At 60.3% G+C, this 48609-nt stretch carries 41 protein-coding genes; 32 read left to right on the forward strand and 9 right to left on the reverse strand.

What is annotated here, in order from left to right; all coding sequences use genetic code 11:
- From QMZ05_RS23790 to wecB, 26 genes are all read left to right on the forward strand, one after another.
- Positions 1–849 (forward strand): hypothetical protein (locus QMZ05_RS23790; RefSeq protein WP_353702943.1); only part of this gene is annotated, 849 nt, incomplete at its 5' end.
- Positions 833–1873, forward strand: a complete 1041-nt coding sequence (locus QMZ05_RS23795) for a DUF354 domain-containing protein (RefSeq protein ID WP_353702944.1) — start codon at positions 833–835, stop codon at positions 1871–1873. The genes QMZ05_RS23790 and QMZ05_RS23795, both read left to right, overlap by 17 nt.
- A gap of 236 nt (positions 1874–2109) precedes the next feature.
- Positions 2110–3924, forward strand: a complete 1815-nt coding sequence (gene asnB / locus QMZ05_RS23800) for an asparagine synthase (glutamine-hydrolyzing) (RefSeq protein WP_353702945.1) — start codon at positions 2110–2112, stop codon at positions 3922–3924.
- 8 nt (positions 3925–3932) lie between these two features.
- On the forward strand, positions 3933–5024 hold the full coding sequence (locus QMZ05_RS23805) for a glycosyltransferase family 4 protein (protein WP_353702946.1): 1092 nt from the start codon (positions 3933–3935) through the stop codon (positions 5022–5024).
- Positions 5021–6238, forward strand: a complete 1218-nt coding sequence (locus QMZ05_RS23810; RefSeq protein WP_353702947.1) for a glycosyltransferase family 4 protein — start codon at positions 5021–5023, stop codon at positions 6236–6238. The genes QMZ05_RS23805 and QMZ05_RS23810 overlap by 4 nt, the downstream gene beginning before the upstream one ends.
- 138 nt (positions 6239–6376) lie before the next feature.
- Positions 6377–7018, forward strand: a complete 642-nt coding sequence (locus QMZ05_RS23815) for a winged helix-turn-helix transcriptional regulator (protein WP_353702948.1) — start codon at positions 6377–6379, stop codon at positions 7016–7018.
- The gene (locus QMZ05_RS23820; protein ID WP_353702949.1) at positions 7015–7539 is read left to right on the forward strand and encodes a transcriptional activator RfaH; all 525 of its coding nucleotides are present in this window, start codon (positions 7015–7017) and stop codon (positions 7537–7539) included. The genes QMZ05_RS23815 and QMZ05_RS23820 overlap by 4 nt, the downstream gene beginning before the upstream one ends.
- 118 nt (positions 7540–7657) lie before the next feature.
- On the forward strand, positions 7658–8602 hold the full coding sequence (locus QMZ05_RS23825) for a Gfo/Idh/MocA family oxidoreductase (protein ID WP_353702950.1): 945 nt from the start codon (positions 7658–7660) through the stop codon (positions 8600–8602).
- On the forward strand, positions 8595–9191 hold the full coding sequence (locus QMZ05_RS23830; RefSeq protein WP_353702951.1) for an acyltransferase: 597 nt from the start codon (positions 8595–8597) through the stop codon (positions 9189–9191). Before QMZ05_RS23825 ends, QMZ05_RS23830 begins: the two co-directional genes overlap by 8 nt.
- An 87-nt stretch (positions 9192–9278) precedes the next feature.
- Complete coding sequence (locus tag QMZ05_RS23835; RefSeq protein ID WP_353702952.1) at positions 9279–10085, forward strand: ABC transporter permease; 807 nt, start codon at positions 9279–9281, stop codon at positions 10083–10085.
- Positions 10072–11589, forward strand: coding sequence for an ABC transporter ATP-binding protein (locus QMZ05_RS23840; RefSeq protein ID WP_353702953.1), 1518 nt, complete (start codon positions 10072–10074; stop codon positions 11587–11589). The genes QMZ05_RS23835 and QMZ05_RS23840 overlap by 14 nt, the downstream gene beginning before the upstream one ends.
- Complete coding sequence (locus tag QMZ05_RS23845) at positions 11586–13040, forward strand: hypothetical protein (RefSeq protein ID WP_353702954.1); 1455 nt, start codon at positions 11586–11588, stop codon at positions 13038–13040. Before QMZ05_RS23840 ends, QMZ05_RS23845 begins: the two co-directional genes overlap by 4 nt.
- A gap of 205 nt (positions 13041–13245) precedes the next feature.
- Positions 13246–14163, forward strand: a complete 918-nt coding sequence (locus QMZ05_RS23850) for a class I SAM-dependent methyltransferase (protein ID WP_353702955.1) — start codon at positions 13246–13248, stop codon at positions 14161–14163.
- Between the two features lie 91 nt (positions 14164–14254).
- Positions 14255–16201: an asparagine synthase (glutamine-hydrolyzing) gene (gene asnB, locus QMZ05_RS23855; protein ID WP_353702956.1), complete on the forward strand. Its 1947-nt coding sequence runs from the start codon at positions 14255–14257 to the stop codon at positions 16199–16201.
- Between the two features lie 78 nt (positions 16202–16279).
- Entirely contained in the window at positions 16280–17878 is a 1599-nt protein-coding gene (locus tag QMZ05_RS23860) for a glycosyltransferase (RefSeq protein ID WP_353702957.1), read from the forward strand.
- Between the two features lie 15 nt (positions 17879–17893).
- Positions 17894–19087 carry a glycosyltransferase gene (locus QMZ05_RS23865; protein ID WP_353702958.1) on the forward strand — a complete coding sequence of 398 codons (1194 nt, stop codon included), beginning with the start codon at positions 17894–17896 and terminating at the stop codon, positions 19085–19087.
- Between the two features lie 21 nt (positions 19088–19108).
- Positions 19109–21019, forward strand: coding sequence for an asparagine synthase (glutamine-hydrolyzing) (gene asnB / locus QMZ05_RS23870; RefSeq protein ID WP_353702959.1), 1911 nt, complete (start codon positions 19109–19111; stop codon positions 21017–21019).
- Positions 21020–21041: 22 nt separating this feature from the next.
- A complete protein-coding gene (locus QMZ05_RS23875; RefSeq protein ID WP_353702960.1) occupies positions 21042–22280 on the forward strand; it encodes a glycosyltransferase family 4 protein in 1239 nt (412 codons plus the stop codon).
- Between the two features lie 61 nt (positions 22281–22341).
- Complete coding sequence (locus QMZ05_RS23880) at positions 22342–23355, forward strand: class I SAM-dependent methyltransferase (RefSeq protein ID WP_353702961.1); 1014 nt, start codon at positions 22342–22344, stop codon at positions 23353–23355.
- A gap of 143 nt (positions 23356–23498) precedes the next feature.
- Positions 23499–25415: an asparagine synthase (glutamine-hydrolyzing) gene (gene asnB, locus QMZ05_RS23885; protein WP_353702962.1), complete on the forward strand. Its 1917-nt coding sequence runs from the start codon at positions 23499–23501 to the stop codon at positions 25413–25415.
- A 120-nt stretch (positions 25416–25535) separates the two neighbouring features.
- Positions 25536–26819: a nucleotide sugar dehydrogenase gene (locus QMZ05_RS23890; protein WP_353702963.1), complete on the forward strand. Its 1284-nt coding sequence runs from the start codon at positions 25536–25538 to the stop codon at positions 26817–26819.
- Positions 26820–26827: 8 nt separating this feature from the next.
- Positions 26828–27844 carry an NAD-dependent epimerase gene (locus QMZ05_RS23895; protein ID WP_353702964.1) on the forward strand — a complete coding sequence of 339 codons (1017 nt, stop codon included), beginning with the start codon at positions 26828–26830 and terminating at the stop codon, positions 27842–27844.
- A gap of 41 nt (positions 27845–27885) precedes the next feature.
- A complete protein-coding gene (locus tag QMZ05_RS23900; protein WP_353702965.1) occupies positions 27886–28833 on the forward strand; it encodes an NAD-dependent epimerase/dehydratase family protein in 948 nt (315 codons plus the stop codon).
- 14 nt (positions 28834–28847) lie between these two features.
- Positions 28848–29780 (forward strand): NAD-dependent epimerase/dehydratase family protein, encoded by a 933-nt coding sequence (locus tag QMZ05_RS23905; protein WP_353702966.1) that lies wholly within the window; start codon positions 28848–28850, stop codon positions 29778–29780.
- Positions 29781–29782: 2 nt separating this feature from the next.
- Complete coding sequence (locus tag QMZ05_RS23910) at positions 29783–30841, forward strand: NAD-dependent epimerase/dehydratase family protein (RefSeq protein ID WP_353702967.1); 1059 nt, start codon at positions 29783–29785, stop codon at positions 30839–30841.
- The gene (gene wecB, locus QMZ05_RS23915; RefSeq protein WP_353702968.1) at positions 30842–31891 is read left to right on the forward strand and encodes a UDP-N-acetylglucosamine 2-epimerase (non-hydrolyzing); all 1050 of its coding nucleotides are present in this window, start codon (positions 30842–30844) and stop codon (positions 31889–31891) included.
- A gap of 188 nt (positions 31892–32079) precedes the next feature.
- Here the strand turns inward: wecB and QMZ05_RS23920 are convergent, their stop codons facing one another.
- The gene (locus tag QMZ05_RS23920) at positions 32080–33492 is read right to left on the reverse strand and encodes a hypothetical protein (RefSeq protein ID WP_353702969.1); all 1413 of its coding nucleotides are present in this window, start codon (positions 33490–33492) and stop codon (positions 32080–32082) included.
- A 262-nt stretch (positions 33493–33754) separates the two neighbouring features.
- Here QMZ05_RS23920 and QMZ05_RS23925 point away from each other — a divergent pair, with 262 nt between their 5' ends.
- Genes QMZ05_RS23925 through QMZ05_RS23935 form a run of 3 tightly spaced genes read left to right on the forward strand, consistent with a single transcriptional unit; the run spans position 33755 to position 36396 of the window.
- The gene (locus QMZ05_RS23925) at positions 33755–34816 is read left to right on the forward strand and encodes a Gfo/Idh/MocA family oxidoreductase (RefSeq protein WP_353702970.1); all 1062 of its coding nucleotides are present in this window, start codon (positions 33755–33757) and stop codon (positions 34814–34816) included.
- Entirely contained in the window at positions 34813–35280 is a 468-nt protein-coding gene (locus tag QMZ05_RS23930; RefSeq protein WP_353702971.1) for an acyltransferase, read from the forward strand. The genes QMZ05_RS23925 and QMZ05_RS23930 overlap by 4 nt, the downstream gene beginning before the upstream one ends.
- Positions 35281–35298: 18 nt before the next feature.
- Entirely contained in the window at positions 35299–36396 is a 1098-nt protein-coding gene (locus tag QMZ05_RS23935; protein ID WP_353702972.1) for a DegT/DnrJ/EryC1/StrS family aminotransferase, read from the forward strand.
- A gap of 32 nt (positions 36397–36428) precedes the next feature.
- On the opposite strand, the gene QMZ05_RS23940 is transcribed toward QMZ05_RS23935, so the two are convergent.
- Both QMZ05_RS23940 and QMZ05_RS23945 read right to left on the reverse strand, forming a co-directional pair.
- Positions 36429–36959: an HAD family hydrolase gene (locus QMZ05_RS23940; RefSeq protein ID WP_353702973.1), complete on the reverse strand. Its 531-nt coding sequence runs from the start codon at positions 36957–36959 to the stop codon at positions 36429–36431.
- Between the two features lie 100 nt (positions 36960–37059).
- Positions 37060–38283, reverse strand: coding sequence for an AMP-binding protein (locus QMZ05_RS23945; RefSeq protein WP_353702974.1), 1224 nt, complete (start codon positions 38281–38283; stop codon positions 37060–37062).
- Between the two features lie 97 nt (positions 38284–38380).
- Here QMZ05_RS23945 and QMZ05_RS23950 point away from each other — a divergent pair, with 97 nt between their 5' ends.
- Complete coding sequence (locus tag QMZ05_RS23950; protein ID WP_353702975.1) at positions 38381–39529, forward strand: AGE family epimerase/isomerase; 1149 nt, start codon at positions 38381–38383, stop codon at positions 39527–39529.
- A gap of 64 nt (positions 39530–39593) precedes the next feature.
- Here QMZ05_RS23950 and QMZ05_RS23955 read toward each other — a convergent pair whose 3' ends face one another.
- The 6 genes from QMZ05_RS23955 to QMZ05_RS23980 form a co-directional block, all read right to left on the reverse strand.
- A complete protein-coding gene (locus tag QMZ05_RS23955; protein WP_353702976.1) occupies positions 39594–40433 on the reverse strand; it encodes an ABC transporter ATP-binding protein in 840 nt (279 codons plus the stop codon).
- A gap of 178 nt (positions 40434–40611) precedes the next feature.
- Positions 40612–41895 carry an ABC transporter substrate-binding protein gene (locus QMZ05_RS23960; protein WP_353702977.1) on the reverse strand — a complete coding sequence of 428 codons (1284 nt, stop codon included), beginning with the start codon at positions 41893–41895 and terminating at the stop codon, positions 40612–40614.
- 51 nt (positions 41896–41946) lie between these two features.
- Positions 41947–43020 carry a branched-chain amino acid ABC transporter permease gene (locus QMZ05_RS23965; RefSeq protein WP_353702978.1) on the reverse strand — a complete coding sequence of 358 codons (1074 nt, stop codon included), beginning with the start codon at positions 43018–43020 and terminating at the stop codon, positions 41947–41949.
- A 3-nt stretch (positions 43021–43023) separates the two neighbouring features.
- Entirely contained in the window at positions 43024–43917 is an 894-nt protein-coding gene (locus QMZ05_RS23970) for a branched-chain amino acid ABC transporter permease (protein ID WP_146987788.1), read from the reverse strand.
- Positions 43918–44134: 217 nt separating this feature from the next.
- Positions 44135–46063 (reverse strand): long-chain fatty acid--CoA ligase, encoded by a 1929-nt coding sequence (locus QMZ05_RS23975; RefSeq protein WP_353702979.1) that lies wholly within the window; start codon positions 46061–46063, stop codon positions 44135–44137.
- Positions 46060–46881: an ABC transporter ATP-binding protein gene (locus tag QMZ05_RS23980; RefSeq protein WP_353702980.1), complete on the reverse strand. Its 822-nt coding sequence runs from the start codon at positions 46879–46881 to the stop codon at positions 46060–46062. Before QMZ05_RS23980 ends, QMZ05_RS23975 begins: the two co-directional genes overlap by 4 nt.
- A 392-nt stretch (positions 46882–47273) precedes the next feature.
- On the opposite strand from QMZ05_RS23980, the gene QMZ05_RS23985 reads away from it, so the two are divergent.
- Positions 47274–47948 carry a Crp/Fnr family transcriptional regulator gene (locus tag QMZ05_RS23985; protein ID WP_021080507.1) on the forward strand — a complete coding sequence of 225 codons (675 nt, stop codon included), beginning with the start codon at positions 47274–47276 and terminating at the stop codon, positions 47946–47948.
- A gap of 144 nt (positions 47949–48092) precedes the next feature.
- On the forward strand, positions 48093–48609 hold a 517-nt coding region (locus tag QMZ05_RS23990), incomplete at its 3' end, for a GDP-mannose 4,6-dehydratase (protein ID WP_353702981.1).

The raw sequence follows: 48609 nt of genomic DNA on the forward strand, positions 1-48609 counted from the left end.
GCCTACACTTACGATTGGGGAATGATCACGGACTTGGCGCGCCGCAATCAGGCACGGATGTGTGGAGCGCTCAAGGTTGAGCATATTCTCGTCTCGGCTGACATTGCCGAAAAGCGAGAAAACATTCGTCGCAACGTTTCTGCTTGGCTTAAGCGGCCCGCACTTGGAATGGTTCCGCTCTTCATGGCCGGCGACAAGCAGTATTTTTACTACGCCAACGACCTCGCGAAAAAGCTTCATCTTGAAGCTACCGTGCTTGCCTCCAACCCGCTTGAGAAAACACATTTCAAGGCCGGCTTTTGCGGTGTGCCGCCGACGCTTGGACACCGGCCTTCACCATTCGCGCAGCTTCAGATGGCGGGCTATTACGGCAAGGAATTCTTGCTCAATCCGCGCTACATCAACAAATCGCTCCTCGATACCGCCGGCGCCTTTTTCAGCTACTATTCGATCAAGCATGAATATCTCCGACTGTTCGACTACATTCCCTGGGTCGAGAGCGAAGTAAACGACACGCTGATCGATCAATACGACTGGGAAACCGCCAACGATACGCGCTCGACCTGGCGCATCGGAGATGGGACGGCTGCCTTCTATAACTACATTTATACGTGGGTCGCAGGCTTCAGCGAGAACGACACTTTCCGCTCGAACCAGATTCGAGAGGGCGTGCTCGATCGAGCGAGCGCGCTTCGTCTCGTCGAGATGGAGAACGTCCCGCGCTTCGAATCGATCGCGTGGTATTGCGGCGTAATCGGTCTTGATCCCACCGAGGTGCTGGAGCGCATCGCTCAGATTCCAACGCTCTATCCCAGCAAAGTTCACAAGAGCGATGCACGTTCTCTTTGATATTGGCCATCCAGCGCACGTCCACCTTTTCCGGAACGTGGCGCAGCGCATGCGGGCGCGTGGCGACAAGATCACGGTCACGATCCGTGATCGCGGCATTATCGGTGGATTGCTCGATCATTACGGCTTACCTTATATCGTCGCCTCGAAACCGCGCCGGGGCCTTGTCGGCAACGCCATCGAACTTGCGATCCACAACTGGCAAGTTCTCAAAGCCGCACTTCCGGACAGACCGGATTTCCTTGTCGGCACGTCTGTGTCGGTTGCTCATGTCGGCCGCATCATTGGCAGGCCCTCGATCGTCCTGAACGAAGACGACGCCGATTACGTGCCGCTGTTTACGAAGATTACCTATCCTTTCGCGAATCGCGTCGTCATACCGGCGGTTTTGCGGGACAAAAAGACCGCCAAGGTGCGGACTCATGACAGCTATCATGAGCTCGCTTACCTCCACCCGAACCATTTCAAGCCCGACCCAGAGGTGGTCCGTCTGTTGGGCATAGAGCCTCGCGAACCATACTTTATCGTTCGGCTGGTTTCGCTGACGGCCCATCATGACGCGGGCGAGAGCGGGCTTTCCGAAGCTCAGGTTCTTCGACTGATTGCGTTGCTCGAACCGCATGGTCGCGTCTTCATCAACGCGGAAAGCTCGATCGCTCCGCGCCTCCAGTCATACGCTCTGAAGGCCCCACCGGAGAGCATGCACGATCTTCTGGCTCACGCGAAGATCCTGATCAGCGACAGCCAGACGATGACAATGGAGGCGGCTTTGTTGGGGCGCCCCGCGATCCGCTGCAATAGCTTCGTCGGGCGCTGCTCGGTGATAGCAGAATTGGAGCAGCGGTATCAGTTGGCTTGGGGTTTTCAGCCCCAGGAGTTTGAGAAACTGATGACACTAGTGTCAGGTATGCTTGCTGATCCAGGCTTGGAACCGACCTTGACGCAGCGTCGCGCCAAAGTTCTGGCTGAGAAAGCTGACCTTACCGAATGGCTACTGGAGCAGTTTGATAGAGGCTTTGCATGATAGCCAATTGCTATGTTGGACTGCGATAACTTGAAATGGACGGCCGGCTCGAAAGCTGAACCGTGCTTTATGATCCTGCGGGTGATCGTCTTAGGTCGCGGCGGAGAGGCATGACGGGGGCAAGATTGACGTTGAATGTGTGGACGGGCTAGAAGGTCCTATTGTTTCTGTATGCGTCGATGGTCTGACGCTGCCGTCACGGTGGGTCCCGCGTCACAAATCCGGATAAGCATTTCGTGTGCGGCATATTTGGCCTTGTAGGTAAGACCGGGCCTGTCGATGTCCGTCAGGTGGATGAGTTAACCGATATTGTTGCTCACCGCGGACCGGACGGTCGCGGAGTGAGGGTTAATGGCAGGGTCGGGTTAGGGCACCGCAGGCTGGCCATCATTGATCTGACCGACGACGGCGCGCAGCCGATGCGCGACAGGCTGCTCCCGATCTGGGTCACGTATAACGGCGAGATATACAACTATCTTGAGCTTCGTGCGGAACTGGAAGCGCTCGGCCATGTCTTCCACACCGCTTCCGACACGGAGGTACTGCTCGCAGCCTACATCCGCTGGGGTGAAAAATGCCTCGACCGTTTCAACGGCATGTGGTCGTTTGCGATTCACGACGAGCGCGACAATACACTGTTCTGTGCTCGCGATCGATTTGGCGTAAAGCCGTTCTACTTCGCAAATACCGCTGCGGTGTTCGCCTTCGGTTCTGAGATTCGCCAGTTGCTTCCGCTAGTCGGCCATTCAATCGCGGACGACGATCTCGTCAGGGACTTTCTCGTTTGCGGTTTGACCGATCACACCAACCGGACCTTCTTCAAGGATATCGAGAAGCTGCCGCCCGGACACAAGATGCGCGTCGACGTGTCGACAGGTCGAATCGAGATAGAGCGCTATTATTCGCTGACGCCTCGTTCGGCCGTTGGGGACGAACAGGATGCGGCCAGGCTACTGGCGGAACTGCTGGACGATGCGACGCGCCTGCGCCTGCGCTCGGATGTCCGCGTCGGAACCTGCTTGTCGGGAGGATTGGACAGCTCGAGCGTCGCGACGCTGGCTGCAAGGCGCTACGCATCGTCCTCCAATGATCGCTTCTTTGCCATCACGGCAGTGAGCGAGGAGGCGGCAAACAACGAGGAGGTCTACGCGGCCGACGTCGTGGAAAAGGCCGAGCTGAATTGGTTGCGCATCAAGCCGAGCTACGAGGATTTCGCATCGACCGCGGGAGCCTTGCTCGAGGTGCAGGAAGAGCCATTCGCTGGCCCGTCGATCATGATGCAATACGAGGTGATGAAAACGGCGCGCAAGAATGGCGTGATTGTGCTGCTCGATGGTCAGGGGGGCGATGAGACGTTGCTGGGCTATCATCGCTATTATGCGGCGTGGCTCCGCGATCAGTTGAATCGCTCCGGCATAAGGGGGTTCTTCTCCGCGTTCCGGGCGGCCACGCAGGCTGGCGTTTCGGCCCAACGCTTGCTGATGTACCTGTTTGGTGCCAGCTCAGCAATGCTGAGGGCAGCATTCTACCGCTGGCGGTACACCTTCCTGAAAAACCCGGACCTGCCGGAGTGTCTTCGCCGTTTTGCGCTGGAGACGAGGGATGCGCAGGAAATGCAGGTGCTGGAAATCACCGAAACCAATCTGCCGATGCTGTTGCGCTTCGAGGACAAAAACTCGATGCGGTTTGGGATTGAGACGCGATTGCCATTCCTGGACTATCGATTTGTTGAGTTTGCGTTGAGCTTGCCAACGCGCATCAAGCTGAACCATGGGTGGACGAAGTGGCCGCTCCGTGCAGCCATGCAGGGCGTTCTTCCGGCCAGCATCTCGTGGCGCAAGGACAAGATCGGATTCGCTGCACCCGATCAGCTATGGCTCAACCGACACTCGCTTACAATGTATGAAAAGGTGGCCGGCAGCGCTCTGCTTGCTCGGTACGTAGACATGGCCGCAGTGAAGAGGAAATTTCACCGGCTCGACCTCGGAATGCGCTGGCGGCTCTATTGCGTGGCGCTTTGGGCTGAGCGCTTCGGGGTTGAATCTCGATGAAGATTTGCATGTTGTCGAGTGTCCATTCGGCCGATGATATTCGAATCGTTGAGAAGGAGGCGCGGAGCCTCTCCGAGGCCGGTCACGACGTGACTGTCGTGGCGCGGTCACCTCGTCCGAGCGATCCAGGTCGCATTGAATTCAAGTTGATCGAGGTGCCGCCGGTTGCCCGATGGAAGCGCCCGTGGGTCGCCGGTCGAGCAGCGCTCGCGCTTGCCCGCGCGACCAGCGCGGATGTCGTGCAGTTTCACGATCCCGAACTGATACCCTTCGCGTTGTTACTTAAACGCCGCGGCTGCAAGGTTATCTACGACGTCCACGAGGACGTTCCGGCAGACATCTATTCCAAGCGGTGGATTTGGCCCTCGATGCGACCTGCTGTCGCGCGCACGATGGAGGTTGTGGAGCGGAGCGCCGCGCGCCACTTTGATGCGATAGTGGCTGCGACACCGGCCATAGCCGATCGCTTTCGTACCTACGGTGCGGCCGTCACGCTGGTGCAAAACACCGTGCGGTTGGACGAATTCATCGAGCCGACAGCGACGACAGAGCGGCGACGTCAGGCGGTTTATGTGGGCCGGACGAGTTTCGATCGCGGACTGATTGAAATGGTGGATGCATGCGCCTCGGTGCACCTGCCGCTCGTGCTTGCGGGAACCATCGGCCGTGAAGAAGAGGCCTGGCTTGAGAAATCATCCGCCGACGTGTCGTACAGGGGCAAGCTCGGGCGCGGCGAGATAGCGGCGCTGCTGAACGAAAGTCTCGTCGGTTTCAATCTGCTGTTGCCCGAACCGAATTATTTACTGTCACTTCCAACCAAGCTTTTTGAATATATGGCCGCCGGGCTGCCCGTCATTTCAAGTGACTTGCCGAAATCAAGGGAGATCGTCGAGGCGGCGGGGTGCGGATTTGTCGTGTCGCTCAAAGATCCCACGGCGCTGCTCGATCGCCTGTCTACGCTCGTGGACGACCCTCAACGGGCGATCGCATTGGGCCTCGCCGGACGGGTTGCGGTTGCCAACAATTTCAATTGGCGGCACGACGCAGGAGAACTCAACCAACTCTACCGGCGACTTGCTCCGCCTGAGGCCGCTGCATGAACATCTGGCTGCTGCATCCGTTTGCTGGAGGTCCGGGCCTTGGACGGCACTATCGTCCGTTCTGGCTTGCCGACGCCTGGAGGCAGATGGGACACAGGGCGCTGATCGTGAGCGCTGGATTCCATCACCTTCACAGGCAGCCGCGCGCTCCGGGGCCGCAGCGGATCAACGAAGTCGACTTCTGGTTCCTCGATACACCCCATTATGCCGGCGGCAGCCTGGGGCGGCTTCGGAACAATCTGAGCTTTGGGCCGGCTTTTCGCTCAGCAGCGTCTGCAATCGCCACGCAGTTCGGCAAACCGGATCTGATGATTGCGTCGAGCCCGCACTTGTTCTTCATCTCGGCGGCAGATCAGATCGCGCGGCAATTCGACGCCAGATTCTGGCTTGAGGTCCGCGACCTCTGGCCGGAGAGCATCGTGGCGCTTGGAATGACCCCCGCCTGGCACCCGCTGATGAAGGTGCTCGGCTGGAAGGAGCGCGCGGCCTATCGCGCGGCAGATCGCGTGATCTGTCTGCTGGCCGGAGCTGAAGCCCATATGCGCGCGCGTGGCTTGCCGTCTGGCAAGTTCACGTGGATCCCCAACGGAGTGTCCGACGGTGAAATACAGAGCGCGCTGACGATCGAAGATCTGGGTCACCCGCTGATTGATCGCATCAATCTGTTGAAGCGGCAGGGCAGGCGCGTCGTTCTCTACGCCGGCGGCATGGGCCCTCCAAATGCCGTGGAGGCCATTCTCGACGCGGCTTCTATCCTCTGCAAAGCAAATCCCGAGATCCATTTCGTGATGATCGGTTCAGGCACCTCTCGAGACGCATTGAGACAGCAGGCGACCACGCTTGCCAATGTGGAGTTTCACGATGAAGTCGATCGATCGGTCGTACACGGCATGCTGCATGCTTCCGATTGCGCAGTCGTGGCCTTCCACAACAGCGCGCTCTATCACCATGGCATCAGCCCGAACAAACTCTTCGACTACTGCCTGTTTGCCCCGCGGAGCGTCATCGCGTGCGAGGGCAGGGCGCTTGCGGGCCTTGAAAAGCTGGTTACGTCTCGATGCGCGCCGGATGATGCTGATGCACTCGCCGAGTCCCTGGTCGCGGCGCTGAGTGGCCCAGGGCGCTCGCGGGACGATCGGATCGCCATAGCCCGGCACTACAGTTACTCGGTGCTGGCAGCTCGATATTTGACACCATTGGACGACCGGGCCTGACATTGGGTGGGGATGAGATGGCGGCCGCTCAGATAAATGCTTTTCAAAACAATGGTATGCCGTGTTCATCACGTGAACGATTTGGCTTGACGTTCATCGCATGAACGCGCTAATGCCTGCGCTGCAGGAAATTGGTGCATGGCAAACACAATCCCGACGGACGACAGAGACAGCGACCGCCTCGTGCTCGGTCTACTGACCTCCGTTGAAATCGACGGGGCGCGCTCGCAGCGGCGCATCGCGGCGGAACTTGGAATCGCGCTTGGCTTGGTCAATGCCTATTTGAGGCGCGCCGTCAAGAAGGGGTTCGTCAAGGTTGGTCAGGCGCCGGCCCGCCGATATGCCTACTATCTCACGCCCCAGGGCTTTTCAGAGAAGTCAAGGCTAACCGTTGAGTTCCTTTCTTCGTCGTTTTCGCTCTTTCGAAGGGCCAAGGAAGACTATTCGCGCGTGTTCGACCGAGCGCAGGTGCTGGGCTTCACGCGCATTGTTTTTGCCGGGAAATCCGATCTTTGCGAGATAGCCATCTTGTGCGCCGTGGACGGCCCGGTGTCCATCGTTGCTGTTGTCGATGCTGATGAAGCCGCGTCACGTTTCTTCGGGATCGAGGTCGTGCCGTCCTATGCTGAAGTGGCCGAGCCGTTCGATGCGGTCGTCGTTACGCATCTCAACAAGGCCAAGGATGTGTTCGATCAAGCTGTCGGCATGTTTGGGCCGGAGAGAGTGTTGACGCCGGACCTGCTGGGGTTGCGTCCACCAGGTATGCAGAGGGTGGAATGATGGCAACGGAAGCGCAACTCGGCCTCAGCTGGTATGTCGTGCAGACGCACGTCAATGCCGAAGTGAAGGCCGCCGCCAATCTGGTCCGACAGGGGTTTGGTGTCTATCTTCCGCGCTACCAAAAGCGCCGCAGTCACGCGCGCCGGGTCGATCTTGTCGCGCGGCCACTGTTTCCGCGCTATGTGTTTGTCGCCATCGATCTCGCAACGCAAAGGTGGCGCGCCATTCAATCGACACTCGGTGTTTCCCATCTGGTCTGCTTGCATGGCCGGCCGGCGTCGGTGGAGAGCGCCGTGGTCGGGGCGTTGAAGGCGCGTGAGGACGAGGCCGGTTTCATCACGCTCTCGCGCAAGTCGCCTTTTTCGCCCGGAGACAGAGTGCGGATTACCGAGGGGGCGTTCGCTGACAGTCTCGCGTTGGTGGAGGGCGTCAGCGATCATGAACGTGTGGCAGTCTTGCTCGACCTGTTGGGACGCAAGGTGCGTGTAATGGTCGGCGCTAATCTGATTGCCGCGGCCTGACGGCGCCTGCTGCTGGTAGGCGCGGTGATAGAGAAATTCGGCTCGGGGTGGTGCTCGATTCACCCCGAGTGCGGTAGCTTGGAAAAATCGAACTTCGTTGGGAGGCGCGAGAAGCCAGATGCATTCTTTTGCGTTGATAGGAGCGGCCGGTTATGTGGCGCCGCGTCACATGCGGGCGATACACGCGGTAGGTGGAGATCTGAAGATCGCCTACGATCCGAACGACTCGGTCGGCATTCTGGATAGCTATTTTCCCAATGCCCACTTTTTTACCGAGTTCGAGCGATTTGACCGCCACGTCGACAAGCTCCGACGGCGCGGCGAGAAGATCGACTACGCTTCGATCTGCTCACCCAATCACCTGCACGATGCGCATTGCCGCTTCGCGCTGCGATCGGGAGCCGACGCAATTTGCGAGAAACCGCTGGTTCTGAATCCGTGGAACATCGACGGTCTCGCTGAGATAGAGCAGGATACGGGCCGGCGCATCTCAACAATCCTGCAGCTGAGACTTCATCCTGCCATCATCAGCCTGCGGGAGAAGTTCGGGACGAGCAACAAGCGCCACAAGGTTGAGCTCACTTATATCGCCTCGCGAGGCCGCTGGTACTACACGTCCTGGAAGGGCGAGGATGCCAAGTCGGGAGGGGTTGCCACCAATATCGGTGTGCACTTCTTCGACATGCTGAGCTTCGTGTTCGGTTCGGTCAAACGCAATGAAGCGCATCTGCGTCAGCGCGAGCGGGCCGCCGGCTTCCTTGAATGCGAGCGGGCTGACATCAGCTGGTTTCTGTCGGTAGACAGCAATGATCTGCCGCCTGACGTGCAGGGCAAGAAGACGACGTTCCGTTCGATCACCGTGGATGGCGAGGACGTCGAATTCTCGGAAGGCTTTACCGATCTCCATACGCGGAGCTACGAGGAAATTCTGGCTGGGCGCGGCTTCGGCCTTGACGATGTGCGGGCTTCGATCGATATCGTATCTACTTTCCGCCAGGCGCCATTGACCACCGGGCATGAATGGCAGCATCCGTCCGCGCGTGGGCGTCATTCAAATGAGTGAGATGAAGGATGACCCGCGATTTCCAGGCGTATTGATCCACGCATCTAGCTACGTGGACGATGGCGTGATCATCGGGCCAGGTACCAAGATCTGGCACTTCTGCCACGTGCTTTCCGGAACCGTTATCGGTCAGAATTGTTCGATCGGACAAAATGTCATGATCGGGCCGCGCGTAAAGATCGGCGCCGGGTGCAAGATTCAGAATAATGTCTCGCTCTATGATGGTGTCGAACTCGCAGACGACGTGTTTTGCGGTCCCAGTTGCGTGTTCACCAATGTCAACAATCCGCGTGCCGATGTATCGCGCAAGGACGAGTTTCGAAGCACACCTGTCGGGCGTGGCGCCAGCATCGGTGCCAACGCCACCATCGTATGCGGTCATTCGCTCGGCGAATACTGCTTCATCGGCGCTGGCTCTGTCGTGACGAAGAATGTGCCGGCATTCTCCTTGATGATCGGCAATCCGGCGCGACGGGCCGGCTGGATGAGCCGAAGTGGAGAGCGATTGGGCGCAGATTTGGTCTGTCCGCGAACTGGCGAGAGATACAATCTCGATTCGTCAGGAGCGCTCAGCGCTGACGTCGGCTAGCGTCGTGCAACTCGAGGAAGTTGATCGACGGGCCAGATCAAGGCCCAAGGACCTTCTTCTCCACCGCATAGATGAAGGCGATGGAAAATGAAATACTCGTCAAACCTGAATGTTTTTCGACTTCTTTCGATCTACGGAGGGCGCGTCATTGAAGGGGTGGCCCACGACGTGCGCCAACGTTATCTTGGATCGGTGGTCGGCATCGGTTGGGCAGTGCTACTGCCCGCGATGCAGCTAAGCATCTACGCCGGATTGTATGCCTTCGTATTCAAGGTCCGCCCCGCCGGCCTTAATGAGTGGGGCTACATCTTGCTGGTCTTCTCCGGACTCGTTCCGATCATGGCCTTCAACGAGGCGCTCACGAGCTCAATATCTTCGGTCTCGGCAAACAAGAATCTGCTGCTCAACACCGTATTCCCCGCGGAGTTGATCCCGCTGCGATCCGTGGTGGCGGCGCATTTTCCTCACGTGTTCGGTTTGGCAATCACGCTCGCGCTCGGCTTCTTTCTTGGGCGGACCGATTGGAAGGCCATCGTGCTCGTTCCGGTTTGCTGGATCCTCCTGCTGATGTTTGCGACTGGAATTGGATGGATACTTTCGCTTGTCTCGTTGATAGCGAAAGACATTCAGCAGGTGATCGGACTGGTTCTTATGGTCATGATGATCATCAGTCCGTTCGCCTATACGCCGGAGATGGTTCCGGGCGCCATGAAGCCGTTCCTTCTCCTCAATCCGCTCTCCTACTTCGTGCTGACGTTTCAGCAGTTGATCTGCTACGGCAACTGGCCCGATCCCCGTATTTTCGGCGGCGCGGCGCTGATAGCGGTCACGAGCTTTATGGTGGGATATTCGTTCTTTCAGCGCGCAAAGGGTGTGTTCTTTGACTACGCTTGAAGAGTTCGCGATCAAATTCGAGGCGGTCTCCAAGATCTACAAGCTCTATGGAAGTCAGGGCGACCAGCTTGTCGACGTTCTTGGCTTGCAGCGTTTCGGATTTCGGACCCGGCAACAGCCGAAGATATTTCCCGCGCTCAGCGATATTTCGCTCGCGGTGCCGCGCGGCCACCGGATCGGGATCATTGGGCGGAACGGGGCGGGAAAGACCACGCTGTTGAAGCTGGTCTGCGGAAATTTCTCGCCGACACATGGATCGGTGTCGGTGAATGGGGAAGTTCAGGCGCTGATGGCCGCGGGCCTCGGGTTTCATCCGGAACATACCGGACGGGAAAACGTCGAAGCGTCATTGCAGTACAACGGCCTTCGCAAGGACGAGTATCGGGACGCAGTCGAAGGAATCATCGAGTTCTGCGAGCTCGGCGACTTCTTCGATCAGCCGATCAAGACCTATTCGTTGGGCATGCTGGCGCGCCTGATGTTTGCCGCCGCAACCGCGATCCGGCCGGAGATATTGATCGTTGATGAAGTCCTCGGCGCTGGAGATGCCTACTTCGTTGCCAAATCGAAGGCCAGGGTGGAAGCGCTTGTGCGAAGTGGCTGCACGATGCTGCTTGTTTCCCACTCAATGCCGCAGGTACTCGAGCTGTGCAGCGAAGTGATCTGGCTTCACGAGGGCAAGATCCGCATGCAGGGGGATGCCTTCGCAGTGGTGAAGGCCTATGAGGAGTTCGTGCACGGAGGGGGCGATCAACGCCTTCAGGCGCCCGTGGTTTCGTCTGCCGCCGGCGACGATGGCGCACCGGCAAAGGCTGCTGATTCAGTGTCGCTTCCGGCGCGGTCGGAAAAGCCCGCGGATGGCAAAACAACATTCGATCGGGAGGTCCTGTTGCAGGAGCCGCATTTCGCTCCGCACGCGACGGCAGCTGTTTTTCCGGCGATCGAGCCGCCCCGGGATTTCAAGTTTGTCGCGCGCGGTGGGCTATCGAGATGGGCATCAAGCGGCGATTTGAAGCTGTCCGGATTTACGATGGTCACGGAGCGCGGAGAGACCAACAGATTAATGGCGCTGGCGCCGGCCAAGATGATCCTGAATGTGGTTGCCTGCGTGGATGGGGACTTTGAGTGCCGATACGGCATCGTCGTGCTCGACTATCTGGGAGCATGCCGGGCAAAGCTCATAAGTCCCCCCGACAAGTTTTCCGCGACGAAAGGACAAGAACGCTGCGTGGAAATGCTGTTTAATCCAGTGCAGCTCGGGCCGGGTGAATACGTTGTAAGTCTCAGTATCCATGGAGCCGATCACCTGGCAAGATTCAACGGCACCGTGCGTCATGACTTGTTGTCGCGAAGCTTCGATCTGATAGTTGAGGTTCAGGAATCTATGGTTGACGTTTCCGCGGACTTCTTTCATTCGGCGGAGTGGCAGTTCGCTCCCGATCAGGACTCTGGTTCGAGCTTGAATCCGGAGGCTCGGCATTTGCTGGATACCGAGATTCGATGACAGGTCGAGTGATGCGGGTTCTGGTAGCCTATTCGGCTGCCGCGAATGTTGTCCCAACGACATTGGAATACCTTACCGCGCTGAAGGACCTTCCCGACTGCGAAGTCCAGTTCGTTCATTGCACGGACGATGCGCGGCTGAATTTCGACATCAATGAATTCGATGTCCTGATCAACAGCTACAGTGCGCGGCTCTGTTTTGATTGGTACTTGAACCCCGATTACGTGCGAGCCGTTCTGTCGTTTCGTGGCCTGAAGATCGCAATTGCGCAGGACGAGTACGATCGGACAGGTGTGCTGCGGAGTGCGATCAGGCGCCTCGGCTTTCATGTTCTGCTTACGAGCGTTCAGAAGGAGTTCTGGCCGCTTGTGTACCCCGCGATGCAGCTGCCGGGCGTTGCCTTGAGGCAGGTGCTGACGGGATACGCGCCGGCCGCACATCCGGATCGCCGGATCAAGCCGCTGGCTGATCGACCTTTTCCGATCGGTTATCGCGGCCGCCAAATCGGCGCGAGGTACGGACGGCTCGGCTTTGAGAAATTCGAGATTGGCCGCTACATGGCCGCGCTTTGCGATGAGCTGGGCCAGCCGCACAACATCAGGACTGATGAAGCCAGTCGAATCTACGGCGAGGACTGGTTCAACTTCATCGGTGACTGCCGAACTATGCTTGGCAGCGAAAGCGGAAGCAACGCCTTCGATTTCGACCAGGAGCTTGAGCGGGAGATCGAGCGATTCCGAGTCCTGCACGGCCGCGCGCCTGAATATCCAGAGCTGACTGACTTCCTGGCGCCTTTCGAGCGGCCATTTGATACCGGACAGGTCTCTCCGCGTGTGTTCGAATGCGCAGCGATGATGACGCCGATGATTCTCTTTCGGGGACGCTATTCCGATGCGATCGTCCCGGATGTTCACTACATCCCGTTGGAGAAGGATTTCTCGAACGCCCGCGATGTTCTGGCAAGGCTTGACAATTTTGAGTCCCTGCAGGGCTATGTGGAACGAGCTCATGAACATCTGATTGCATCTGGTAACTACAGCTACCGTGCGCTCACTTCGGTGATCGCTTCCGCGATCGAAGAGCTCTATCCAAGTGTTGTCGGAGATCCCGAAAGGCAACATTGGCGGTCGGTTGCGCAGCCGTGGCGATCTCCCCATGATCCGCAGGATCCCTACACAGTCGCGTTGTCGGAGGTGCCCACCGACGCACCCCAGTTATCGGCCTATCTCTCTGCCAAGCAGGAACATCTAAGGCAGCTACTCGAACCGAGGAGCGAGCCGCAAAATGATGATGTGCCTCAAGCCGTGGATGATATTCCGCAGGCTGAAGGTGCGGCGGCGCCGGTCGAGCCGGATATGAGCCCGGTTGGGCCGATAGGGAAAATGTGGAGAGCGGTGCCTGGGAGGGTCAGAAGCCGGGTCAGTCCGCTATTGGCCTGGTTGGCGAGGTAATCTCTCTGATCGCCACCGGCAAATGCCGAAAGGCGCTCATGTCCGAGCCGTCTGAGCTTCGTTGGCGTCGAGGTGAGTGTGTATCTCGTGGCCGGTAATTTCGCTGAAGGACCAACCAAAGTGACACGGCAGGCGTTTGACGTTTTGGGTCTCTACGTCAATTCGGTAGGAGCTTAGATCAATGTTGAGGCGAATAGGAGCATCTTTGGCGAACAAATTTAAGGGCGGCCGCACGGTGCTTGCAGCTGCGACCTCGCCTCACACCGAGGCCGATCCTTCCTCTGAATCTTACTGGAGCGACTTCAACGTCACGCTCCATAAGAAATTCTCGTCGCCGGCGGAGTCTCTCGACTATATGCATTGGCGAAACGACCAATATGTCGACTACATCAAGTTTCTGCCGGTTTCGTCTCACGATGGCGAGGTGATCGTCGACTACGGTTGCGGTCCGGGTCACGACTTGGTTGGGTTTCTAACGTATTCCCGCCCTGCGGTCGTGTATGGCATGGACATTTCCCGTCCGTCGCTGGCGGAGTCGGCGGATCGCCTGCGCGTTCACGGGTATGATTGCAAGCTTGTCCACGTATCGGAAACTGACGATCGCATCCCCCTTGATGATGGAACGGTCGATTACGTGCACTGCTCCGGAGTGCTCAATCACGTCCCGAGCCCGGAGAAAATTCTGAAGGAGTTTCGACGAATCCTGAAGCCGTCGGGATACGCTCGGCTGATGGTCTACAATCGCAACAGCATCTGGGTTCATCTGTTCGTTTCTCACGTCTTGCCGGCGAGCGACCCAAAATATCGCGGTCTTTCGCGTGAGGAGGCCTTCAGGCGATCTACCGATACCTTCGACTGTCCGATAAGCCGAAATTGGACGACGCAAGAGATGAATGAGCTTGCGGGCATTTCGGGGTTCAGTGCCAAGCACCTCGGGAATGCGGTTTCCATCTTCGAAATGTCGTTGCTGCCGCAGCGGTTCACGCCGATGATGGATCGCTCCTTCGACGCTGAAAGTCGTCAGTTTCTTTCCAGGCTGGAATTTGATGCCAGAGGTGTGCCGTATGTCGACGGACAGGCCGCCGGAATTGACGGCTGCTACGAGCTTCGGAAAGTGGGATGACATACTCCGTGTATTCGAAGACCCTTTCCATGGCTCGCTGCGGTAGTTGCGCGAGTAGGCCGAGTGTCCTGATCCAGATGTCGTATCGCTGATGTGCGGCATATTCGGCGTGTTTGATCGCGGTGGCTTCCGCATGCCACCGAGGGATCTCCTCAAGGGGTTGTCCGTTGCTGCGCACCGCGGTCCTGACGGAGAGGGGGCAGCCTGGTTCGATACGCGACAGGGCAGGGGGAAAGTCATTCCCGACGGTGATTTGTCTGCAAATGGAGATGAGGCCAATCTCCTTCTTGCGCACCGGAGGCTTGCCATCATCGACCTGTCGGAATCCGGCCATCAGCCGATGGCGTCCGATGACGGGCGACTCTGGATCACCTACAACGGCGAGATCTATAACTATCTTGAGTTGCGCGCCGAACTGGAGGGGCGCGGGGCTGTATTCCGCTCTCATTCCGACACGGAAGTCATTCTTCGAGCCTATGAGGCATGGGGACCTGATGCTTTCACCCGCTTCGTCGGAATGTGGGCGCTCGCAATCCTCGATCTTCGCCAACGTCACCTGATTCTGTCGCGCGATCGTTTCGGGATCAAGCCGCTTCACTATGCTGCGGTCGGCGACCGCTTTGCGTTTGGTTCGGAAATCAAGCAGCTGCTTGAAGTTCCGTGGGTGCCACGGACGCTCAACACCCGGGCGGTGTACGATTATCTTCAGTACGAGATTTCGGACGTCAGTGACGAGACGTTTTTTGCCGGTATCAGCAAGCTTCGTCCTGGAAGGACGCTCGTATTGCCCCTGGATCAGGGCGGGCCGGACGAGCGGCGGTACTACACTCCTGCCGCGGGTCCGGTGCTCGAGGGCATCTCGCCGGAGGAGGCGGCCCGACGATTCCGCGAACTGCTTCGCGAAAGCGTTCGCATCCATCTACGTGCCGATGTGCCGGTGGGCACCTGTCTTTCGGGCGGACTGGACAGCGGCGCCATTGCGGTGCTGATGCGGGATATTTCACGAGAATCGCAATTGCCGGTCGCGAGGCACGCGTTCAGCTGCCACTTCGACATTGCCGTAGCGAATGAGTTGGAATTCACCCGGCAGAACATGGCTGCAGCTGAGGTGCAGCCGCATTTCATCGAGCCGGGCGACAGGGACATTGAGGCGGACCTGCAAGCTCTCATATGGCACCAGGACGAGCCCTTTGGGTCGACCTCCATCTTCGCACAATGGTCGGTGTTTCGCTTGATACGCGATACGGGCGTGAAAGTGGTGCTCGACGGGCAGGGGTCGGATGAGATGCTCGGAGGCTACGCGAGCACTGTACCGCACTTCTTCCTGGAGATGGCTGCGAAGGGGCGGTTCCTGAAGGTATTGCTTGAGAGCCGGCAATGGTCCCGCATGCAAGGAACACCTTGGCATACGACTCTTCCATGGAGTCGGCTGCGCGGCATGTTCGCCGCCCTGGCTGGCGAGAAATCCCCACCGGCGAGCGCGCCTCAGCTCCCCTGGATGCGGGCGGATTTCGAACGAGCATGCGCTGACGCATCGCGGACCAGATTGCAGTCTTTTGAGACAGAGTGGGACGCCAAGGCGCCATTCGCGAGTGTGCTTCGCCGCTTCTTCTTCGAGAGCAACCTGCCGGCGCTGCTGCGTTTCGAGGATCGGAATTCCATGGCTTTCTCGGTTGAATCCAGGGTCCCGTTCCTCGATCATCGTTTGGTTGATTTTGCATTTGCGCTTCCGTCTGACGTCAAATTCCGCGGCGGCTACGCGAAGCGTGTGCTGCGTGACGCGATGGACGGAATTCTGCCGGAACCTGTCAGGATGCGCGCTCGAAAGATGGGCTTCGCAACGCCGGAGCTGCACTGGCAGACAACCGTGCTGAGTCCTCTCATCTCGGATGCCGTAAACTCGGATGCTCTTGCCGATTTCATCGACCGCGACGGTGCCCGCGCCGCTTTCTCGAATATCAAGGAAGCCGGCCGTCTCGACTTTTTGCCTTGGCGTTGGCTCAATCTCTATATGTGGCGGAAGCAGTTCAATGTCTGATCGCTCTCACGTATTTTCGTTTCCTGTATCGTGGAAGCCTGGACTCCCGAACTGCCTGATTGCTGGGTGAAGAATCGGATGAAGGACGTGGACCGCAGGCCCGTTGTTGTTTCGCTAACGCCGCTGCCATTATCGGCTGACAGCCGGACGCTCAAACAAGTCACCTCGGTGCATCGGTTTGGATTCAAATCGATTGTTATCGAGGGGGCGCCGAGCCGCCTTGCCGATGAGCCAATCCCGTTCGAGATCATTTCGATCGGCGCCCGCGCTCAGCCTCAAACGTCCACTGATACAGCGCCAGTCGCGTCCGAAGTGGTCGCAGCTCCACATCCCGAGGCTGAGGAGAAATTAGCTGCCGCTGCTCCAGATCCCGTGGGAATTCAGGATATCAAGAGCCTGTCGATACTGCAGCGATGGCCTGTTGGCCGGCCTGTCCTTCGTATTCCAGGCTTGAGGCGTGTCGCGCGCGCCCTACAGCGCAATCTCCTTCGAGCAATTGTTTCTCTGAGGGGAGGCAAGCAACTCCAACAGCGTCCCTCTATCGCGCAGATCATTTTCGCTCTTCCCTACGCGATGATCCTGCTTGCCAGGGAAGTCGTGGGGTGGTTGCCCACTCGAATTCTTCCTGCTGGAATCTCCCAATCACTCCGTGCTGCTGCCATCAACCCTCTGGCCTTCGCTAACTATCTTGCGACGTACCTTGATCAACACGTCTTTAAGGTCCTTTCCGTCACTCCTCGTGCCGATCTCTACTATCTTCACTCATTTTATCAATTTCCTGCGGTTTTCCTGCTCTGCCTTCGGTATCGAGCCAGGATGATCTACGACGCACATGATTTCTATCAGCATCAAAAGGAAGACCCCACTGTCTCCTCCTATTGGAAGAAGTGGGTGATTCCGTTCGAAGGCGCGATTGAGGCCGCATGTATCCGGTTCGCCTCCGACGTCGTGACGGTCAATGAGGGTATCGCAGCCTTGATGCGCGAACGGTTTGGGTGCGAGCCGGTGATCCTGCGCAACGCGCATGATTTTCGGTTGGATCGTCAAGTTCCCCGGACAATCCGCGACGCGATTGGTCTCGCGCCGGAAGCGTTCCTCGTCGTGTTTATCGGAAACTATAAGTCAGGCATGACCCTCGAAGGTGCCTTCGACGCCTTGGTATCCCTGCCGAAGCACGTTCATCTCGCATTCCTTGGCGGACGCTATCCTGATTGCAATGACGCGCTCGCGACGCGTGGCCTGGAAGGCCGCGTGCACTTCGTTCCGCCGGTGCTGCCACAGGAAATCGTTCCCGTCGCTGCGTCAGCCGACGTCGCGGTCCTGCTCTATTTCAAGAGGACTATCCAATATCCCAACATCCTGCCGAACGGCTTCTTTCAGTCGGTGGCGGCAGGGTTGCCGCTGATTTATCCCGATCTCGAGCAGATCCGACGCGTTGCCGAGCGGCACAAGCTTGGAATCATGGCCAATGCACAGGATGCCAACGAGATCAGATCAGCGCTCCAGCTTCTGGTCGAGAATGACGAACTTCGCGAGACCTTTCGGGAAAATGTTCGGGTAAGCCGTCAGGAGCTTTGCTGGGCGTATGAGGAGCGAACGCTCGAGCCGCTTCTCAATCGACATCTCAGCAAGTCGGCTCAAAATGTGTCGAGCATTGAAGACAAAGTTGCGCACTGACCGAGAAGTAACAAGGTGACAAAGAAGAAAGTTCTTTTCCTCGACCAAAACGGAACCGGGAAGGTCGTCCTGACGGCTGCGACGGTGCTGCGTGGTGTTTTTGGCGTAAAGGCAGGTGCTCAGCCTCCCGGCCCGCTCCAGCGCAGTGCACTGGCACGCAACCTCTATGCGCATTTGTATGATTTCAACCAGCGCCTCTCATACGTTAGGGACTGGCGCGATGCGTTTTGCCGGTCTCCCAAGCTCGAAGTAACGGTTTGCGACATCAACAACCTGGTCGATCTTGGACGCCATCTGCTGCGCATTCGATCTTACGATCTCATCATCGTGTCTCATGTCGCGGCCGGCGACGACCTGTCGCTGATTAGTCGAGCGGCTCCATTCCTGGCCCGCCGCGCTTGTCCCATCATAGTGTTCCTTGGCAACGAGTATGATCTGCTCGATCAGAAGCTCGAGTTTTGCCGGGAGGTGAAAGCTGAATTCCTCTGCAGTCAGCTCCCCATTGCGGCGGCCGAATATCTCTATGGCGGGTTGGAAGGAACGCGCATCCTTGCGACGCCGCACGCGCTCAATCCTTCCGTATATTCACCTCAGCCTGAGGCGCGTCGTGATATCGACGTGGGATTTGTCGGTGACATCTATTGGCCCTTTGTCGGAGATCGAGAACGAACCGATCTGATTGGGTATTTTGAAAAGCACGGCGAGGAGCTGGGCATTCGATGTGACATTCGAGGCGGCCGCTCGTCGCGAATGCCGCGCGACGATTGGGCTGCCTTCCTCAATCGCTGCCGAACCTTGATCGGCGCGGAATCCGGGACCTACTACCTCAATGAAAAAGGCGCGCTTCTCGATCGAGCCAGAACTTACAACCTGAAGCAGAACCAGGATGCCAGCTTCGAGGAAGTGTTCGAGAAGTTCTTTATGGGTGTCCCCCGCGGCGTGTCGGGCAAGAGTATCTCGTCAAGACACTTCGAAGCGATCGGTACCAAGACCTGCCAAGTCCTGATCGAAGGAGGCTATAACGGCATTCTCAGGGCCAACGAGCACTATATCCCCGTGCGGTCCGACCTGTCGAACGTCGACGAGGCTGTCCGTGCGCTCCGGGACGAGACGCATTGCCGCGAGATTGCGGAACGTGCCTATGATTTGGCGATGTCCGGGCACACCTACGATCATCGCGTGGCCGACATTTTGGCACGCGCTCTTTAGCCAATGGGCAGATAATTCAAGATGTGCGGAATCGCGGGAATCCTGAATTTTGATCGGCAAAGGCCGGTTGATCGCGAGCTGGTCGTGGCGATGACAAGAGCTGTCGCCCATCGAGGTCCGGACGCCGAGGGCATATGGGTGAACGGCCCTGTGGGGCTGGGTCACCGTCGCCTTTCGATCATCGACCTCTCGGTGGCCGCCGAACAGCCGATGGTTTCCGACGACGGACAGGTCCGCATTGTCTACAACGGCGAAGTCTACAACTTCGTCGAACTGAGGCGCGAACTGCAAAAGAGAGGCTATGCCTTCCGAACCTCGTCCGATACCGAGGTTATCTTGCAAGCTTATCGATGCTACGGCGTGGACTTCCTGACGCGGTTGCGAGGCATGTTCGCGCTGGCGATCTGGGATGCCGGGCAAAGGACGCTGCTGCTCGCGCGCGACCGGATCGGGATCAAGCCGCTTTACTATCATGTTGGCCAGGACTCCGTATCGTTCGCATCGGAGTTGAAGTCACTTCTGGCGGACCCGCGCACGCCGCGTGAGGTCGATCAGGCGGCGCTTGCGGACTTCCTTCATCTCCTCAGCATTCCGGATCCGCAATCAATTCTGAAGGGAATTCGGCGGCTCGAGGCCGGTCACGTGCTTATCGTTCGCGGACGCGATGTGCAGGACCGCGAGTACTGGAGCGTTCCCTTGCCGGCCGCTCCGCGCGCTCTTTCACTCGCCGACGCTTGTGCTGAATTCGATGAGCGTTTTGGAAGCGCCGTTCGAAGCCATCTTGTCGCTGATGTACCGGTGGGTGCTTTCCTCAGCGGTGGGGTCGACTCGAGTTCGGTCGTCGCCTTGGTCGGGCCGCAGGCCAGCGCCGGCATGCGAACCTTTTCTGTCGTATTTCGCGGAGATGAGGTTTTCGACGAGGGACCTTATGCCAGGGCTGTGGCGGAGCGCTATGGTACCGCGCACCGGGAGATAGACCTCGGGGCGGAGGCGGGCGACTTTCTTCCCGCGATGGCGTGGCACTGCGATGAACCCTTTGCCGTGTCATCGGCGCTCGGGATCTACTTTCTGGCCAAAGCGGCGAGGGACGACGGAATCAAGGTCGTTCTGACGGGCGACGGCGGCGACGAGGTGTTTGCCGGATACACCTGGAGACACCAAGACTTCGTCCCGCTGCTCGGGCAAAAATACGGCCCCCTGCAGCGGCTTCTCGCTCGGACTGGAGCCATCGGCAATCGAATTGCTCCGGGCCACCGGTTGTGGCGCGCAATGAGCAGGGATCAGCGAGAGTCGGGGCGCTATATCGACAGTTATGCGTGCTTCCGAGACATGGACCTCGTGGATTTTGTGCACCCTGATCTCTGGCCTCATCTAAAGGAGGCGTGGTCGAACAATGTCACGGCCCAACACTACGATGCGACGATCGGTCAGCCGGAGCTGACGCGCAAGCTCTACACCGATATGAAGTCATCGCTGATCAGCGAGATGCTGACCAAGGTCGACAGGCTCACAATGGCCGCTGGCGTTGAGGCGCGCGTTCCTTTTCTGGATCACGAGCTGGTCGAATGGGCATTCTCATTGCCGGGCGATCTCAAGATCAAGGGAAGCGAGGGCAAATTGATCGTGAAGAAAGCCATGGAGTCGCGTCTGCCAACCGACATTCTCTACCGCCCCAAGGCAGGCTTCAATCTGCCGCTCGGCAAGTGGCTGCGGACTGGGCTGAAGGACATGGTGTATGATCTGCTTTCGCCAGCAAGCGTCGCACGCCGGGGATATTTCAGACCCGATGTTGTCTCGACCATGGTGGATCGTCACATGAAAGGCGGCGACGATATCGGCAACCGGCTGTTCGTGCTGCTCATGCTCGAGCTTTGGCACCGGCAAGTTCTTGATCCCGGCCATTCTGCAATGGCCGTCGGTTCGGCGGCCTAGCGGGACGAATGTGGCAGCCTCGATGACCCGTCCGTTGAAGATCCTGGCGATTGGTTACGCTACGAGCACCCACGTCGTGAACCGGGTGCGCTGTTTCTCCCCCCTGGGGCACAAGGTCTACCTGCTGAGTGCTCCTCCCGCCGCCGGGCTGACCGAAATCACAGAACTCACGCCGTCTGTTCGTCCTGGACAGGATGAATGGATCTCGCGCCTTGTGCGTTTGGGCAGCAAGCTGGCCCGGCGGGATCTGAGCGGGCTGTCCGATATGGCGCGGCTGTTCTTCGATTTCCGTCGCCTCGTCAGGACGACAAACCCGGACGTCATCCATGTGCATTACGCATATAGCACCTGGGCGTGGCTGGCGGGCGCTCTGGGATTTCGACCCCTGGTGGTCAGCGTCATGGGGGGGGACGTCCTCTTCGAAGAGCAGGGGGCGCCGACGCGACGCGGAATTGCGTTGACCAAGAGGCTCTTTGCGGTAGCCGACCGCATCACGGCGAAATCCGACTTCCTGATCAGCAAGCTCAATGAGCTCGGCGGCTATGGCAGCAAGGCGACGCGCGTGGTTTGGGGAGTTGATCCGCAGCAGTTCCGGCCGCTGGATGCCTCAGCGCTTCGCGCCGAATGCGGAATTCCGGAAGGCGCCCGGGTCGTGCTCAGCCCGAAGATCCTTCAGCCGTTCTATAATATCGATGTCCTTGTCGAAGCCATGGCGTTGGTGGTCAAGCGGGTTCCGTCGGCGCATCTCGTCGTCACGGAATATGCCGCCGATCCGCAGTACCGCGCAGGACTCATGGCTCGGATTGAAGCGCTCGGTCTCGCGCGCCATGTCAGCTTTGTTGGCCGCATCCCCCATGACCAGATGCCGATGTTCTATTCCATCGCGGAAGTTGCTGTCGGAATCCCGCGCTCGGATGGCCTGCCGCAGACGCTTCTTGAAGCGATGGCCTGTGGGGTCCCAAACGTTGTCGGTCGGCTCGATCGCTATGGTGAGATCGTCAAGGACGGCGAAAGCGTGCTGTTTGCCGACATCGATCCCGCGGACGTCGCCGACGCAATCCTTCGCCTGCTGGAGGACGAGGCTTTGCGTGAGCGTATCGCTGCCAGGGGGCGGGCTATCGTGGTCGAACAGGCCAACTTCCCCATCGACGTGAAGCGCGTCGAGGCGATGTATCGGGAATTGGCCTCGAAGCCTCGAAAGCGCGCCTTCTATCGTCCGCTCATGCTGGTCGATGTGGTCCGCTATTGGCTACGCGTCTGACATGAACTTGCGCCCCCACTCCTGGACTCCCGACCTTATTTCAATTGGATAACTCGCCAGCATGAAGCCGATCGTTCCACTCATCTGCCCTGAGACGGGTGAATCACTGCAGCCATTGCCGATGTCCGACGACATCTCCAACCAGACAACGGCGCTAAAGGCATCCGGTGGTCGTACGTATCCTGTCGTCGGAGGTATTCCGCGCTTTGTTGCGCCGGAGAACTACGCCGCAGCTTTTGGGCTGCAATGGAAGACTTTCCGCAAGACCCAGTTGGACTCCTTTACGGGAACGTCGATCAGCCGGGATCGGCTGGAGCGATGTCTTGGCGGCTTCGATGCTGTTCGCGGCAAGAAGGTCTTGGAGGCAGGTTGCGGCGCGGGGCGGTTTACCGAGGTGCTGCTGTCGGAGGGCGCGGAGGTGTTTGCGTGCGACCTTTCGACCGCCGTCGAAGCAAACCTGGAGAACTGCGGCGGAAAGCCGGGCTATTTCGTTTGTCAGGCCGATATCCGCGCTCTTCCGGTTGCAGCTCAATCATTCGATGTCGTGATCTGCCTTGGAGTCATCCAGCATACCCCCGACCCCGATGAGACCATCAGGGCCCTTGCGGCTCACGTTGCCCCGGGCGGGCTTCTGGTGATCGATCACTATCGATACAGTCACGAGGACATGACCGAGACGCGCCAGCGGCTGCGCAAATTCCTTATTCGGCAAGATGCAAAGCTTGCGATGAATTTCATCAAGACGCTCGTTGCGGTCCTGTGGCCCTTGCACCGCCTGAGTTGGCGCTACCGGAAGCTTCCGCTCGGCAGCAAATTTCGGCAGGCCGTCCTGTACTACTCGCCGGTTCTTGACTATCACGACTATTATGGACAACTGGGACCCAAGCTGCTCTACGCTTGGGCTGTCCTGGATACTCATGACGCGCTCACCGACCGGTACAAGCACAAGAGGTCGACGGAGCAGATTGCCCAAGCGCTCGATGCCATCGGACTGGTTGGAGTCGAAGCGAGCTACGGTGGGAACGGCGTAGAGGCGCGAGCTCGCGCTCCCGAGCTGTCTCCCGGAAGAAGTTGAGCTATCGAGTGTGGCCGTCGCGCCAGGCACAGGGGTAGCTTTCGAATCTCAGGACACTGCTTTCATGGCGTGGGATTGAACGGTCCGGCGCGACCGTGTGATTGCGCGCATTTCCTGAATTCGAAATAGCTTAGGGTTATCGTATGTGTGGAATTGCCGGCTTCCTGTCGCTAGGCTCCGATTCCTTTCCCAAGGGAGAGGCAGCGCTGCGCGCAATGTCCTCGTTGATCAGTCATCGCGGTCCCGATGGGGCCGGCGAGTGGACATCGAGGGACAAGCGCGTGGGCTTCGTCCACCGACGGCTCGCCATCATCGATCTGTCGACGAGTGGCGCGCAGCCGATGATTGCGCCAAACGGCACCGTCATCACGTATAACGGCGAGATCTACAACTACATCGAACTGCGCAACGAGCTGGCGTCCGGATGGGCGTTTCGCTCGACGTCAGATACGGAAGTGATCCTTGCCGCCTATGACAAGTGGGGAGACGATTGCGTTTCTCATCTGAGGGGAATGTTCGCATTCGCGATCTGGGACGAGAGAAGGCAAAGACTGTTCGCCGCACGAGACCGTTTCGGGATCAAGCCCTTCTACTATACGGAGCAGGACGGCACTCTGTTCTTTGCATCAGAGGCCAAGGCTTTGTTGCCCCTGTTGCCCGAGATCCGCACTGACTCGACCGCGCTCGCGGAATATCTGACTTTCCAGTATACGATCGGTGCGAAGACGCTCTTTGCGCATGTCAATGCACTGCTGCCTGGGCATGTGTTCACCGTCGACAACGGAAATGCTCACGTTCAACGTTACTGGGACGTGCAGTATGTCGTCGATTTCGACCACAGCCCGAGATATTTCGAGGAACGCTTCAGGGAGTTGATCACCGACTCCATGAATGTCCATTTGCGAGCCGACGTCCCGATCGGCGGTTACGTCTCTGGAGGACTCGATTCGAGCCTCGTCGCCTTGCTGGCCTCGCGTCACGATCACCGCAATCGTCTCGCTTTCCATGGCCGCTTCATGGAATACCCGGGGTACGACGAGAGCCACTATGCGCAGGAAGTGGCCGGTCGGGCCGATATGGCAGTGCATATCGCGGATATCACCGCGGAGGATTTCAGAAGCTCGCTGCGTGATGTCATCTACCACCTTGATTTCCCGGTTGCCGGCCCGGGGTCCTTTCCGCAATTCATGGTCTCCGCCCTCGCTGCGAAGCATGTGAAGGTCGTGCTCGGAGGACAGGGCGGGGATGAGCTTCTTGGTGGTTATGCGAGATATCTCGTCGCCTATTTCGAGCAGTGCATCAAGGCCGCCATGGACGGTACGTACCGGGAGGGAAACTACGTCGTTACGATCGAGTCCATCGTTCCGAATCTTGGTTTGCTGCGCGAATACAAGCCGATGATCAAGGAGTTCTGGCGCGAGGGGCTGTTCGACGACCTGGACAAGCGGTATTTCAGGCTCGTTGACCGTTCCACCGACATGGTCGGTGAAGTCGATTGGAGGTCGCTCGACAAGCCGCGTGTCTTTGAGGCGTTCCGCGAAATCTTCAACAACCAGGACAATGTGAGGAAAGAAGCCTATTTCGACAAGATGACTCATTTTGACTTCAAGTGTCTCTTGCCGGCATTGCTGCAGGTCGAAGATCGAATGAGCATGGCACATGGGCTCGAGAGCCGAGTGCCGCTACTCGATCACCCTCTGGTCGAGTTTTTGGCGACCGTCCCCGCCGACGTGAAGTTCAAGGGCGGGCAGATGAAGCAACTGATGAAGGCTGTCTATCGAGATATCTTGCCCGATGGCATCTTGAAGCGGCGAGACAAAATGGGCTTCCCGGTTCCATTGAAAGAGTGGTTCGAAGGGACGCTTCGGGAATTCGTCACTGATATTTTCGATCAGCAGCGGGCGCGCCATCGTGACCATTTCAACAGCGACGTGGTGCTCGCCAACTTTCAGAGTGCTTCCCGCTTTTCGCGCAAGACCTGGGGCCTGTTGTCGCTGGAATTGTGGCACCAGCGCTTCCATGATCGGGCCGCCGAATTCAAAGCCATGGTTCGATCGTAGCCGGACCCGAACGGCCTAAACCTCGGGTGGCGTTTGACAATGGCGACTGCCATGTTATCGCATCTCGCCAAATGCTTTCCATAGGCTTGGGTCCGCGCCGAGCTTAGACCAGGATCGAAAATGAAACACGGACGCAACATCGCTGTAATTGGGTTGGGCTATGTCGGTTTGCCCGTAGCCGTGTCGTTTGCACGATCGGGCGTGCCGGTGGTCGGGTTCGATATTGACCAAAGGCGTGTTGCTGAGCTCACGGCTGGTAACGACAGAACGCGAGAGGTCGAAGCGCACGATTTGCGTCAGGCATCGCTTGTCTTTTCATCTGATCTCGAGGCAATGGCGGGCTCCGATTTCTACATCGTGACGGTGCCCACCCCCATCGACGAGGCGAGGCGGCCAGATCTGGGCGCGATGATCTCGGCGTCGCGATCAATCGGCCGTGTGCTGAAGAAGGGCGATATCGTCGTCTATGAGTCAACGGTCTATCCAGGCGCCGTGGAGGAGGAATGCATTCCGGTTCTCCAGGCGGTGTCAGGGCTCAAGGCGGGAGAGGATTTCACGGTCGGCTATTCGCCGGAACGGATAAATCCGGGTGACAAGCAGCACCGGTTTGAAACCATCGCCAAGGTAGTTTCGGCACAAGATCAGCGTACGCTTGATGTCGTTGCCGAAGTTTACGGATCGGTCGTAACAGCCGGCATTCATCGCGCGCCGACGATCAAGGTGGCAGAGGCAGCGAAGGTGATCGAAAACACCCAGCGCGACCTGAACATCGCCTTCATGAACGAGCTGTCGCTGATCTTCCAGGCTCTCAATATCGACACTGCAGACGTGCTGTCTGCCGCGCGGACCAAATGGAATTTTCTGCCATTCCAGCCGGGGCTCGTCGGTGGTCATTGCATCGGTGTTGACCCATACTACCTGACCTATCGCGCGGAGAAGGCCGGATATCATCCGGAGGTCATTCTTGCTGGCCGGCGGATCAATGACGGCATGGGGCAGCGGGTGGCACGAGAGTGCGTCAGAGGACTGCTGCGGCGCAAGACGCAAAGCGGCATAGTCACGGTCCTTGGACTTACATTCAAGGAGGACGTTCCCGATACGCGTAACTCGCGGGTCGTCGATATCGTGCGCGAACTGCAGTCGTTCGGCTTGGTGGTGCAGTTGCACGATCCTCTCGCAGACGCGGGCGATGCTGCGGAAGAATATGGGGTCAGGCTCCTACCGCTAGACGAGTTGCGACCGGCTGATGCCGTCGTTCTGGCGGTGGCGCACAACGAATACGCGGCCGGCGGGTGGCCGCTGATCCAGCGGTTGCTGACCGGTGGCAATGGTCTGGTCTACGACGTGAAGTCGACGCTTGATCGTGGCTCGAAGCCGGCCGGCATTGATCTGTTGCGACTTTGAGAGTGAGCATGGCCAGCAAGCCAGTTCTTGTCACCGGGGCAGCCGGCTTCATCGGATTCCACGTCAGTCAGCACCTTCTGTCGGAAGGCCATGACGTGGTTGGCGTTGACAACATCAACGACTACTATGATCCCAGCCTCAAGCTGGCGCGCCTGGATCTGCTCAAAGCCAGTTCCGGTTTTAGCTTTGAAAAGCTCGATCTTGCTCATCGCGCGGAAACCAAAGCGCTGTTTGAGCGGTATGGCTTTGCCAAGGTGATTCATCTGGCTGCGCAAGCCGGCGTCCGATACTCGATCCAAGATCCGTATGCGTATGTCGATGCGAACATGCAGGGCTTCATTAACGTCCTGGAGGGTTGCAGACACAACGGATGTCAAAACTTGGTCTACGCGTCGTCGTCGTCAGTCTACGGGGCGAATACCAAGCTCCCATTCTCGACACACGATGGCGTCGATCATCCGATCAGTCTCTACGCGGCGTCCAAGCGAGCAAACGAGCTGATGGCGCACTCGTACAGTCATCTGTACGGCCTTCCCACGACAGGGCTGCGCTTCTTCACGGTCTATGGTCCTTGGGGCCGGCCCGATATGGCGATGTTCATCTTTGCCAGATCCATTCTGGCCGGAGAGCCAATCAAGCTCTTCAATTGCGGTCGAATGCGTCGGGACTTTACTTATGTCGACGACGTCAGCCAGGGCGTCGTTCGTCTCATTGATCGCGTGCCGCAGGGCCGCCAGGATTGGAACAGCGACAAGCCGGACCGAGCGGCCAGCCGCGCCCCGTGGAAGATCTACAATATCGGGAACAACAAGCCCGAGGAACTGACATATGTCATCTCGCTCCTCGAGAAGGAGTTGGGTAGGGTGGCGGTGAGGGAGATGCTGCCGATGCAGCCTGGCGATGTCGAGGCGACATACGCGGATGTCGAGGACCTTGAGAAGGATATCGGCTTCCGCCCGGCGACACCAATCGAGGAAGGTGTCGCGCGCTTCGTCAAATGGTACCGGAACTACTACCGGATTTAACAACAGAACTTGATCGCAGTTTCTCAAATCTGGGTAATCGGATGAAAATCTTTGTCACCGGCGGCGCCGGACAGGTCGGATCAACCGTCATCGATATGTTCTTGTCGCGTGGCGACGAGGTGGTTGCGATCGACAACTATACGACTGGCCGGGCCGACAACTTGACCAAACATGAAAACCTGACCCTGGTCGAAGACACGATCGCCAACGCCGACGTGATCAATCGACTGTTCTCGGATTTTCGGCCCGAGATCGTCGTCCATACCGCGGCGTCCTACAAGGACCCGGACGATTGGGGCACCGATGCACTGGTGAACGCCGTCGGCACTGCAAACGTCGCGAAGGCCTGCAAGACCTTCGGCGTATCTCGCCTCATCTACTTCCAGACGGCGCTCTGCTATGGCACCAAGCCGTTGCAGTCTCCCATTCCGCTTGATCATCCGATCAACCCCGTCAATTCGAGCTATGCAATCTCGAAGACGGCCGGTGAGAACTACGTGCAATTTTCCGGCGTCGATTGGGTCACTTTCAGGCTCGCCAATGTAATCGGGCCACGAAACGTATCCGGTCCGCTGCCGATCTTCTACGGTCGGTTGGCGAAGGGGCAGAAGTGCTTCGTTACACCGGCCCGCCGGGACTTTTGTTACGCGGGCGACCTCGCGAAGGTCGTTGTCAGAGCCGCCGATGGCGTCGGTCACGGCACCTATCATTTTTCTTCCGGCAAAGATGTCGCGATCAAGGAACTCTACGACGCAGTCGTGCGGGCAATGAAGATCAATGACTATCCGGAGCCGGAAGTTAAGCCGCTTGGTCCGGATGATGCTGCCTCCATCCTTCTCGACCCCGAACGCACGTTCAAGGACTTCGGCGCCGTCGAGTTCACTTCACTCGATGAGATCGCTCGTCTGTCGGTTGAGCGTTGGCAGAGAGAGGGCGTGGTCGGAGGCTACACCCATCTGAAGGAAGCGCGTGCGGAAATCCGCACCTGATCGGACCTGGCTCGATGCGCATCATTATCACTGGCGGGGCAGGGTGCCTCGGCTCGAATCTGATCGAGCACTGGCTGCCGCAGGGGCACGAAATTCTCGTCATCGACAATTTCGCGACCGGCAAGCGCGAGGTCGTGCCCGCACTTCCCGGCCTAAGTCTCGTCGAAGGTTCGATTGCCGATCGTGATCTGGTGGCGAAGGCTTTTGCTGAATTTGCTCCAACTCACCTGGTGCATTCCGCCGCCTCCTACAAGGATCCGGCAAACTACCGCGAAGATATTGCGACGAATGTCGATGGTGCCGCGAATCTCATTGAATTCGCGCGGGCAGCGGGGATTTGCCGGGTCATCAATTTCCAGACCGTCTTGTGCTACGGGCGTCCCGAGTGCACGCCTATTCCCGTCGAGCATCCGCTGCGACCGTTCACGAGCTATGGCATCTCAAAGGTCGCCGGCGAGCAATATCTGGCCGCGAGCGGCCTGCCTTTTGTTTCCCTGCGCCTTGCGAACGTCGCTGGTCCGCGGCTTGCAATCGGTCCGATCCCGACCTTCTACAAGCGACTGAAGGCAGGACAGGCATGCTTCTGCACGGCGGCATACCGGGATTTCCTCGATATGTCCGATTTCGCGGCGGCGGTGGACATTGCGATGGACGAGGGCGTGCCGACCGGCATCTTCAACGTATCCAGCGGGACGGGACATTCCATCAAGGAAGTATACGATCTGGTCCGATCGCATCTTCAGTTGCCGCCCGATCCGGATGTCAAGGTGGTGCCTGTCGGAGACGACGATGTCCCGTCCGTCGTGCCGGATCCTTCCAGGACGCAAGAGATCCTCGGCTGGAAAGCGCGGGTTTCGTTTCAAGAGACAATTCGGCGGCAGCTCTCGTGGTACGACGCCCACGGAGTGACGGACGTCTACAGTCATCTGGCTGCACCTAAGGGGTGAAGATGAATTCTTTCAGTGGGGCCACCGTCCTCGTCGTTGGCGGGGCCGGGTTCGTCGGATCGAACCTCGTCAAGCAACTGCTGGAGCAGGCGCCGGCTCGCGTCGTCATAGTCGACAACCTGCTGTCGGCTGACAGTTCAAATGTACCAGACGATCCACGGGTCGAGTTCATTCGGAACTCGATCACCGATGACGCGGTTCTTGCGGCGCTGCCCGGCAATCTCGACTACGTCTTTCATCTGGCCTGCTATCACGGCAATCAGTCGTCGATCGCCGATCCGCTGGCGGATCACGAGAACAATACGCTCACAACCCTGAAGCTCTTTGAAAGACTGAAGAGCGTTAGCTCGTTACGGAAGGTTGTGTACGCCGCTGCAGGCTGCGCAGTGGCCGAAAAGACCTTCGATGGAGCCGAAGCTACCAGGGAGGACGCGCCGGTTTCCCTGTTCCACGACAGTCCGTACTCGATTTCGAAGTTGATCGGCGAAATGTACGGTAACTATTACTTTGCGAGATACAAACTGCCGTTCGTGAAGGCGCGCTTTCAGAACGTCTATGGTCCCGGCGAGATTCTCGGGGCTGGCCGTTGGCGTGGAACGGTGCATACCGTGTGGCGAAACGTGACGCCGACCTTCATATGGAGAGCGCTGCACGGCGAAGCCTTGCCGGTTGAGAACGGCGGGATCGCATCTCGTGATTTCATCTATGTGGAAGACATGGCGCGAGGACTGATGGCGTCCGCGCTTTCGGGAGAGCCGGGTGAGATCTACAACCTCGCTTCAGGTGTCGAAACCAGCATTCTTGAACTTGCAACTCGTGTGAATTCTATCGTTGGCAATGCGACGCCAATCGCGCTGACGCCGGCGCGGGATTGGGACAGGTCCGGACAGCGCTTCGGCGATCCGGCGAAGGCCCGCGAGAAGCTCGGCTTCGTTGCGACCGTGACTCACGAGGACGGTCTTCGAAAGACCATCGATTGGACGCGCGCAAATCGCGAGCGCATCATCGGCTGTATGCGACATCACCTTGCGCAGGTGCCTGATGTCGCGAGGTATTCCTGAATGCTGAAGGTTCTCACGGTTGTCGGCGCTCGTCCGCAATTCATCAAGGCAGCGGCTGTCAGTCGTGCGATCCGTGAAACCGACGGGCTCACGGAAGTGATGGTGCATACCGGTCAGCATTTCGATCCGAACATGTCGGACGTCTTCTTCGAAGAGCTGGATATTTCAAAACCGCAGCATCATCTCGATATCCATGGCGGCGGCCACGCCGACATGACAGGACGTATGCTGATCGCGATCGAGCCAATCCTGATCGCGGAGAGGCCCGATTGGGTTGTCGTCTACGGCGATACCAACTCGACATTGGCCGGCTCGCTCGCCGCATCGAAGTTGCATATTCCGGTCGCGCACGTTGAAGCGGGACTACGTTCATTCAATCGCCGCATGCCCGAGGAAATCAATCGGGTTGTCACTGATCATCTCGCCACATTGAATTTCTGTCCGACGACGGTGGCTGTTGCCAATCTAGCTGCCGAAGGAGTGACCAAGGGCGTGCATCATGTCGGCGACGTGATGTACGATGCCACCTTGTTCGTGACGGACAAGGCAGAGCAAAGCTCGACCATACTAACCGACCTTGGGCTCCTCCCGAAGCAATACGCACTTGCTACGATCCATCGGGCTGAAAACACCGGCGACCGGGAGCAGCTTCTGGCCGTCGTGCGGTTTCTGCAAGATCAGTCGCAAAAGTGCCCTGTTGTCCTGCCGCTGCACCCGCGCACCCGTCAGGCCGCTTCGCGCATGGGAGTTGCTCTCGACGGCTTGAGGATCATCGATCCGGTCGGTTACTTCGAGATGGCCAAGCTTCTGCGTAACGCAGCCGAAGTCTACACGGACTCAGGAGGCGTGCAGAAAGAGGCCTATTTCCATCGTGTGCCGTGTACCACTCTGCGAGACGAGACCGAGTGGACGGAGACGATCACACACGGCTGGAATCGTCTCTGGATGCAATCGACGCGGGCGGATCGGCGCGAGATAGAGGAATATGGGACTGGTAACGCAGCCTACAATGTCACGCGCTTGTTGAGTTCCGTCCGCCCGGCTGAGTGACCCATGTTGCTGGAACGCTGAGCTCTAAATTAGTCGTTCGGATTTTCAATCAAGACCGGGAACAACCTTCTGAAGGCGCTGATCTGTAGCAAGATCCGGAAAAGTGCAGAGCGGTCTCTGAAAAGATCGTGTTTAAGCGATCGGTTGGAGCGGGACGACATTTCATCCGATCGCTTTGGCTGACGCTGTCAGCGTTCGGCTGGTGCGGCCGTCGGTGCTGCGACTTGGTCGAAGGCGGACCGCGGCGCGACATACCAGAGCAGGAACAGCAGCCCGACGCCATTCGTCAGTAACGCCGTCGAGAGCGGTACGTTGAGCAGGACTTGGGGCAGTATCCCGGTCGATAGCAGCACGAATCGCGGCGGCAGTCCGGAGGACAGGCGATTGCCAAGAGCGATTATCAGGCCGCAAATCAACGCAGACACCGGTGCGAACACGTGACCGACCGATGCGATCCCTTCGGTCGCGAACAATGAAGCATTGAAGGCACCGAGCTCATAGGCTTTTGCCATGACGGCCCAAATGGGTTCGTCATAGGGGCATGCAGCCACCAACTTCACGATGTTGATCTGACAGAAATGGGTCAGCGGATGACCCGAGAAGTAGTTGTTGTAAACTTCGAGCGCAAGCGACGGGATTGCAATCATCCTGTTGTTGACGATGCCGAAATACACCATTCCAGGCTTGAGTGGAATCAAACCGGCATTGTACAGCAGCGCGCAGGTGACGCCAATGAGCACAGGCAGGAAGAACGAGAGGATCGTTGCTTTCCGGGCCTCGACCAGCTTGCTGATGAGCGCGAGAAACAGCAGCCAGGCCGGAGCGAACAGCGTCGTCTTGGTCAGAATGATTGGATAGAAAAGCAGCATCAGAAGTAGCGCGACGCCTGCCTGCAAAAATCGTTTGCTGACGACGAAACAGGCGAAGGCGAACGGCAACAACGCGCTGGAGAAGATCCAGACCGCGTATCGCAGGTAGGCAGGCAGCGCCACCTCCGCGCGATATTTGTACATCTCGTTGAGGTCGACTAGCTTGAGATTGTAGAGGGAGCCGATGCCGATGATTGTCGCCGAGGCAATCAGGATGACGGAAGGCATCATGTGGAAGGCGCGTGCTGGTAACACGACGGCCTGCCGCACCGGCGCGGTGATGAACAGCGCGGGTGCGAGGAATGCCAATGCCGAAAGCACGATCGAGGCCAGCGCCAGGCGATGATCGTAGTCAAGCAGCGAAAACTCTATCAGCCAGAGATATCCCAGGACCATGATGTAGAAGTAAAGGCCGACCAGATAGCCAAAGCTGAGGCGTCCGATCGCGAACAAGAGTACGACCGGGCTGAACGCCGCGACATTCAGGATTGCAGCTGGCAAGCGCGACTGGTCGGAACTGATGACGCCCGGGAACGAATTGACGACCGTGACGAAATACAACGAAGCGGCACAAACCATGACGCACGCATAGGCGAGCACGGCAAGTCTGGCCTGGGGCCACCCGAAACCGGGCACCAGCTGAACAGCGCGATCGTTCATTTGCATTTGCCGCCGTGTCGGGCTGTGTGTCTGGAATGTTTCATTGATGGTCATCGTACTCAGCAGCGACATGGCACGGCCCGGGCGGAACGACAAGATGATGCCGAGATATCCTTGGGCCTCATTCTAAGATTCCTGCCGCATAACGTAAATGCCGCCTACAGTTCGGACGGGGTGGGACTTGGTAGGCTTTGCTACCTCTTTGGCGCATGGCCTTGCGTTAACCCGAGTTTTCTGGGAAATGGACCTTATCGTGCGGCTCGCAAGGCCGCTGTTCCCTCGACTTTTCGGCTGGCTGCAAAGGTCGGCCGCGAGACAAGACAGGGCCTGTTGCATGATCAGATTTGGCCTGCTCGGATGCGGGCGTATCGCCAAGCGTCATTCCGACCTTCTGGGTGGCAATCACATCGAGGGAGCAAGCCTGGTCGCGGTCTGCGATCCGATCCGCGCGCGGGCGGATGCGGTTGCGGGAAAGTTTGGCGTTCCGGCGCATTACGACATGGACGAATTCCTGGCGCGCAAGGATATCGACGCGGTTGCCGTGTTGACGCCGAGTGGGCTGCATCCCGCGCATGTGATCGCCTGTGCCAAAGCCGGCAAGCACATCGTGGTCGAGAAGCCGATGGCGCTGCGGCTGCAGGACGCCGACGACATGATCCGTGCGTGCGATCAGGCCGGCGTGAAGATGTTCATCGTCAAGCAGAACCGCTTCAATGTGCCGGTGGTCAAGGCGCGCGAGGCGCTCGATGCCGGTCGCTTCGGCAAGCTCATCCTGGGGACGGTGCGGGTGCGTTGGTGTCGCGATCAGGCCTATTATGATCAGGACGATTGGCGCGGCACCTGGGCCTATGACGGCGGTGTGCTGACCAATCAGGCGAGCCACCATGTCGATATGCTCGAGTGGTTCTTCGGCGACGTGGTGAGCGTGCACGCGCGCGCGACGACGGCGCTGGCCAAGATCGAAACCGAGGACACCGCTGTCGCGACGCTGAAGTTCCGCAACGGCGCGCTCGGGATCATCGAGGCGACCACCGCAGCGCGCCCGACCGATCTCGAAGGCTCGCTGTCGATCCTCGGCGAAAAGGGCACCGTCGAGATCTCCGGATTCGCCGTTAACCAGATCCGGCACTGGCGCTTTGTCGACGAGCTGCCGTCGGACAAGGACGTCGTGGAGAAGTTCTCGGTCAACCCGCCCAACGTCTACGGCTTCGGCCATCAGGCCTATTATCATCACGTGGTCGACTGCCTGGAGAACCAGCGCGCCGCGCTGGTCGATGGGCTCGAGGGCCGCAAGAGCCTTGAGCTGATCTCGGCGCTCTATGAATCGATCGAGACCGGCGAGGAAGTTGCGCTGCGCTTCACGCCGCGGTTGAGCCGGCTGGGTGTCGTTTCGTGAACCAGCCGGAAGTGCATCAGGCCAGCGTGCGCGATGTCGCGTTCGGCGAGCGCGTCAAGATCGTCGAGCCCTGCAATCTCTACGGCTGCAAGCTGGGTGACGACTGCTTCGTCGGGCCTTTCACCGAAATCCAGAAGGGCGTGGTCGTCGGGGCGCGCACCCGCGTGCAATCGCATGCCTTCATCTGCGAGCTCGTCACCATCGGCGAGGACTGCTTCGTCGGGCACGGCGTGATGTTCGTCAACGACACGTTCGCGACCGGCGGCCCGGCGCGCGGACGCAGGGAACTGTGGCGCGAGACCGTGATCGGCAACCGGGTGTCGATCGGCTCCAACGCCACGATCATGCCGGTGAGGATTGCCGACGACGTCGTCATCGGCGCGGGATCTGTTGTGACCAAGGACATCACGACGCCTGGCACCTATGCCGGCAATCCGGCGCGCCGGTTGCTGGCGAGCCAATAGGGCAACAGGGGAATATCGATGGCCGTGCCGTTTGCCGACCTGCAACTGCAGTACCAGTCCATCAAGAGCGAGATCGATGCTGCGATCGCCGGCGTGATCCGCGACAACGCCTTTATCCGCGGCAGCTATGTCGATGCCTTCGAGCGCGAGTTCGCCGCGGCCGCGGAGGTCGCGCATTGCGTATCCTGCGCCAACGGCACCGATGCGCTTTACCTCGCCATGCGCGCGCTGAAGGTACAGCCGGGCGACGAGGTGATCACGACGGCGCATTCCTGGATCTCGACTGCGGCGATGATCACCCATTCCGGCGCCACCGTCGTGTTCTGCGATACCGATGACGCGACGTTCACGATCGATCCGGCGGCGATCGAGGCCGCGATCACGCCGCGCACGGTCGGCATCATCCCGGTGCATCTGTACGGCCAGCCCGCGGACATGGACGCCATCATGGCGATCGCGCAGAAGCACAAGCTCTGGGTGATCGAGGATTGCGCCCAGGCCCATCTCGCGCGCTACAAGGGCCGGATGGTCGGCACGTTCGGCGAAGCCGCGACCTATTCGTTCTATCCCGGCAAGAATCTCGGCGCGATGGGCGATGCCGGCGCGGTCGTCACCAACGACAAGGCGCTCGCCGAGCAGATGGCGATGCTGGCGCGCCATGGCGGGCTGGTGAAGCACCAGCACCATATCGAGGGCGTCAACAGCCGGCTCGACGGCATGCAGGCCGCGATCCTTTCAGCGAAGCTGCCGCATCTCGAAGCGTGGACCGAGGCCCGGCAGGCCGCGGCCGAGGTCTATGACGCCGGTCTCAACCAGATCGAGGATGTCGTGGTGCCTGAGGTCGCGCCGGCGCGCAGCCACGTCTACCATCTCTATACGATCCGACATCCGCGCCGCGACGCGCTCGCCGCGCATCTGAACGCCAATGGCGTGCAGACCGCGATCAACTACCCCACGGCGCTGCCGTTCCTGCCGGCCTATGCGCGGTTTGGCCACCGGCCGGAGCAGTTTCCCAACGCCCATCGCGATCAGGGCCAGATTCTCTCGTTGCCGATCTTCGCCGAGATCACACGCCAGCAGCAGGACGAGGTGATCGACCTGGTCCGGAAATTCTGATCGCGATCGTGGCCTCGCGCCGCGCGCGGGGCTCAGCTTCGCTGCAGCAAGGGCTTCAGGAACAACTCCAGATTGGGGCCCGGGAACAGGTAGCCCTGCAGGCCCGCCGCACGCGCGGCCTCCAGATCGGTCGGCTGGTCACCGACCAGAAAGCTTCGTTCGACATCGACGGGAAAACGTTCCAGCAGATCGGTGATCATGCCTGGCGAGGGTTTGCGGCGAGGGCTGACCTGCCGATACCGCTCCACCGTCGCTTCAGGATGAAACGGGCAGTATTCGAAGGCGTCGATATGGGCGCCGATCTTGCCGAGCTCGGCGGCGATCCAGTCGTGAAGTTGCTGCACGTGCGCCTCCTCATAGAGGCCCCGTGCGACGCCTGACTGATTGGTCACGACAAACGCAAAATAGCCCATGTCGTTGACCGCCTTCACCGCCTCGCGCGCGCCGTCGATCCAGATCAGCCTGTGGCTCTCGAACAGGTAACCGATGTCCCGGTTCAGGACGCCGTCCCGATCGAAGAAAACCGCCGGCCTTCGCGGCTGATCTCCGCAAGCGCTGCTCATGAGGTGATGATCCCGTCGCCACGAGGCATGAGCTAGCTCAATAGTTCACATTGCCGCGCGCGACAACGCGGACTGGACCACACCGCGGGGGGGCGTCGGCTCATCGCTCGTCCGCAATCACCTTGCCGTCGTTCGGCAGCGAGCCTGCGCCGACGAGCTCGACGGTGCCGCCGAGCTTTGTCACGGCACGCAGTGTTGTCGCGACTTCGTCCAGCAGGGCAGCCGGCGCTGAGGCGCATTCGGCCCGCAGCGTCATCGCATCGGCCTCGCCGACGCGCGTGACGACAAGGCGCAGCCGTCCGAGCTCAGGATGGCGTTTGCCGATTTCCGCGACCTGCTCGGGGCGCACGAACATGCCCTTGACCTTGGTGGTCTGGTCGGCGCGGCCCATCCAGCCCTTGATGCGCATATTGGTGCGTCCGCACGGGCTCGCACCGGGCAGGGCCGCGGTCAGGTCGCCGAGCGCGAGGCGGATCCAGGGATGATGCGGATCGAGCGAGGTCACCACGATCTCGCCGACGTCGCCCGGCGCAACCGGATCGCCGGTGCCGGGTTTGACGATCTCGAGGATCAGATCCTCATTGACTGTCATTCCCTCGCGCGCCGCGGTTTCGAATGCGATCAGGCCGAGATCGGCCGTACCGAAAGCCTGATAGGCCTCGATGCCGCGCGATTTCATCTCCTCCTGCAACGATTTCGGAAAGGCTGCGCCCGAGACCAAAGCGCGCTTGATGGAGGACACGTCGCGGCCGGCGGTGGCGGCGGCGTCGAGCAGGATCTTCAGGAAATCCGGCGTGCCGCTATAGCCGACCGGGCGATAGGCCTCGATCAGCTCGAATTGCTGCTCGGTATTGCCGGGGCCCGCCGGAATCACCGCGCAGCCGAGCGCCCGCGCGGAGGCATCGAAGATGAACCCGCCGGGGGTGAGGTGATAGCTGAAGGTGTTCAGCACCACGTCGCCCTCACGGAAGCCCGCCGCAAACAACGCCCGCGCGCCGCGCCAGGGGTCCGCCTGGCGGCCTTCGGGCTCGAAGATCGGTCCGGGCGAGGTGAACAGCCGGGCGAACGAGCCGGGCTTGTCGGCCACGAAGCCGCCGAAGGGCGGGGCAGCCTTGTGCAGGGCCGGCAGTTCCGATTTACGCAGCACCGGCAGCCCCGCCAAGGCCTCCCGGCTGGTGATGGATGCGGGATCGATGCCCCGCAGCAGGTTGGCATAGGCGGGCGCAGCCGTCGCCTTGCGCAGCACCTCCGGCAGCCGGGCGAACAGGGCGGCCTCGCGCTCGGCCGGATCGCGCGTTTCAAGGGCGTCGTAATGGTCGGTCATGGCGGGTCCTTGAGAGAGGATTTGCGCAGGTGGCGTGCCGGTCTGCCCGTGCTATCAGACGGTGAGCGCTGACATTGGGACGGTTCCAGGAAGCACGATGGCTGAGGCAGAGAGCGTTGCGGCGGACGGGGCCGCCGATGTCGTCGCGAGGTTGAAACGCCGCATCATCGACCGGGCGCTGCCGCTGTGGTCGACCACGGGGTGGGACGGCACGGCAGGCGGCTTCATCGACCGGCTGCATCCGGACGGCAGTCCTGATCGTGCCGCCCCGCGTCGCCTGCTTGTGCAGGCGCGCCAGATCTATTGCTACGCCAAGGCGGCCCAGATGGGCTGGTATCCCGAAGGCCGCGCGATCGCGCTGAAGGGGCTGGATTATCTGCTGGCCAAGGCGAAGGCGCCGGATGGCCGGCCGGGCTTCGTCTTCAGCCTGACGCCGGAGGGCGGCGTGCACGATCCGCTGCGCGACACCTACGGCCATGCCTTCGTGCTGCTCGCGCTGGCAACCGTCTACGGTCTCGACCAGGACGCCCAGATTCGCGCCGAGATCGACGCGCTGCTGGCGTTCCTCGACACCCAGCTGCGCTCGCCGCATGGCGGCTTCCAGGAGGGCCTGCCGCCGTCGATGCCGCGCCGGCAGAACCCGCAGATGCATCTGTTCGAAGCGATGATCGCGTGCTTCGACGCGACGCATGATTTGTCGTTCCAGAACCGCGCCGGCGATTTCTTCGCGCTGTTCCTCGCCAACCTCTACGACAAACAGACGCGTACGCTCAGCGAATATTTCGAGGAGGACTGGTCGCGGATCCCGCCGGTCAGCGTCGAGCCGGGACACCTCGCGGAATGGGTCTGGCTGCTGAAGGGTTTTGAGCGGATCACCGGCTGCCCAACGGGGCGTCCGCGCGGCGAGCTCTTGGCCTCGGCGCTGCGCTATCGCGACGCCACCGGCTGCCTGATCGACGAGGGCGATGCCGAGGGCAACATCCGCCGGCCCACCAGGCGGCTTTGGCCGCAGAGCGAGCTGGCGAAGGCCTGGATCGCGCAGGCCGAGTCGGGCGAAGCCGGCGCTGCGGACGAGGCGCGCGCGGCGCTGGTGCTGCTCGAGCGGCACTATCTCAGCCATCCCGTGGCCGGCGGCTGGTACGACCAGTTCGACGGCGACGGCAAGTCGCTGATCGACACGATCCCGGCGTCGTCGTTCTACCACGTGCTCTGCGCGGTCACCGAAGCGGAGCAGGTGCTCAGCTAGGGCCGCCTTCCTGGTCTGACGCGCTTTCTGCACACGCAACTCCGCTCGAAAACGCTCGATATCCTCAGAGCCAGCGCTTGCGCCGCTTGAAGCTCTTCAAGTTCTTGAAGCTCTTGCGCTGGTCGCCAGCGCCGCCGAGGTAGAATTCCTTGACGTCCTCGTTGTCGCGCAGCTCGTCTGCGGAGCCGTCGAGCACCACCTTGCCCTGTTCCATGATGTAGCCGTGACTCGCGACCGAGAGCGCCGCGCGCGCATTCTGCTCGACCAGCAGGATCGTGACGCCGAGATCGCGGTTGATCTCCTTGATGATCGCGAACACTTCCTTGACGAGCAGCGGCGACAGCCCCATCGACGGCTCATCCATCAGGATCATCTTCGGGCGCGCCATCAGCGCGCGGCCGATCGCCAGCATCTGCTGCTCGCCGCCGGAGAGATAGCCGGCAAGGCCGGTGCGCTCCTTCAGGCGCGGGAAGTACTTGTACACCATGTCGATGTCGTCAGAGACCTCGCCGTCGCGCCGGGTGAAGGCGCCGAGCCGCAGATTCTCCAGCGAGGTCATGTCGGCGACGATGCGGCGGCCCTCCATCACCTGGAAGATGCCGCGGCGAACGATCTTGTCCGGATCGATGCCGTTGATGCGCTGGCCCTCGAACAGGATCTCGCCGCGGGTGACTTCGCCGTCCTCGGTCTTGAGCAGGCCGGAGATCGCCTTCAGCGTCGTCGACTTGCCGGCGCCGTTGGCGCCGAGCAGCGCCACGATCGCGCCCTTCGGCACCTCGAGGCTAAGGCCGCGCAGCACCAGGATGACGTCGTCATAGACGACCTCGATGTTGCTGACGCTGAGCAGCGGCGGCGGCGGGACGGCCGTCGGCACCGGGCGGGTGGCTTCGAGGGTTTCGTTCATCTCGACTATTCTCCACTGTCGTCACCCGCGTTTCGTGCGCGACTGCGCACTCGAGCGGGTGACCCAGTATTTCCAGAGGCGCCAGCGAGAAATCGTGAGAGCGCGGCGTACTGGATCCCCCGCTTTCGCGGGGGATGACGATTGTTGTTAGGGCGGCGCAGGAGGCCGCCTCACGACCTCACCAGCCGAACCATTCCGGCTTGCGCGGCAGTTCGACGGTCTTCACCTTCTCGAGCTTAATCGTGCCCTTGCTCATCAGGTCGTTGATGTCGCCATCGGTCGCGCCGGAGATTCTTGAGCGATAGAGGTCGACCTTCGTCGTCGGGCGGTGATCCTTCTCGGTCCAGGTCGAGGGATTGCAGACGCCCTCCATGCCTGCCGGCACCCAGTCCTTCTTCTGGTAGAAGCCCTTGGCGACGCTCTCGCCGGTGGCGCCGCCGTTCTTGGCGGCCCAGTCGAGCGCTTCCTTCAGATAGAGCGCGCTGCAGACTGCGGCGATGTAGTGCACCGGACGGTAGACCTTGCCCGACGGGTCGGACATCTTGGAAATCTCCATCACGGTCTTCATGCCGGGCGCGTTACCGCCCCAGCTGACCGCGGTGCGCAGCGGAAAGATCACGCCGTCGGCGGCATCGCCGGCGGTCTTGGCCGCATTCTCATCCATGCCCCAGACATTGCCGAGGAACTGGACTTCGACGCCGGCGGTCTTGCAGGCCTTCAGCACCGAGATGTTCGAGGCCGCCGTGTTGCCGAGATAGGCGTAGTTGGCGCCGGAGCTCTTCAGGCTCAGGCACTGCGCCGAGTAGTCGCCAGGAGTGAGCGCGAAGACGAGCGGCGGCAGCACCTCGAAGCCGAGCTCGGTCGCGAGCGCCTCGCCGGCGGCCTTCGGTGCGTTCGGGTAGGGGTGGTTGGCGCCCATATGGACGAACTTCGGCTTGCCGGGCTTGCCCTTGGCCTTCCAGTCCTCGGCGGCCCACGTCAGCATCGCGCGCATCGCATCCGAATAGCTCGGGCCATAGAAGAAATTATACGGCGCGGGCTTGGCCTTGCCGCTGGTGCCTTCCGGATCAGTCAGCGCGGCGGCATAGGAGCCGGAGATGTCGGGGATCTTGTCCTGCGCCAAGAAGCCGGTGAGGGCCTCGGTGTCCGCCGTGCCCCAGCCCATGATCGCCGCGACCTTGCCGTCGGGCGCCGACCACTTCTTGTACAGCGCGATCGCGCGCGGCACCTGGTAGCCGTAGTCGTTGCTGTCGACGCTGAGCTGCTTGCCGCCGACGCCGCCGTTCTTGTTGACCCAGGCGAAGGTATCGGCGACGCCCTGACCATAGGGCGTGCCGACGTCGGAGGTGCCGCCCGAGAGGTCCTGCAGATGGCCGATGGCGATCTGGGCCTGCGCGGCAGCGGCGGCGCTGCTGATCAGCAGCGCGAGGGAGACCGAGCTCAAAAGGGATCTAATCGTCATTGTTGTTTCCTCCTGCTTATTCGTTGAACCGAATTTGTGTTGCTCGATGCGTCAGTGCGAGAACGGATAAAGCTTCCAATAGGCCTTGATCTGCCGCCAGCGGTGCGCGAGCCCGTCCGGCTCGAACATCAAAAAGCCGATGATGATCAGGCCGATCGCGATCTCGCGCAGGAAGGTGATGTTGTTGTTGAGCTGCAGCGCCTTGTCGATGGCGCCGCCCTTCAGCCAGGCGCTCAGCCATTCCATCGATTCCGGCAGCAGCACGACGAAGGCGGTGCCCATCAGCGTGCCCATCACCGAGCCGGTCCCGCCGATGATGACCATGGCAAGGAACAGCACCGAGCGCTCGATGCCAAAGCCTTCCTGGGAGACGACGAGCTGATAATGCGCATAGAGCGCGCCGGCGATGCCGGCAAAGAAGGCGGCGAGCCCGAACGACAGCGTCCGGTACTTGGTGAGGTTGATGCCCATGATCTCGGCGGAGAGATAGTGGTCGCGGATCGCGACCAGCGCGCGGCCGTCACGGGTGCGCATCAGATTGGTGACGAGCAGGTAGCTGACCACCATGTAGGCGAGCACGACGTAGAAATACTGCCGGTCGCCGCGCAGGGTGTAGCCGAAGATCGAGAACGGATTGGCGCTGGCCGGCACCGAGCCGCCCGAGAACCATTCGGCGCGCGAGAAGAAGTCGAGCAGGATGTACTGCGCGGCGAGCGTCGCGATGACGAGGTAGAGCCCCTTCAGCCGCGCCGCCGGCACGCCGAAGATCAGGCCGACCAGCGCCGTGATCACGCCGGCGAGGGGAATCGCGAAGAACACCGGGATCGGCGCGTTGTTGGAGATGTAGGCCGAGGTGAAGGCGCCGAACAGGAAGAACGCGGCGTGGCCGATCGAAATCTGGCCGGTGAAGCCCACCAGGACGTTGAGGCCGAGCGCTGCGATCGCGAAGATGCCGATCTGGATCGCGATCGAGAGCAGGTAGTTCGACAGCAGCGTCGGCGCGAAGCAGGCGAGAGCGATGCCGAGAATCGCGAAATTGCGGCTGGTCGCGGTCGGGAAGATCGTGGTGTCGGACGCGTAGCTGGTGCGGAAATCGCCTGACGGGATGAGGGTGCTCGTTGCCATTGATCAGACCCGCTCAATGTCCTTGGTGCCGAACAGGCCGTACGGCTTGATCATCAGGATGATGATCAGGACGTAGAACGGCGCGATTTCGTACAGATTGCCCCAGTGCAGATACTCGCTGTCGACATACTGGGCGACGTTCTCGAGCAGCCCGATGATGATGCCGCCGAGCACGGCGCCGCCGACCGAGTCGAGCCCGCCGAGGATCGCTGCCGGGAACACCTTGATGCCGTAGGCGGAGAGGCCGGACGACACGCCGTTGACCACGGCGACCACGACGCCAGCGACCGCCGAGACGGTGGCCGAGATCGCCCAAGCCATCGCGAACACGCTCTTCACGGAGATGCCGAGCGATTGCGCGACCTGCTGGTTGAAGGCGGTGGCCCGCATCGCCAGGCCATATTTGGAGGCGCGGAAGAACCAGGCCATGCCGACCATCATGGCGAGTGAGACCACGAGGCTCATGACATAGACGGTCTGGATCTGCAGCCCGAACAGGCTGACCGCCTGGCTCTGGAATACGCGCGGGAACGGCTGCGGGTTGACGCCGAAGATCCACTTCAGTGCCGCCTGGAATACGGTCGAGAGGCCGATCGTCACCATGATCACCGAGATGATCGGCTCGCCGATCATCGGCCGCAGGATCACGACCTGGATCGCGATGCCGAAGATGAACATGAACACCAGCGTGATCGGCATGCCGATCCAGAACGGCACCTGGTACTTCGTCAGCAGCGCCCAGCACACCCAGGCGCCGACCAGCAGCAGTTCGCCCTGCGCGAAGTTGACGACCTGCGTCGCCTTGTAGATCAGCACGAACGACATCGCGACCACGCCATAGAGCGTGCCGACCACGAGGCCGTTGACGATCAGCTGGATCAGGAATTGAGTGTTCATGGGGTGTGGTCGCTCCGAACGGCGGCGCCAGCACCCTCTCCCCCTGTGGGAGAGGGTGGCTTCGCGAAGCGAAGCCGGGTGAGGGGTTGTCTCCGCATCGGGATCGTGGGGAGGGAACCCCTCACCCAAGCGAGTTCCTGTCGACTGGCGGTGTAGCCCTCTCCCACAAGGGGAGAGGGCGCATTCATTGGCACCGCGCTCTGTTTTCGCAACGCCATCATTCCGCGGCCTCCGCGGTCGCGGCGCGGCCGAGATCGACGACTTCGAGCGTGGTGCGGACGCGCTGCGTGGTGCCGTCCTGGAAGCGGATCACGGTGTCGACCGGGATGCTGGCCTTGCCGCGGTAGATCGCCTCGATGATATCTGCGTATTTCTCGTTGATCACGCCGCGGCGGACCTTCCGGGTCCGCGTCAGCTCGCCGTCGTCGGCATCGAGCTCCTTGTACAGCAGCAGGAAGCGCGAGATGCGCTGCGCCGGCGGCAGGGTGGCGTTGACGGTCTCGACCTCTTTCTTCAACAGCTCATAGACCTCGGGCCGCGAGGACAGGTCGGTGTAGGTCGTGAACGAGATCCGGTTCTTCTCCGCCCATTTCGAGATGATCGAGTAGCGGATGCAGATCATCGCGGCGAGGGCGTCGCGGCCGGCGCCGAGCACGACAGCTTCCGCGACATAGGGCGAGAACTTCAGCTTGTTCTCGATATATTGCGGCGAGAAGCGTTCGCCGCGCGAGGTCTCGGCGAGGTCCTTGATCCGGTCGATCACCACGAGCTGCCGGTTGTCGTTGTAGTAGCCGGCGTCGCCCGAATGCATCCAGCCGTCCTTGATGTCGACAACGGACGCTTCAGGATTCTTGTAATAGCCGTGGAACATGTTCGGATGCCGCACCACGATCTCGCCGACGCCGTTGACGTCGGCATTGTCGATGCGGATCTCGATATTGTCGGCCATCGGCACGCCTGTCGTGTCCGGATCGACCTTGCCTTCGGGATGCAGCGTGTAGGCGCCGAGCAGCTCGGTCTGGCCATACAGCGTGCGCAGCGGCACGCCCATCACCTGGAAGAACTTGAACGTATCCGGCCCAAGCGCCGCGCCTCCGGTCGCCGCCGAGCGCAGCCGGGTGAAGCCGAGCCGGTCGCGCAGCGCGCGGAACAGGATCTGGTCGGCGAAGACGGAGCGCTTGCCCTCGGCGAGCGCCGCAAGCCCGGTCTTCATGCCGAGATCGTAGAGCCGCTGCTTGAACGGCGAGGCGTCCATCACGCCGGCGCGGACGTCGGCCGCGATCGATTCCCAGACCCGCGGCGCGAACAGCACGAAGGTCGGCGCGATCTCGCGGAAATCGTGCATCATGGTGTCGGGCTCTTCGACGAAGTTGACCTTCATCCGGGAGAGCAGCGCTTTGCCCAGCGCGTAGATCTGTTCCATGATCCAGGGCAGCGGCAGCACCGAGACGTATTCGTCGTCGGGCCCCTTTGGATCAAAAGCGAGATAGGTCGCGCAGTGCCGCAGCACGCGCCCGGCCGAGAGCATCGCGAGCTTCGGGTTGGCTGTCGTACCCGAGGTCGTGCAGAGGATCGCGACGTCGTCGCCCTTGGTTTGGTCGACCAACCGGTCGTAGAGGGTGGGCTCGCGCGCCGCGCGATCGCGGCCCAATGCGACGAGCTTGCTCGCCTCCATCAATCGCGGATCGTCATATTTGCGCATGCCGCGCGGATCGGAATAGACGATGTGCTTGAGATTGGGCACCCGGTCGGCAAGGCCGAGCAGTTTGTCGACCTGTTCCTCGTCTTCGGCGAAGACCAGCTTGGCCTCGCCATACGTCAGGAGATAGGCGGCTTCCTCGTCCAGCACGTCGCGGTAAAGGCCGAGGCTCATCGCGCCGATCGCGTGGGCCGCGATTTCGGCCGCGACCCAGTCCGGCCGGTTGTCGCCGATGATGCCGATCACGTCGCCGCGTCCGAGGCCGAGCTCGACCATTCCGAGCGCGAAATCATGGGTGCGGGTCTGATAGTCGTTCCAGGTGAATTCGCGCCATAGCCCGAAATCCTTCTCGCGCAGCGCGATCTCCTTGCCGTGCTCCCTGGCGTTGAGGCGCAGCATCTTGGGGAAGGTGTCGGCCTGCGCGACGCGACCGGCATAGTCCATCATGCCGCACTCTCCCGCACTGCCGGCTTGTCGTCGGGGTCGACCAGCACGTCGTCCTCTTCGCCGAGATAGGCGCGCTTGACGTGGGGATCGGCGAGCACGGTTGCCGGATCGCCCTCGGCGATCTTGCGGCCGAAATCGAGCACCATGACGCGGTGGGAGATGTCCATCACGACGCCCATGTCGTGCTCGATCATCATCACCGTCATGCCGAACTCTTCGTTGAGGTCGACGATGTAGCGCGCCATGTCTTCCTTCTCTTCGAAGTTCATGCCGGCCATCGGCTCGTCGAGCAGGATCAGCTGCGGCTCGAGCGCCATCGCGCGGGCGAGCTCGACCCGCTTGCGCAGGCCATAGGGCAGGGTGCCGGCGGTTGCCTTGCGCACCGACTGCAGATCGAGGAAGTCGATGATCTCCTCGACCTTGCGGCGGTGCTCCAGCTCCTCGCGGCGCGCGCCGGTCAGCCAGTACAGCGAGCCCGTGATGAAGTTGTTCTTCAGGAGGTGATGGCGGCCGACCATGATATTGTCGAGCACGCTCATGTGGTGGAACAGCGCCAGATTCTGGAAGGTCCGGCCGATGCCGAGGCGGGGCCGCGCGTTCGGGGTGAGGCCGGTGATGTCCTGGCCGCGATAGAACAGCTGGCCTTCGGTCGGCCGGTAGCGGCCGGAGATGCAGTTGACGATCGAGGTCTTGCCGGCGCCGTTCGGGCCGATGATCGAGAACAGCTCGCCTTCGTTGACGCCGAAGCTCACTTCGGTCAGCGCGCGGACGCCGCCAAAGCGCAATGAGACTCCGCGCACCTCGAGACTGTTAGCCACCCTGTTCCCTCCAGATACGGGCGCTTTGGCGCGCTCTTTATCTTTCGCTTCGATCTCGGTTCGATCTTACATGGGGCGCCGAAGGAAACCATCCGACTAATGATGCCGGGCGTCCGGGAGCAATTGCTCGTCCCGATCGCCTGCGTCATGCGCGGTAACGCCGCACCCCGCTTGCAAGCCCGTGTCCCGCGTCGTCCGCCTTCAGCGATCCATCGAAGCGCTGCGCGCGGCGTTACGCGAGGTGGCTCTGAATACGAGAAAGCGATAGGTTGAATTGTCATGTGCCCGACATTTGGTCAGGAATTTTCGCTGGCATTCCAGGCCTCGGGTCACCTGGCTTCGCGCACGGCGTTGCTGCGGTGCAATATCTTGGGTGGGATGCCGTCGCTAGAATGATTGCTGCTGATTACCTGAAGCGCATCGCGGCCTGGTCGCGCGAGCTGACCGAGCAAGAAATCGAGATCGCGCGCGCCGGCATTTCCGAGAAGTCCTACCGCGCCAACGAATTCATCTTCATGCGCGGCGACAATTTCCAGTACTGGACCGGCATCGTCACCGGGCTGGCCCGCATGGGCATCGTCTCGCGCGGCGGCAAGGCCGCGAGCTTCGCGGGCCTCACGGCGGGCGCGTGGTTCGGAGAGGGCACCGTGCTCAAGAACGAGCTGCGGCGCTACGACGTGGTCGCGCTGCGCGATACGCGCCTCGCGATGATGGATCGCCGGACCTTCGTCTGGCTGTTCGAGAACAGCGTCGGCTTCAACCGCTTCCTGGTTGGACAGCTCAACGAGCGGCTCGGTCAGTTCATCGCGCTGCTCGAATATGGCCGCACGCTGGATGCGACCGCACGGCTGGCGCGCTCGATCGCCTCGCTGTTCAATCCGATTCTTTACCCTGAGCTCACCCTGCACCTTGAAATCACCCAGGAGGAGATCGGGGCACTGTCGGGAATCTCCCGGCAGAACGCCAACCAGTGCCTGAAGCGGCTCGAGCGCGAGGGGCTGCTGCGGCTCGAATATGGCGGGGTCACGATCATCGAGCTCGACCGGCTGCGCCACTACGGGGAATGACCGGCCTCGGGGCTGCATTTGCCAATTTCGGACGCTCTAAAGTCCTGTTCTTTCAAACGATTAAGCCATTAGACTTGGAGCAGGCCGGATGCTACAGACCGGCCTCGTCGGGACCGCGCGGCTTTCGCGCTCTCTGGAGATGACATGGCAGTTAAGGATTCGACGGCTCAGGACTCAAAGCGGCGCGTTGCGCTGATCACCGGCGTCACCGGGCAGGACGGCGCGTATCTCGCCGAGTATCTGCTCGGCCTCGGCTATACCGTGCACGGGATCAAGCGCCGCTCATCCTCGTTCAACACCGCGCGCGTCGACCATCTCTACCAGGATCCGCACGCCGGCAACGTGCCGTTCCTGATGCACTACGGCGACATGACCGATTCGACCAATCTGATCCGGCTGATGCAGCAGATCCGGCCGACCGAGATCTACAATCTGGCCGCCCAGAGCCACGTCCAGGTCAGCTTCGAGAGCCCGGAATACACCGCCAACGCCGACGCCATCGGCGTGCTGCGGCTGCTGGAGGCGATCCGCATTCTCGGCATGGAAAAGGAGACCCGGTTCTACCAGGCCTCGACCTCGGAGCTGTACGGGCTGGTGCAGGAGGTGCCGCAGAAGGAGACCACGCCGTTCTATCCGCGTTCGCCCTACGGTGTCGCCAAGC

It is taken from the genome of Bradyrhizobium sp. INPA03-11B (assembly GCF_040446015.1).
Taxonomy (GTDB): Bacteria; Pseudomonadota; Alphaproteobacteria; order Rhizobiales; family Xanthobacteraceae; genus Bradyrhizobium; species Bradyrhizobium macuxiense_A.

Coding starts and splice junctions, on each gene's coding strand:
- QMZ05_RS23795 (WP_353702944.1), top strand. CDS start 833: ATGCACGTTCTCTTTGATATTGGCCATCCAGCGCACGTCCACCTTTTC.
- QMZ05_RS23805 (WP_353702946.1), top strand. CDS start 3,933: ATGTTGTCGAGTGTCCATTCGGCCGATGATATTCGAATCGTTGAGAAG.
- QMZ05_RS23810 (WP_353702947.1), top strand. CDS start 5,021: ATGAACATCTGGCTGCTGCATCCGTTTGCTGGAGGTCCGGGCCTTGGA.
- QMZ05_RS23815 (WP_353702948.1), top strand. CDS start 6,377: ATGGCAAACACAATCCCGACGGACGACAGAGACAGCGACCGCCTCGTG.
- QMZ05_RS23820 (WP_353702949.1), top strand. CDS start 7,015: ATGATGGCAACGGAAGCGCAACTCGGCCTCAGCTGGTATGTCGTGCAG.
- QMZ05_RS23825 (WP_353702950.1), top strand. CDS start 7,658: ATGCATTCTTTTGCGTTGATAGGAGCGGCCGGTTATGTGGCGCCGCGT.
- QMZ05_RS23830 (WP_353702951.1), top strand. CDS start 8,595: ATGAGTGAGATGAAGGATGACCCGCGATTTCCAGGCGTATTGATCCAC.
- QMZ05_RS23835 (WP_353702952.1), top strand. CDS start 9,279: ATGAAATACTCGTCAAACCTGAATGTTTTTCGACTTCTTTCGATCTAC.
- QMZ05_RS23845 (WP_353702954.1), top strand. CDS start 11,586: ATGACAGGTCGAGTGATGCGGGTTCTGGTAGCCTATTCGGCTGCCGCG.
- asnB (WP_353702956.1), top strand. CDS start 14,255: ATGTGCGGCATATTCGGCGTGTTTGATCGCGGTGGCTTCCGCATGCCA.
- QMZ05_RS23860 (WP_353702957.1), top strand. CDS start 16,280: ATGAAGGACGTGGACCGCAGGCCCGTTGTTGTTTCGCTAACGCCGCTG.
- asnB (WP_353702959.1), top strand. CDS start 19,109: ATGTGCGGAATCGCGGGAATCCTGAATTTTGATCGGCAAAGGCCGGTT.
- QMZ05_RS23875 (WP_353702960.1), top strand. CDS start 21,042: ATGACCCGTCCGTTGAAGATCCTGGCGATTGGTTACGCTACGAGCACC.
- QMZ05_RS23880 (WP_353702961.1), top strand. CDS start 22,342: ATGAAGCCGATCGTTCCACTCATCTGCCCTGAGACGGGTGAATCACTG.
- asnB (WP_353702962.1), top strand. CDS start 23,499: ATGTGTGGAATTGCCGGCTTCCTGTCGCTAGGCTCCGATTCCTTTCCC.
- QMZ05_RS23890 (WP_353702963.1), top strand. CDS start 25,536: ATGAAACACGGACGCAACATCGCTGTAATTGGGTTGGGCTATGTCGGT.
- QMZ05_RS23895 (WP_353702964.1), top strand. CDS start 26,828: ATGGCCAGCAAGCCAGTTCTTGTCACCGGGGCAGCCGGCTTCATCGGA.
- QMZ05_RS23900 (WP_353702965.1), top strand. CDS start 27,886: ATGAAAATCTTTGTCACCGGCGGCGCCGGACAGGTCGGATCAACCGTC.
- QMZ05_RS23905 (WP_353702966.1), top strand. CDS start 28,848: ATGCGCATCATTATCACTGGCGGGGCAGGGTGCCTCGGCTCGAATCTG.
- QMZ05_RS23910 (WP_353702967.1), top strand. CDS start 29,783: ATGAATTCTTTCAGTGGGGCCACCGTCCTCGTCGTTGGCGGGGCCGGG.
- wecB (WP_353702968.1), top strand. CDS start 30,842: ATGCTGAAGGTTCTCACGGTTGTCGGCGCTCGTCCGCAATTCATCAAG.
- QMZ05_RS23920 (WP_353702969.1), bottom strand. CDS start 33,492: ATGTCGCTGCTGAGTACGATGACCATCAATGAAACATTCCAGACACAC.
- QMZ05_RS23925 (WP_353702970.1), top strand. CDS start 33,755: ATGATCAGATTTGGCCTGCTCGGATGCGGGCGTATCGCCAAGCGTCAT.
- QMZ05_RS23935 (WP_353702972.1), top strand. CDS start 35,299: ATGGCCGTGCCGTTTGCCGACCTGCAACTGCAGTACCAGTCCATCAAG.
- QMZ05_RS23940 (WP_353702973.1), bottom strand. CDS start 36,959: ATGAGCAGCGCTTGCGGAGATCAGCCGCGAAGGCCGGCGGTTTTCTTC.
- QMZ05_RS23945 (WP_353702974.1), bottom strand. CDS start 38,283: ATGACCGACCATTACGACGCCCTTGAAACGCGCGATCCGGCCGAGCGC.
- QMZ05_RS23950 (WP_353702975.1), top strand. CDS start 38,381: ATGGCTGAGGCAGAGAGCGTTGCGGCGGACGGGGCCGCCGATGTCGTC.
- QMZ05_RS23955 (WP_353702976.1), bottom strand. CDS start 40,433: ATGAACGAAACCCTCGAAGCCACCCGCCCGGTGCCGACGGCCGTCCCG.
- QMZ05_RS23960 (WP_353702977.1), bottom strand. CDS start 41,895: ATGACGATTAGATCCCTTTTGAGCTCGGTCTCCCTCGCGCTGCTGATC.
- QMZ05_RS23965 (WP_353702978.1), bottom strand. CDS start 43,020: ATGGCAACGAGCACCCTCATCCCGTCAGGCGATTTCCGCACCAGCTAC.
- QMZ05_RS23970 (WP_146987788.1), bottom strand. CDS start 43,917: ATGAACACTCAATTCCTGATCCAGCTGATCGTCAACGGCCTCGTGGTC.
- QMZ05_RS23975 (WP_353702979.1), bottom strand. CDS start 46,063: ATGATGGACTATGCCGGTCGCGTCGCGCAGGCCGACACCTTCCCCAAG.
- QMZ05_RS23985 (WP_021080507.1), top strand. CDS start 47,274: ATGATTGCTGCTGATTACCTGAAGCGCATCGCGGCCTGGTCGCGCGAG.